Source organism: Streptomyces sp. NPDC029292 (assembly GCF_055569295.1).
Window position 1 is genome coordinate 272646 of the sequence record NZ_JBVHXR010000005.1, and the last position, 57671, is coordinate 330316.

Genomic DNA, 57671 nt, shown 5'->3' on the forward strand with positions numbered 1-57671 from the left:
CGTCTCCCCCCCCCCCCCCCCCCCCCCCCCCCACACCCCCCCCCCCCCCTCCTCCCCCCCCCCCCCCCCCCCCCCCCCCCCCCCCCCCCCCCCCCCCCCCCCACCGCCCTCTTTTCGTGCGCCGCAGGTCGTCGCGCCGGTTCGTGTGCCGCAGGTCGTCCCGCCTGTTCGTGTGCCGCAGTCGTCCCGCCGTGTCGTGCGCCGCCGGCTATCGCGTTGTACGCCGTATGGGAACTGTTCTACGGTGTACAGCATGTCGCCCTCCCAGGTCCCTCAGGCCCCCGAGACTCCCCAAGGACACCCCCAGCGCTGGCTGATCCTCGCTGTCATCTGCCTCGCGCAGCTCACCGTGCTGCTCGACAACACCGTCCTGAACGTCGCGATCCCCTCCCTCACCCGGGAGCTGGGCGCGGCGACCTCGGACATCCAGTGGATGATCAACGCTTACTCGCTGGTGCAGTCCGGGCTGCTGCTCACGGCGGGCAGCGCCGCCGACCGCTACGGCCGCAAGAAGATGCTGATCGCGGGACTGGCGCTGTTCGGCATCGGCTCGCTGGTGGCCGGACTCGCCGACTCCACCGGCCAGTTGATCGCCGCGCGGGCGGGCATGGGCGTCGGCGGCGCTCTGCTCCTCACCACCACCCTCGCCGTAGCCATGCAGATCTTCACGCCCGAGGAGCACCCGAAGGCGATCGGTATCTGGAGCGCGGTCAACGCGCTCGGGTTCGCGGCCGGACCGCTGCTCGGCGGCTTCATGCTGAACCACTTCTGGTGGGGCGCGATCTTCCTGGTGAATCTGCCGGTGGCGGCGCTGGGACTCGCGGCGGTCGTGGCCCTCGTGCCGGAGTCGAAGAATCCGCGCGGCGACCGCCCGGACCTCCTCGGCGCGCTGCTCTCCACCATCGGCATGACCGCGCTCGTGTACGCGATCATCTCGGGCCCGGAACACGGCTGGACGTCGGGCCGGGTGCTGTGCACGGCGGCGGTCGCGGTGCTGGTTCTGGCCGGGTTCGCGTACTGGGAGAGCCGGATCCCGTACCCGATGCTCGACCTGCACTTCTTCCGGGATCGGCGCTTCACGGGAGCCGTCGCGGGCGCGGTGCTCATCACCTTCGGGATGGGCGGGGCGCTCTTCCTCCTCACCCAGCATCTCCAATTCGTCCTGGGATACGGGCCGTTGGAGGCGGGTCTGCGCACGGCACCGCTGGCCCTCGCGGTCGTGGCGCTGAACTTCTCCGGCCTGTCGGCGAAGTGGACGGCGAAGCTCGGTACGCCGGTCTCCATCGCGCTCGGCATGGTCCTGATGTCGGGCGGGCTGGTGTCGATCGCGACGCTCGCGGCGCACGGCTACGTCGGCACGCTCCTGGGACTCCTGCTGATCGGCGCGGGCTGCGCGGTCGCCAACCCCGCCATGGCGCACGCCATCATGAGCGCCATTCCGCGGGAGAAGGCGGGCGTCGGCGCCGGCATCAACGGCACGCTCGCCGAGTTCGGCAACGGGCTCGGTGTGGCGGTGCTCGGCGCGGTCCTCAACTCCCGGTTCGCGGCGCTGATCCCGGTCGCGGCGACCTCGCTGCCCGCGGCGCTCGCCTCGGCGGGCTCGGCGGACGAGCGCGGGCGGATCACGGACGCGTTCTCGTCGGGCCTGGAGACCAGCCAACTGGTGGGCGCGGTCGCCGTACTCCTCGGTGGACTACTGGCCGCGGCGTTGCTACGACGTGCGGAGAGGGCAGACTCCGCGATGGCGGTTTCCGCGTAACACCCGCTTAGCATCATCAGGGAGGGCGGACCGGAGAATTCCGGCCCGCCGTGTCGAGGTACGTCCCCGCAGTCCGAGTTCCGAGGAAGGTGCGCCATGGTGAGGGCAGCCGACCGGGCCAAGCGTCCGGCGCGGACCAGTGTCTGGCTGGAGGGCAAGGCGCCCCGGGGCGGTGCGGCCCGTGCCGGCGGCCAGCCGTCGGGACTCGACCGGGACCGGATCACCGAGGTCACGGTGCGGCTGCTCGACGCGGAGGGGCTGGCGAAGTTCTCCATGCGCCATCTCGCCGCCGAGCTGAACGTCACCGCGATGTCCGTGTACTGGTACGTCGACACCAAGGACGACCTGCTGGAACTGGCCCTCGACTCGGTCTTCGGCGAACTGGAGCTGCCGGACCCGGAGTCGGGCGAGGACTGGCGCGACCAGCTGCGCGCCGTCGCCACCGGCTACCGGGCGCTGCTGGTCCGCCACCCCTGGGTGTCACCGCTCGTCGGCACCTTCCTGAACATCGGCCCGCACTCCATGGCCTTCTCGCTCTGCGTCCAGCAGGTGGTCCGCACCACGGGCCTGCCCCCGCACGGCCAGATGGGCGCGCTCTCCGCGGTCTTCCAGTTCGTGTACGGCTTCGGCACGATCGAGGGCCACTTCGTGCAGCGCTGCGCCTCGGCGGGCATGTCCCAGGACGACTACTTCCGTCAGGCCATGAGCACGATCAGCGAACAGCCTCAGTTCGCCGCCATCTTGGAGAGCGCCGCGGACCTCATGGAGGCCCGCGGCGGCGACACGGTCGAGGAGATGCGCGAGCGGGACTTCACCTTCGCGCTGGAGATGCTGATCGCGGGGATCGAGACGATGGTGAAGCGCGGCTGAGCCCCGGGAACGCGGGGTGCTTTGGGCGGGGGCGCCTGCGGGTCGGTGGCGGGTCGCCTGTCGCCGGGTGGTGGGTCGGGGCCGCGCCGGTACATCCGCCCGCATCCGAACGGATCGGCTGTGGGTGACCAGGTGCTGTCTCTTCTTGATCCGTTCGGCTGCGGGCATTTGATGTACCGGCACGGCCCCTTCCGTGCGTCGGCGGGTGCGGGGGCGTGGGGGGCTTGGGTGTCAGCCCCGGCCACGGTCCCTTCCGTGCGTCGGCGGGTGCGGTGCTCCAGTGGCTAGTCCTGTGGGGCCAGTCGCGCCGGGAAACCCCCGGTGGCGACCGGCCCCCACTTCTCCGGCGTCACCCGAATGATCGACTTGCCCTGCTTGAGCATCGCCTTCCGGTACTCGTCCCAGTCCGGGTGCTCGCCCGCGATGTTGCGGTAGTACTCGACGAGCGGCTCGACCGAGTCCGGCGAGTCGATGACCTCGGCCGTCCCGTCGATCTGCACCCACGGCCCGTTCCACTCGTCGCTGAGCACGATCAGGCTGACGCGCTCGTCCCGCTTGGCGTTGCGGGTCTTGGCGCGCTCGGGGTACGTCGAGACGACGATGCGGCCCGAGTCGTCGACCCCGCAGGTCAGGGGCGAGCCCTGGGGGCTGCCGTCGGCACGGCGGGTGAGCAGGATGGCGCGGTGGCGGGGGCGTACGAAGTCCAGCAACTCGGCGAGGGATACGGCGGTGTTCGTCGCGATGTTCGGTGCCATGTGCGGCAGCCTACGGGCTGAGCCGCGCCCCGGCCTGTCACTGCTGTGACTACGCCTGCGGCAGCGAGTCCCCCTGCACCGCCTGGATGTCCAGCTCCACCTTCAGTGTCGTGCCGATGGCGGAGATGCCCGCCTGGACGACCTGGTTGTAGTTCATCGCGAAGTCCTCGCGGTGGAGTTCGGTGGTGGCGCGGAAGGCGGCGCGCGTCCCGCCCCATGGATCCGATCCGGTGCCGAGGTAGGCGAGGTCCAGGTCGACGGGGCGTACGACGCCGTGCATGGTCAGTTCGCCGTGCACGGTCCAGCGGTCGGAACCGGCGGGGGTGAGGCCCGTCGAGCGGTACGTGATCTCCGGGTACGTCTCCACGTCCAGGAAGTCGGGGGACTTCAGGTGTCCGTCGCGCATCCCGTTGCCCGTGTCGATGGAGCCCGCGGCGATCACGGCCTCGACGCGGGACTTGGCGACCTCGTCGGGGGCGATCTCGATCCGGCCGGTGAACTGGGTGAACCGGCCACGCACGCTGGAGATCCCCAGGTGCTGGGCGACCGCGCCCACCGACGAGTGCGCCGGGTCGATGGTCCAGAGGCCGGGCGGCGGCAGCTCGGTGCCGCCCTGCCGGGCGAGGACCACGTTCCCGATCTCGGCGCGCCCGCTCGCCGTGACGATCGCGCTGGACGCGGCGGGCGCGTACCCGACCGCGGTGACGATCACGGTGTACGCGCCGGGTGCGAGGGCGGTGGCGTCCCGTACGACACCCTCCGCGTCGGGCTCGGCCCGCAGTACCTGCGTCCCGGTCATGTCGGTCACCGTGACGACCGCGTGCGACACGGCCCATCCGTCCCGCGTACGAATCCGTGCGGTCAGTCCCATCCCGTTTTCTCCCTGCAAAGCATTAAAAATTGGTCGTAAAGAAACCGGCCCGTGGCAGGCGCACCTCCGCTCAGAGCGCGCCCGCCACGGGCCGGGGCCGGACTACTCGCCGGGGTGGGCGAGTCCGATGTCGTGGCTGTCGATGCCGCGGCCGTTCACGGTCAGCGCCGTGGCAACCGGCGGGTAGCCCGTCGCGATGACGGTGTACTCACCGCTGTTCAGGTCGGTGAAGGCGTACGCGCCGTCCGTGCCGGTCCTGGCCGTGCCGATCACGTTGCCGGCCGCGTCGACCAGCGTGACCCGGGCGTCGGCCAGGGGGCCGCCGGGCGCCCGTACGGTGCCCTGGACCTGCGCGCCCGCGCTGAGCTCGACCTCGACCCGGGTGACCCCGGTGCCGCCGACCTCGACGGGGAGCGCCTGCGGGCGGTGGCCCGCCGCGTTCACCGCGATGGTGACGGGGCCCGGGACCAGCTCGGCGAAGGTGAACTCGCCCTGCTCACCGGTGGTCCCGGTGGCCAGTACGTCACCGCGCACGTCGGTCACGATGACCATGGCGTCCTTGACCGGGGTCCCGGTCTCGGCGGCCCGTACGACACCGCTCAGCCCGCTCGTGCCGCTCAGCAGGATGTCGTACGCGACCGGCTCGTCGTTCACGACGATCGTCGAGGCCTGCGGCTGGAAGCCGTCGGCGGAGGCGATCAGGACGTACGAGCCCACGCTCGGCGCGTCCACGCCGTACGAGCCGTCGGCCTGCGCGACCGACCGGCCCAGCTGCCGTCCCGCGAGCGAGATCAGCGTGACGGCGGCCTGCGGCACGGGCGCGCTCTCGGTGCCGCGGACGTAGCCGCGGACCGGAATTCCACCAGACAACGGGGCGGTCTCCCTCTCCACAGTGGCGACGGCAGCGAGCCTCTGCGTGCCGTCAGGACCGGATACGGCGCCCGTCTCCGAGATCTCCGAGACGGCCCAGCTCGGGACCCTCTCCTCGGCGACGGGAGCGGTGGCGGCCGGAGCGGTGACCCCGGTCTTCTCCTCCGCGGCCTGCGCCAGGCCGCCCGAGGTCTTCAGCGGGACCTCCTTGATGAAGAGGGTCACGAAGAAGGCGAGCAGGGCCGCCCCCGCGGCGATCAGGAAGACGTCCGCGATGCCGTGGCCGTACGCGCCCTCCATCACGGTGCGCAGCGGACCGGGCAGGCTGTCCATGTCCGGGATGCTGCTGCTGGAGCTCGAATTGGCAGCGGCGGCCGCGTACTTGGGGGCGAGGGTGGCGATCCCGTCCGTGGCGTAGTGGGTGATCCGGTTGGCCATGACGGCGCCAAGGGCGGAGACGCCGACCGCACCGCCGAGGGACCGGAAGAACGTCACCGTGGAGCTGGCCGCACCGAGGTCGGACGGGGCCACCTGGTTCTGCGTGGACAGCACCAGGTTCTGCATCATCATGCCGATGCCGAGACCCATGACCGCCATGAAGATCGCGACCTGCCAGTAGTCCGTGTCGTACCGGATGGTGCCCAGCAGACCCAGACCCGCGGTGACCAGGACACCACCGGTGACGAGCCAGTACTTCCACTTGCCTGTCTTGGTGATGACCTGGCCGGAGACCGTGGAGGAGATGAACAGACCGGCGATCATCGGGATGGTCATGACGCCGGACATCGTCGGCGACTTGTCGCGGGCCAGCTGGAAGTACTGGCTGAAGAAGATCGTGCCGGCGAACATCGCGACGCCCACGAAGAGCGAGGCGATCGACGACAGGGTGATGGTGCGGTTGCGGAACAGCCGCAGCGGGATGATCGGCTCGCGGGCCTTGGACTCGACGAGAATGAAGAGCAGCCCGAGGACGACGGACCCGCCGACCATCGCGTACGTCTGCCAGGACACCCAGTCGTACTTGTCACCGGCGAAGGTGACCCAGAGCAGCAGCAGCGAGACCGCGGCGGAGATGAAGAACGCGCCGCCCCAGTCGACCTTCACGTCCCGCTTCACGACGGGCAGGTGCAGGGTCTTCTGCAGCACGATCAGCGCGATGATCGCGAACGGCACACCGACGTAGAAGCACCAGCGCCAGCCGAGCCACGAGGTGTCGGTGATGACACCGCCGAGCAGCGGACCGCCGACGGTCGCAACCGCGAAGGTCGCGCCGAGGTAGCCGGAGTACCGCCCGCGCTCGCGCGGGGAGATCATCGCGGCCATGACGATCTGGGCGAGGGCGGACAGACCGCCGACGCCGACGCCCTGGACGACACGGCAGGCGATCAGCATGCCGGCGTTCTGGGACAGACCCGCGACCACAGAGCCCAGCACATAAATGATCAGGGCTATCTGAACGAGAGCCTTCTTGCTGTACAGGTCGGCGAGCTTGCCCCACAGGGGCGTGGTCGCGGTCATGGCCAGCAGCGAGGCCGTGACGACCCAGGTGTAGGCGGACTGGCCGCCGCCCAGGTCGCCGATGATCTCGGGGAGTGCGTTGGAGACGATCGTCGACGACAGGATCGCGACGAACATGCCGAGCAACAGCCCGGAGAGCGCCTCCATGATCTGCCGGTGTGTCATCGGAGCGCCGTCGGAGGACCCACCTCCGTGCTTGGCGTGAGCCCGCACACCGGCTGGTGTGGTCGTTGCCATGGGCTTCCTTTTCTTACGTACTTACGCGGGTGTACGGGTGGTCAGTTCTGTTGCGTGTGTCGCATACGGGTGCCGCTGGGTGGAGCGGCTGTCGCCGAAGCTCTCGCGCAGCCGGCCCATCAGATGGATGAGCAGCCCGACCTCGTTGTCGGACCAGTCGCTCAGCCGGTCGGCGAGGAGCTGCGAGGTGCGCCGGGAGAGCTCGTTGAGCTGCTCCTGGCCCGCGGCGGTGAGGTGCAGGATGCGCGAGCGCTTGTCCGCGGGGTCGGGGGACCGTTCGATCCAGCCCCGGTCCGCGACGTGCGCGACATGGCGGCTGGTCACCGACATGTCCACGGAGAGCAGCTCGGCGAGCCTGCTCATCCGCATCTCGCCGTACCGGCCGAGCAGCGTCAGCACGGCGGCGGAGCCCCCGGGGCACTCGGACGGCAGGATCCGCCCCATGTCCCTCTTCACGGCACCGATGGCACTGAGCTGACGAGCCAATTCCTCGTACTGCGCCTGCTCGGCCATCGCGCCTCCCGGTCCACCACATTCGTTGCTTGGGGCAACCATAAAACCGATTGGTTGCTGCAGGCAAACGAAAATGACCCCCTGGGCGTAAAACCTTGGCAAAGGCAAGTATTGGCAAACGTAAACCTGCAGGTGGGGCTAGGGGTAACAGCCCGTCCGGCGATTGAGGACGAGCCCGTGGGGTGAACGGGGGTCTGGGGACAGCGCCCCCAGCAAGGCCCAGGTGCCTCCGGGCGACCCCAGACCGGCGCCAAGGGGAACCCGGCACTTGGGAAGCCCCCACGTATTCGCTAGGGTCCAGGGCCATGGCAAACACCCAGGGCCCCGAGGGCAACTACGACCCCGCGGGCAGCACCCAGATGTTCCGTGCCTTCGTCGACGAGGCCCCCCAGGGCCGGCAGCAGCAGCAGGCGGCCGCCGCCCCCGCGGGACCCCGCGTGGGCCTGATCGTCGGCGTCGTCGTCGCCGTGGCGATCGTCGCCGCCGTGGCCTGGCTCGCCCTCTCGTAGAGGCACCCCGCCAGGAACGTCACTTCCACTGGACGGACACGTCCCGCGTCTCGATGTGCATGCCCAGCGGCACGCGCCACGCGTCGACGCACACCGTCCAGGTCTTGTCCTTCGTCGCGCCGGCGGCAATCGGCGCGGGAAGGTCCGCGGTCGACTCGATCGTCGCCCAGTCGATCCCGAGCGCCCCGATGATGTGGGTCCCGAAGGTCACCGTGCCCGAACGCACCGCCGTACCACCGGTGTTGCGGAAGGAGACGGTGACCTTCTCGCACCACCGCTGATCGGTGGCCGCGCGCTCGGGATCGCCCACACTGAGCACGGCGGGCCCGGCGCTCGCCGTGGACCCGGGTGCGGCCGGAGTGGGCGACGCGGACGTACGACCGGAACCCCCGCCCGTACTCCCGGAGCTGCCGCTCCCGGCCGACGACGTCGACGTACCGCCACTGCTGGTCTCTCCGTCCGGACCCGGACCACCGGATCCGGAGTCCGAAGCCGAGGCCGTCCCTCCCGAGGCCGAACTCCCGGAAGCCGCAGCGCCCTTGGAGCCGTCGGTCGAATCACTGCGGCCCGCGCCGGACTCCAGCGGCATCAGCGACACATCTCCGGTGGGGGCCACCACGGCCCCCGAGGCCCGGGGTGAACCCCCGGCGGCCCCGACGGCTACGTACCCGTCTCCGCCTCCGCCACTTCCGCACGCGGCCAGCACGCCACCCAGGCACACCACAGCCGCCGAGGCACCCACCAGGGCACCTCGGCGACCACGTATCAACTGTCGACGCATCGCGCCAGTGTGGCTGACGATCCGTCAAATATGAACCCTCGGGCCCCGGCCGGGACGGGGGTCAGTCGGAGATGAGCCCTTCCCGCAGCTGGGAGAGCGTCCGGGTCAGGAGACGGGAGACGTGCATCTGCGAGATGCCGACCTCCTCGCCGATCTGCGACTGGGTCATGTTCGCGAAGAAGCGGAGCATGATGATCCGGCGCTCTCGGGGCGGGAGCTTGGCGAGCAGGGGCTTGAGGGACTCGCGGTACTCGACACCCTCCAGAGCGGTGTCCTCGTAGCCGAGGCGGTCCGCGAGGGAGCCCTCGCCGCCGTCGTCCTCGGGGGCGGGGGAGTCGAGGGACGACGCCGTGTACGCGTTGCCGACGGCGAGGCCGTCGACCACGTCCTCCTCGGACACGCCGAGGACGGTGGCGAGTTCGGCGACGGTCGGGGAGCGGTCGAGCTTCTGTGAGAGCTCGTCGCTGGCCTTGGTGAGGGCCAGCCGCAGCTCCTGGAGGCGGCGCGGCACACGCACCGACCACGAGGTGTCGCGGAAGAAGCGCTTGATCTCGCCCACGACTGTCGGCATCGCGAACGTCGGGAACTCGACCCCGCGTTCGCAGTCGAAGCGGTCGATCGCCTTGATCAGGCCGATCGTGCCGACCTGGACGATGTCCTCCATCGGTTCGTTGCGGGAGCGGAAGCGGGCGGCCGCGTACCGGACGAGCGGGAGGTTCAGCTCGATGAGGGTGTCTCGGACGTAGCCGCGCTCCGGGCTGTTCTCGCCCAGTGCGGCGAGCCGCAGGAACAGGGAGCGGGACAGGGTGCGGGTATCGATGGCGCCCGAGGCTTCGGGTACCTGGACGGCTTCGGGGGCCGGGACGGCCGGAGCGGCGTCGGGGGCCGGAAGGGCCGGGACATCGTGAAGCGCGTCGGGCGCGGACTCGCTCTTCGTGAGCGTGAGCACCTTCGAGCTGCCCTGGTCTGCGGACATGCCACCCCCTTTGGGTCGCGGACGGTCGCGGCAGTCGCTCCCGTCGGAGGAACGCAGCCTCCACCTGAATACCGGAGGCGAGGCCGCGGCAAACGCGCTTCCCGCAGAATGTCACATGTCGGCAACACGCTGTAGTGACATGTCGACATGGAGAGGGTGAATAGGCCCTGGAAAGAGGGGGTCTGACGGTTTTTCAGCGCGGAACTGTCGGAAAAGGAGCCGCTGAGCGATTCGCTCGTACCGGTTACGCCTCGATCCTGTTTGCGGATCGAAGGCGCGCGAAACTGCGGGCGAGCAGCCTTGACACATGCATCTGGGAGACTCCCAGTTCGGCGCTGATCTGTGACTGCGTCAGATTGCTGTAATAGCGCAGGAGAAGGATTCGCTGCTCGCGCTCGGGCAGTTGTACGAGAAGGTGGCGTACGAGGTCGCGGTGTTCGACCCCGTCGAGGGCCGGATCCTCGTAGCCGAGGCGGTCGAGCAGTCCCGGCAGTCCGTCGCCTTCCTGGGCCGCTTCGAGGGAGGTCGCGTGGTACGAGCGCCCCGCCTCGATGCAGGACAGCACCTCGTCCTCGGTGATGCGCAGCCGCTCGGCGATCTCGGCGGTGGTGGGCGAGCGCCCGAAGGCGGTCGTCAGGTCCTCCGTCGCACTGTTCACCTGCACCCACAGCTCGTGCAGCCGACGCGGTACGTGGACGGTGCGGACGTTGTCGCGGAAGTACCGCTTGATCTCGCCGACGACGGTCGGCATCGCGAAGGTCGGGAACTGCACGCCGCGGTCCGGGTCGAACCGGTCGATCGCGTTGATCAGCCCGATGGTCCCGACCTGGACGACGTCCTCCATCGGCTCGTTGCGGGAGCGGAAGCGGGCGGCCGCGTACCGGACGAGCGGGAGGTTGGCCTCGATGAGCGCGCCGCGTACCCGGCCGTGCTCCGGGCTGCCCGGCACCAGCGTCTTGAGCTGGCCGAAGAGCACCTGCGTGAGGGCCCGGGTGTCGGCACCGCGGCGTCGTTCCGGAGCGACTTCCTGGGGCGGCGGCTGTACGACCGCTTGGGGCGGCGTGGTGACGACTTCTTGGGGCGGCGTGGTTACGAGTTCTTGTGGCGGTGCTTGAGGCGCAGTACTGGCCGGCACGGTCAACTCCACCTCTGTGATCCGTCAACGCATCCGTGATCAACTCATCCGTCAAAAGCGGTCATAGCATCACAAGACATGTGCACTGTGTGCAAGCACCGCATAAAGCCGTGTTGAGGGAGAGTTGGGGCGTAAGGCGCAAAAAGCCCCTGGCCGGTTGCGGCCAGAGGCTTCGAATCGGTGCGGCCCGGAAGGGGTCAGAAGGGGTAGTCGGCGATCACCCAGGTCGCGAACTCCCGCCACAGCGCGACGCCCGCCTGGTGCGCCGGGTGCTCCAAGTACCGCTTCAGCGCGTCGGTGTCGTCTACGGCGGAGTTGATCGCGAAGTCGTACGCGATGGGCCGGTCGGTGATGTTCCAGTCGCATTCCCAGAACCGCAGCTCGGGGATCCGGTCGCCGAGCGCGCGGAAGGCGGCGACGCCCTCGACGACGCGCGGGTCGTCGCGGTCGACGCCCTCATTGAGCTTGAAGAGGACCAGATGGCGGATCACGGGCACTCCCTGGTGGTGCGGCGGACGCCGCTCAGTTCTTGGCTCCGTCGGCGATCCACGTCATGAAGTCCCCGATGGCTTGAGCGGCACTCGATATGCCCTCGAACCCTATCTGGACGTAGTCGGCGGCCTTGGCCGGATCCGTGATGATCACGTAGAGCGCGAAGACCACAAGCACGTAGACGGCGATCTTCTTGGAATTCACCGCCATCGCGGCCTCCCCTGTGACTGTTGCGCCCGGTGGGCCCCCTGTTGCCGGCGGCGAGTGTAACCTTCACGCCGCTTTTAAGGACCAACGGCCCGCTGGTCGAGGTCTTCAGCCGGGCCGATCCGGGGGTGCGGGGGCCCAGAGTGGATGGTGAGCCCGGCGGTTCTGGCAGGAGTCCGCGGGGCCGGGACGGATCCCACTGCGGGGTCCACGCCGCAGGCTTCCCCCGAGACAGCGGCGCGGACTTGAGGGTCCCTCTTCACCGGGGGAAGCGGCTTGTCCCCCCCCGATGCCGCTTCCCCCGTCCTCCTCTTTCTCTCTTACTTTCTTTTGTCTGTGCACGCACAAAGGGCCCCGTCTCTCGACGGGGCCCTTCTCAAGCGGTAGCGGAGGGATTTGAACCCTCGGTGACTTGCGCCACACTCGCTTTCGAGGCGAGCTCCTTCGGCCGCTCGGACACGCTACCGAGGGAGACCTTACCCCAAGGTGGGCCGTGGTCTGAAATCCGTTTCCCGCGCCCACAGGGCCCAGCGGTGGCGACCAGAGGTGGCCACCAGCGGGCGCGATCGGCGGGCGCGATCGGCAGTGGCGATCAGCGGTGGTGATCAGCGGTCGCGGAAGAAGTCGGTGAGCAGGCGCGCGCAGTCGTCCGCGAGGACGCCCTCGATCACCTCGGGCCGGTGGTTGAGCCGGCGGTCGCGTACGACGTCCCAGACGGAGCCCGCCGCGCCCGCCTTGTCGTCGCGGGCGCCGTAGACGACCCGGTCCACCCGGGACTGCACGAGCGCGCCCGCGCACATCGTGCACGGCTCGAGGGTGACGACGAGAGTGCAGCCGGACAGCCGCCACTCGCCCGCCCGTCTCCCACCACCCTTGCCGGAGGCGCTTCGCGCCGCTGAATCTCTCAAAGCGGCAGCGGCCCGGCGGAGCGCGAGGACCTCGGCGTGCGCCGTCGGATCGCCGGTCGCCTCGCGTTCGTTGTGCCCGGCCCCGAGCACCGTCGTACCGTCCGGGGACAGCACGACGGCGCCGACGGGAACATCCCCGCCCCGGACGGCCTGCTGGGCCTCGTCCAGGGCGAGCCGCATCGCGGCCCGCCAGCGGTCGCGTACCGGATCGAGTGGAAAGGTCTCTTTTGTGCTGCTCACCCGGGGAAACCTAGCGGACGGTCTCCAGGACCTCCGCGGCTCCCAGGGCGTCGGCGATCGTGCTGAGCGCGTCGCCTTCGTCCAGGGCGAGCAGTTGCTTCTCGCTCACACCGAGGTCGGCGAGGATGTCGCGGTCCCCGACGGGGCTGTGCGACACGGCCTCACCGGACGCGCTGTCTTCCTCGTCATCGTCCGAGTCCGCAGGCTCACCGTCCTCCGTGCCGTCCAGGTCGAGGGAGTCCAGGTCGGCGTCGTCGTCGCCCGGCTCCCGTCCTAGTAGTTCGTCCGTGAGCAGGATCTCGCCGTACGAGCTGCGGGCAGCGGCTGCGGCGTCCGAGACGTAGATGCGAGGGTCCTCCTCGCCGTCCACGCGGACGACGCCGAACCACGCGTCCTCCTGCTCGATGAGTACGAGGACCGTGTCCGCCTCCGAGGCTTCACGGGCCAGGTCGGTCAGATCCGACAGGCTCTCCACATCGTCGAGCTCTGTGTCGCTCGCTTCCCACCCGTCTTCGGTGCGCGCGAGCAGTGCGGCGAAGTACACCGTGACTCTCCCACTGGTCATAGGCGTGCCGGTTGGGGGTCCCCCCGGCGGAGGTTGATGGGCGGGGAGTGCTGCTCCGTGCCCCACCCACTCGGAATCGTGGCAGAAACAGAGCGCTCAGGGGACGTCTTCGGCCTGCTGTGTCTGCCTCTTTTGATCGCTAACAGCGGATCGTACGCGGCTGTTGGCGCCACGTACGCACCTCTCCGCCAAGACACGGGCCCGCGCGCGGCGCGGGCGGGGCACCGGCCTACGGGGCGGGCTACCAGCGGAAAGTGCGCATGCGCATGGCGTGGCGCAGGCGCGCCGTCTTGGCGCGGCGCGGCTGGACCCGGTCGCGCAGCTCGCGCGCCTCGGTCAGCTCGCGCAGGAACTGGGCGCGCCGCCGCCTGCGCTCGGCTTCGGTCTCCAGCTGTTCCGGGGAGTCCTCTTCCCGGTTCCGCATAGGCACACCACCCCAGGTCCGTCCCTCCCACTTTCCCTCTGATGGGTGGTTTGATGCCAGCGCACGAGTGAACCTGAGGACTGGGCCTTGCCCGGCGGGGCAGTGGCGGGCGCCCCGAGCCCGGCTACTGTGGTGGACATGCGTCTCCACGTCGTCGACCACCCCCTGGTCGCCCATAAGCTCACCACCCTGCGCGACCAGCGCACCGACTCCGCGACCTTCCGGCGGCTCGCCGACGAGCTGGTCACCCTGCTCGCCTACGAGGCCACCCGGGACGTGCGCACGGAGCAGGTCGACATCGTGACCCCGGTCGCCTCCACCACGGGCGTCAAGCTGTCCTACCCGCGCCCCTTGGTCGTGCCGATCCTGCGCGCGGGCCTCGGCATGCTCGACGGCATGGTGCGCCTGCTGCCGACCGCCGAGGTGGGCTTCCTGGGCATGGTGCGCGACGAGGAGACGCTCCAGGCGTCCACGTACGCCACCCGTATGCCGGACGACCTCTCCGGGCGCCAGGTGTACGTCCTCGACCCGATGCTGGCCACCGGCGGCACGCTCGTCGCGGCGATCCAGGAGCTGATCAAGCGCGGCGCCGACGACGTCACCGCCGTGGTCCTCCTCGCCGCCCCGGAGGGCGTCGAGGTCATGGAGCGCGAGCTGGCGGGCACGCCGGTCACCGTCGTCACGGCATCGGTCGACGAGCGGCTCAACGAACAGGGCTACATCGTGCCGGGGCTCGGGGACGCCGGGGACCGGATGTACGGGGCCGCTGAGTAGGGGCCTGGTTTCGGTTCGTACGGGGCCGCCGAGGCAGGTCCCGGTTTCGTTTCGTACGGGGCTTCAGCCGTTTCGTACGGGGTCGTCGGCGGTTTCGTAAGGATCTTCAGCGGTACGAAGCTCAGCAGGTCTTCTTTGTCGTGGTGGACGTCGGCTGGGGCTTGGCCAGAGCGGCCAGGGCCTTGTCGGCGTCCGCCTTTTTCGTCAGGTTCTTGAAGCCGGTGCCGATGATCAGGTCGACCTCGGTGGCCTTCTCGCGGCCGTCGGTCTTCAGCTCGGCGCCCGAGAGCTGCGTGTTGAGGACGGGGAGCGCCGCCTCGAAGGCCGCCTTCGCGCCGAGCAGTATCCCGGCGCTCTCGACCTTCTTGTCGTACGTGTCCGTCGCGTTGCCCACGTCGCCGATCTTGAAGCCGCGCTTCTCCAGCTCGTCCGCGGTCTCCTTGGCGAGCCCGCTGCGGGGCGTGGCGTTGAGGACGTTCACGGTGATCTGGCCGGGCTCGGGGAGGGCCGTGGCAGCGGACGCGGTGGATGCGCCGGCTGACGGGCCGGCCTTCGACGCGCAGTCCGCCTTGGGGCCCGCCGCCGTGGCCTTGTCGCCGCCGCCCGTGAAGACGTCGATGAGCTGCAGGGTCCCCCACCCGATCAGCCCCAGCGCGGTGACGGAGGCGACGATCAGGAACACGAGCCTGCGGCGCCCCTTGGGTCGGCGCATCCGCGGGTACTTGTCCCCCGTGATCCGGTACTGGCCGCCCATGCCAGGGGGAGTCAGCATGCTCATGGGCGCAGCGTAGTGTGCCGCGGCGTTGATAACTACTAAATGATCATTGACTGGCGCGCAGTCCAACCCAAAAGGGTCAACGCGAGCCGTCAGTCGAGCTCAAGCACGCGCGCGTGGAGCACCTGGCGCTGCTGGAGCGCCGCGCGGACGGCGCGGTGCAGGCCGTCCTCCAGGTACAGGTCGCCCTGCCACTTCACGACGTGCGCGAAGAGGTCGCCGTAGAACGTGGAGTCCTCGGCGAGCAGCGTTTCCAGGTCGAGCTGGCCCTTGGTCGTCACGAGCTGATCGAGGCGGACCGGGCGCGGCGCGACATCCGCCCACTGCCGGGTACTTTCCCGGCCGTGGTCGGGGTACGGCCGGCCGTTTCCGATGCGCTTGAAGATCACACGGAAAGCCTACCGGTCAAGACGTTCCGGGCGCAGCCTCCCGGCTCGGGCCGTGCGAGTCAAGTACGTACAGATCGTGGCCAATATCGGTCAAAGGGGGTGGGTGTGAATTCGTTGCTGACACATTCCCCCTATGGATGATCGAAAGACGGCCGTGGGATATGCGCGGCAGAGCCTCGGCCGACCGGACAAGTCGGTTGGATCCCTTCGAGCGCAACTCGCCGCGTGCCGTGCGGAAGCGATCGAGCGTGGCTACCGGTACGAGAGCGAGTACGTGGATCGGGCCGTCTCGGCCTACCGCTCCGGTTCCGTCCGCCCGGAGTTCGAGCGCATGCTGGTCGATGTACGGCATGGGCATGTCGATGTAGTCGTCGTGAACTACCTCAGTCGTCTGTCCCGGCAGCACGTGGGCGCGGTCCAGTCCCTCGCGGCCGAACTCCACGGGTTCGGTGTGACGGTGGTCTCGGTGACGGAAGGCGTGTACGGCCCCGCAGACACAGAGGAGCTGGCCCGGCGCCTGGAGGCCGCACATCAGGAGAGTGCGAACCGGTCACGTCACGTGAGTGACACGAAGAGGGTCCTGAGGGAAGCAGGTTCCTGGGTGGGCGGTCTGCCGCCGTTCGGATACGGGGTGGCCGAGGCGCGCAGGGACGGACTCACGATTCGGCAGCTGGTCGTGGTGTCTGAGGAAGCCGAGGTCATTCGAGATGTCGTAGGCAGGATCCTCACCCATAAGGAGGTAGAGGCTCCGGGCGGTCGTCGTCACCCCGGATCGCTCTCAGGCATCTGCGCGGCGCTGAACGCAGAGGGAGTGCCGACGAAGACCGCACGGCTCGCCGACAAGTGGCGGGCTGCGGGACCCGCCGGGGCGGAGGGACGACGTGAACCGTCCCTGTGGGAGGTGTCGACGCTCAAGAGGATTCTGAAAGACCCGAGGTTGATCGGCCACGCGGTCGAACCGGTCTACGGCCCGGATGCGGCGGGCGGGCCCGGGGCCCGGCGATCCGTCATCGGATACCGGAGCCTGGTGGATCCCCTGACGCTGATGCCGGTCATGAGCCACGAGCCTGTCCTCGGCATTGCCGAGTGGGAGGAGCTTCAGGCATGGCTGGACACCCGTGGGCCGGGGAAGGGCGGACCAGGGGCCAGTTCACTCCTGGGCGGCCTGGGCGTACTGCGCTGCGTGTGTGGGGCGACCATGGTCAGCAATGGCACGGCCGCCGCCACTGCCTCGTACCGATGCTCCCGGCCCAAAGGAGCGACCGGCGGCCATGACGGGGGAAACAGCATCAAGCGAGAGCACGTCGAGGAGTACGTGGTCCAGCGGATCTTCACCGAGGTCTCTCAGGCCGACGAGGGACAGCCGGGCTCGGTGCAGTTGCTCGCCGAGGCCAGTGCCCGTCTCGGCCCGGCAGTCGACCTCGCGAGCAGGGCGAAGGCCTACGAGGCCGGTGGATGGCAGTTGGCGCCGCTGGCGGACAAGCGCGACTTTCTGCGCTGCTTCATCGATGGCATCGAAGTGGCAAAGGCGCTGTCACGCGGCAACAAGTGGGAGGCCTATGACGCCGGTCAGCGAACCACTGTCACCTGGGTTGCGCCTCGCCCCGGCCGGTGACGGGGCCGTTCGATGAGGCGGTGAGGCCGGGCCGCCCCGCGACGCCCGGCCTCCCGATCAGCCGCGTTCCTGTTCCTCCACGGATTCCTGCGGCGGCTTCGATTCCTTCACTTGCACTTCCGGTTTCGGTGCGTTGCGTACGGCCTCCGCGCGCAGCAGGGCGCGCAGGACCGCGTACGGGTCTGTGGGCATGGTGTGTTCCTCGCGTCGTACTGACTGATCTTGCTCGGGGCGGGGTCGGTCAGCAGCGCAGGACCACGGAGCGGAGGGTGTGGAGGGAGTACGGCGGTGAAGGCGGCGTGGGGAGAGGGCTGCCCTCGGGGACAGCGGGCGTCGGGGCCGGGGCGGGCACGGGGCGCAGGGCTGTGGCGGGACGGTGGACGCTGAGGCAGGGGGGCCGTAGGGCCGCGTCGAGGACGTCGTACTCGAAGGTCTCGACGGACGACACGACGGGCGCCGCATGCGCCCCGGCGTGCGCCCCCGGCACCAGCAGGGCGAGCAGCAGCACGAGCGCCCGCAGCCAGGCACGGCTGCGGGGAAGGCTTCGTGCGGTGCTCACGGGGGTCATCTTTCCGTCGGTCGTACGACGTTCATCGTGTCGGCAGCGAGATACGCCCGCACGGCGTACGGACGGGCGTCACAGGGCGGCCTTCACAGGGCGGTCGGCACTTGCTTGGCCCGGCCCCGGATCACGATCGCGGTGATGATCTCGACGATGCCGACGGCGACCAGCCAGATGCCGCCGACGAGGGTGAGCACGGCGACCGACCTGAAGGGCGAGTCGATCAGCACGATGCCGGCGATGAACGTGACGATGCCGAGGAAGATCTGCCAGCCGCGTGCGGGCATGTTCTTGTCGGAGGCGGCGGCCAGGGTCTGGGTGATCCCGCGGATCAGCCAGCCGATGCCGATCCACAGGGCGAGCAGCAGGATCGACTGCATCGGGCCGCGGAAGCAGAACAGACCGAGCAGGATCGACAGGGCGCCGCTGATGAAGGCGAGCACGCGCAGCGAGGTCGCCTTGTGCGTGCCGAAGGCGGAGACCAGCTGGAACACACCGCTGATCAGGAGGTAGATGCCGAAGAGGATCCCGGCGGCGAAGAGGGACGCGCCCGGCCAGACCAGGACCAGGACGCCCAGGATCAGGGACGCGATGCCAGTGAGCAGGACGACCTGCCAGGCGGCCTGGGACAGGGCGTGCAGGGGGCCTTCGAGCTCCTGCTCGTCGTGCGGGGGCCGCGGGGCGCGTGGGGCGTGGGCGCGGCGGTCGTCGAACTCCGGGCCCCAGGGGGAGCCGCTCGGTGCCTCGGTCATGGTCCATGCTTTGACCGGGGTCTGGCGCCCCGCCACCCGGGCGGGCCACCTGGCTGACAGGGTTACTTGGTGACGGTTACTTGCCTGCGGCCTTGGCCGTCTTGGCCGCCGCCTTCATCTCCTGTTTGTGGGCGCGGACCTTGGTCAGGGAGTCGGGGCCGGTGATGTCGGCTACGGAGCGGAAGGACTTCGGTTCGCCGTAGGGGCCTGCGGCCTCGCGCCAGCCCTTGGGGCGTACGCCGAGTTGTTTGCCCAGGAGGGCGAGGAAGATCTGGGCCTTCTGGGGGCCGAAGCCGGGGAGGTCCTTGAGGCGCTGGAGGAGTTCGTCGCCGGTCTTGGCGTCCTTCCAGACGGCGGTGGCGTCTCCGTCGTAATGCGCCACGAGGTACTGGCACAGCTGCTGGATCCGCTTGGCCATCGACCCCGGGTAGCGGTGCACGGCCGGTTTGGCGGACAGCAGGGCGGCGAACTTCTCCGGGTCGTACGCGGCGATCTCGTGCGCGTCGAGATCGTCCGTCCCCATCCGCTGGGCAATCGTGTACGGCCCCGCGAAGGCCCACTCCATCGGCACTTGCTGGTCCAGCAGCATCCCCACGAGCGCGGCGAGCGGACTGCGTCCGAGCAGTTCGTCGGCCTCGGGCTGCTGGGCGAGGTGAAGAGTGACGTCCATGTTCCGAATGATCGCGCGGGGGTGGACCGGGCGCCTCCCCGGGCCCATGGGGTCTTCACCCTTCACGTACGATTTCGCCCCAATGGGAGTTAGGTTAGCCTAACCTGAGAAGAGTGGGGATGGATCGTGACCGTCGAGATCTACCGCGACGCCTGGGGGATCCCGCACCTGCGCGCGGACAGCGCACGCGAACTCGCCCACGCCCAGGGCCGTACGACCGCCGTGGACCGCGCCTGGCAGCTGGAGGTCGAACGGCACCGCTCACAGGGCACCTCGGCCGCGTTTCTCGGTGCCGAGGCCGTCGCCTGGGACCGGTTCGCGCGGCAGGCCCGGCTCGACGACACGGCCAGACGCTGTTTCGCGGCCCTGGAGAGACGGGATCCCGAGACCGCCGCGTGGGTTGTCGCGTATGTCGACGGTGTCAATGAGGGCTTGGGGGAGGGTGCCCGTCGCGCGCCGGAGTTCGCGGCGACCGGGCTGGTTCCCGGGGACTGGGAGCCCTGGACGCCGCTGGGGGTCTGGCTCGGCACGCATATTTTGTTCGCCGGGTTTCCGGCCAAGCTGTGGCGCGAGGAGGTCGTACGGCGGCTGGGGGACGGCGCGGTCGGGCTCTTCGCCACGGACGGGCCGGGCACCTCCGGCAGCAACGGCTGGCTGGTGAGCGGTGAACGCACCGGCACCGGGCAGGCGGTCATCGCCGGGGATCCCCACCGGTTCATCGAGGACCCCGGCGTCTACCAGCAGATCCACCTCTCCTGCCCCGAGTTCGACGTGGTCGGCCTCGCCGTCCCGGGCGTTCCCGGCATCGCCCACTTCGCCCACACGGGCACGGTCGCCTGGGCGATCACGAATGCGATGGCCGACTATCAGGATCTGTATCGGGAGCGGCTGCGGTGGTCGTCCGGGTCGTCCGGGTCAGGTGGTTCGTCTGTTGAGGCACTTGAATCCGATGGGGCGTGGCGGGCCGTGGCTCGGCATGTGGAGACCGTGGAGGTGGCGGGGGGCGAGCCGGTTGAGGTGGAGGTGATCGAGACGGGGCGGGGGCCCGTGGTGATCGGGGGAGTGGTGGGTGGTGGGGACTCCATCAGTCTTCGTTATCCGCCTCGCGTCACCGAAGACCTTGGGTTCAGTGCGCTTCTGCCACTGCTGAGATCCCGTCAAGTTGCCGATGTGGACCGGGCGTTCGATCTCTGGGCCGAGCCCGTGAACGTCGTGCAGGCCGCCGATGTCGAGGGGGGCGTGCTGCACCGGGTCGCGGGGAAGGTGCCGGTCCGGAGCCGGGACAATCGGACGCGGATTGTCGACGCCTGGGAGCCGGGGAGGGAATGGCTGGGGTGGCATGCGATGCCGCGTGGTGGTGTCGAGGACGGGGTCGCCGTGATGGCCAACCAGCGCGGGCCGGCCACTCCGCTCGGCGTCGAGTTCGCCCCGCCGCACCGCGCCACGCGTATCCGGCAGCTCCTCGACGCTTCGGAGAAGTGGTCCGCTCAGGACATGCCCGCCGTGCACATGGACACCCATCTCGCCTCGGCCGCACCCCTATTGGACCTTCTGGCCGCCCTTGAGGACGGGCTCGGTCCGGAGGCGTCCGCGCTCAGGGACCAACTTCTGTGCTGGGACCGGCGGATGGTGGCCGACAGCGCCGCGGCGGCGGCGTACGCGGCGGTGCGCGGTGCGGTCGTACGGCGGCTCGCGGCTCACCCCGCGCTGGCCGTCCTCGCGGAGCCGCCCGCCTACCCGGAGATCTTCCTGCCCTGGCTCGCCCTCACCCCACGGGTCGGCTTCGCCCTCGAAAACCTGCTGAGGGCCGAGGAGTTGTACGGCATCGACCGCGTCGCCGTGGTGCGCGAAGCCGTCGAGGAAGTGGCCGCGCTACCGCTCGGCGTCTGGGGCGACACCCACCGCCTCGCCCCCTGGCGCGCGCTCACCGACACCTCGTACGACGAACCGGGTCTCTCCGGCGACCACGACTGCGTGCTGTGCACGTCTGCGGTCCCCGGCCTCACCGACCTGAGCGCGCGCGGCCCGGCCGCCCGATATGTATGGGATCTCGCCGACCGGGAGAACAGCCTTTGGGTGGTTCCGTTCGGCGCCGACGGAGTGCCGGGATCCGTCCATCACCGCGACCAACTCCCCTTGTGGCTCAAGGGAGATCTTGTCCCCGTGACCACCGACTGGAACACGCTGACCAAGGAGAACCATGACGACTGAGCCGTACGCGCGCACCCGCGAGGCCGTCCACGAGCAGCTGGTCGACGGCTTCGGCACCGTGCGCGTGCTGCCCCTCGACCCGCATGCCGACCTGGACGTCGTGCACGGCTGGGTGACCCAGGAGCGGGCCGCCTTCTGGGGCATGAACGGGCTCACGAAGGAACAGGTCCTGGAGACCTACGTCCATCTGGACTCGCTCGACACCCACCACGCCTTCCTCGCGGTCAAGGACGGCGAACCGGCCGCGCTCTTCCAGACGTACGAGCCGGAGGCCGACCGCGTCAGCGAGTGCTACGACGTCCAGCCCGGGGACATCGGCATTCATGTGCTGATCGGTCCGGCGGGACCGGGGGGCGGTCAGGTGGGGTGGTCGGGTGTGCTGCTGACCGCCTTTACGACGTACGTGCTGATCGGGCTGGACCGGCAGCGGGTCGTGGTCGATCCCGACCAGCGCAACGCGAAGGCCATCGCCCGCTTCGAGCGGCAGGGCTTCGAGCCGGGGCCGGCGGTCGTCCTGCCCGAAATCGACCTTCCGGATGTCTACCTGCCCGAGAAGCGCGCCCAACTCTCCTTCCTGACCAGGGAGAAGGCGTTCAGCGAGGTCTCCTTGGCAGGGGAGTGAGCACACCGCCGGATTCGTCCGTACGTATCCGAGACTCTGGAAATGCGGATACGGCGGGTACGGCGGATACGGAGACGGCGTGTGAGCGGAGTGCGAGACCGGCGGGGCATCGTCCGGGGGCTGGCGCTGCTGGGCACCGTGCTGGTGCTTGTTCTTTTCGGCGGCGCGGGTGGCGCCTCCGCGCACGCCGCGCTGACCGGCACCGATCCGCAGGACGGCAGTGTGCTGAAGTCGGCGCCCCGGCAGGTGACGCTGACGTTCAGCGAGTCCGTCGGTCTCCTCGACGACTCCTTCCGCGTGCTCACCCCGGACAACCGGCGCGTTCACACGGGCGAGCCCGGTCACGCGGGCGGTCGTTCCAGCACCGCCCGCGTGACCCTGCCGCGCGGTCTGGGCACCGGCACGTTCACCGTGGCCTGGCGGGTCGTCTCGGCGGACAGCCACCCCGTCTCCGGCGCCTTCACCTTCTCCATCGGCCAACCCTCCGACACCAGCGCCGCCCTGCCCTCCGTGACGGGCGGGAACACCGTCTCCGGCTCGCTCTACGACATCGCCCGCTACGTCGCCTACGGCGGTCTGGCCCTGCTCATCGGGGCGGCCGGGTTCGTCCTGGTCTGCGGGTTCCCGGGCAGTGTGCGGCGCCTGCTGCTGACCGGCTGGTGGGCGCTGTTGCTGTCCACGCTCGCGCTGCTGCTCCTGCGCGGCCCTTACGAACGCGGTACCGGCCCGGCCGAGGCCTTCGACCCGGCCGTCCTGCGCGAGACGCTGACCAGCAGGCCGGGGGTGGCGCTGGTGGCACGGCTGGTGCTGCTCGGGGCGGCGGCCTTCTGTCCCGTACGAGTACGGCAGCGCGGGCGGGGCCTTCTCGCACTCGGCGGGCTGCTCGCCCTCGGTCTCGCGGTCACCTGGGCCGCCGCCGAACACGCGTCCGCCGGGATCCAGGTCCCCGTGGCGATGGTCTCCGCCGTACTGCACCTGCTCGCCATGGCACTCTGGCTCGGCGGGCTGACCGCCCTGCTCACCGCCCTCTACCGCCCGGCCGAGCCCCTCCCCACGGCCGTCGTCACCCGCTTCTCCCGGCTCGCCCTCACCTCGGTCGCCGTCCTCGCCGGTACCGGCCTCTACCAGTCCTGGCGCGGCCTCGGCTCCTGGGACGCCCTGACCTCGACGTCGTACGGCAGGATCCTCGTCGCCAAGCTGTGCGCGGTGCTGGTGGTGCTGGTGGGGGCGGGGTATTCGCGGCGCTGGACCGGGCGGTTGGCGGTCGCGACGGCCTCGGGGCGGGTGGCCGTGACGGTGCCGGTGGGGCGCCGAGTGCCGGAGACGGTCGGAGGGCCCGCCGCCGTGGACACGGGCGCCGCCCCCGAGGACGTACGAGCCGAGGCGGGCGCCGATGCCGATCCGGCGGTGTATCGGCGTGGCCTGCGCCGCTCGGTCCTCGCCGAGGTCACCGTCGGCATCGTTGTTCTCGTGATCACCACGCTGCTGACCGGTACCCAGCCGGGGCGGTCGGCCACCGAGAGCGCGGCGGCCTCGGCGGCCTCGGCCGCCGACCCCGGGCGGCCCACGGTCTCGACGACGCTGATCCCCTTCGACGTCGGTACGCCGGGCGGTCACGGCAAGGTGCAGATCGAGCTGACGCCGGGGCGGGTGGGCGAGAACTCGGTGCAGGCCGTGATCCTCGGCCCCGACGGCGGTATCGCGACCGTCCCCGAACTGCGCCTCACCTTCACCCTGGCCGCGCAGCAGATCGGCCCGATCGACGCGCAGCTCACGGACAAGGGCGGCTACTGGGGTGCGGACGGCCTCACGCTCCCGATAGCCGGCACCTGGACGATGAAGGCCACGGTGCGCACGACGGACATCGATCAGGTCACCGTCTCGAAGTCCGTGACGATCGGCTGATTCGCCGCCGGCACGGCAAGCGCAAGCCTCATCCGCCCCGGCGGCCGCTCGGCCGACCGAGTTCCCGCTCCCCGACGGTTTCCTGCGCTCAGACGCCGGAGACGGCGTTCGACGCCGTCGCGGTGTCCATCTGACGTCCGTTGGAGGCGGACAGCTGTCTGAACCGTCAAACCGCTCAGCGCGCAATCTAAGGTTTCCTGGCCGAAAGCTGTGAGTTGCAGCTGTGCTTCTTGCCGCCCCCTGAGGTCGGCCACAGCATGGGCGACTCATCGACTCATTCGCAGGCGGGTCCGCGCACAGCGCTGTGCACGCGAATGGTCCATCCCATCCTTTCGACCGGGAGAGAGACCCTGTGAGCTTGCGAGACGTCCTTCCCTCCGATCCTTCCTCCGCCGCACTCGGTCGCCGTGGCCTGATCGGCCGCGCCGCCGGTGCCGTGGTCGGCGCGGCGCTGCTCGGCGGCATGGAGGCCGCCCCCGCGTCGGCGGCTTCCCCCTCCTCCACGAGTGCCTCCGACAGCGCCTCCCACAGTGCCTCCGACAGCCCGGTGAGAACGGAGTCCGGCCTGGTCACCGGCGCTCCGGCAGCCCTCCCCGGCATCACCGTCTACAAGGGCATCCCCTACGCCGCCTCCACCGCCGGGAAGAACCGCTGGCGTGCGCCGCAGCCGGCACCGTCCTGGAAGGGCGTCCGCAAGGCGGACACCTGGGGCGCCGCGTGTCCCCAGCCCGTCACGGGCATAGCCGCCGACAAGGTGCCCCCGCTGAGCGAGGACTGCCTCAACCTCAACATCTGGACGGGCGCGGCCTCTTCGCGCGAGCGCCGTCCGGTCTTCGTCTGGATCTACGGCGGACGCAACAGCGCCATGTGGGCCTCGCAGCCGGTGTACGACGGCGCCAACCTGGCGGCCAAGGGCGCGGTCGTCGTCACCTACAACCACCGCGTCGGCGCCTTCGGCAACCTCGCCCACCCCGAGCTGAGCGCGGAGGGCGGGCACGGCGGGTCCGGTAACTGGGGTGTGCTGGACACGGTGGCGGCGCTGAAGTGGATCAAGCGGAACATCGCCGGGTTCGGCGGCGACCCGGACCGGGTGACGCTGGCCGGCTGGTCGCACGGTTCGTCGTTCGTCAACATCTCGATGATCTCCCCGCTCGCCCGGGGCCTCTTCCACCGGGCGCTCCTGTCGGCCGGCGTGCAGTACACCAAGGACCCGGCGCTCGGCCATGTGGCGGGCGGCTACTCGCAGTTGTCCGCCGCCGAGGCGAACGGCACCGCGTTCGCCTCGTACATGGGCGCCTCCTCGCTGGCCGAGCTGCGCGCGCTGACCGCGGACGAGATCGTGACCAAGGTGTACGCGCAGGGTGCCCCGGCCGCCGGCACCAGTTTCGGCAACGTCCTCGACGGCTACGTACTGCCGACGACGTACACCGGCGCCATGGAGTCCCGCACCGACTACGACGTGCCGGTCCTCACCGGCAACAACAAGGACGAGAACGGCGCCTCGCCGACCCTGAAGATGACGGTCGCCCAGTTCCAGGCGTACGCCCAGACCACGTTCGGCGACCAGGCGGACGCATTCCTCGCGCTCTACCCGGCCGGCACCGACGCGGAGGCGGCGGCGCAGTACAACAACTACGCGCGCGACGAGGAGCGCGTCTCCACCTTCCTGTGGGGCACACAGTTCAGGCAGACCGCCCAGAACCGCAGCCCGGTCTACAACTACTGGTGGACGCACGTTCCCCCGGGCTCGGACACCACCAACCCGATCGAACCCGCCGACGGCGCGGGCGCGTACCACGGCGCGGAGAAGTACTACCTCTTCGGCAACCTCTACGGCACCGACCGCCCCTGGACCGAGGAGGACTACGCGATCGCCGACACCACCTCCTCGTACGTGGCGAACTTCGCGGCAACCGGCAACCCCAACGGCGGTCATGGCCGCCCGACCCTGCCCGCCTGGCCCGCCCTGCGCACGGCGAAGCCGGTGTCGATGGAACTCGGCGACAACTTCGCACCCCTCCCGGCGGCGGACAGCGACGCCAAGTACGCCTTCCTGAAGGACTATCTGCAGGCGCAGACGACCGAGTACTGACAAGTGCTGACGAGTACTGGCTCGTCCACTTCTTGTCCGTGCTCCAGGTCGTACCGCGTGAAGTGGTGTCTTCCTCGTCCTGCGGGGTGCGCTTTCGGCGGCGGTATGCGGCGGCGCGGTCTCCGCCGCCGCATACCGTGTCGGAGCACCAGCGACGTCTGCCCGGCGGCTGGTGTCGACGGACAGCAGACCGCACTCGGCGGCGCGGAACCGGTCGCCCGACCAGGTGGGGGAGCCGGGCCTGTCCGACCCGGTACGGGCCCTGCGCGCGTCGAGCCGGTCGGCACTGCGGGCAGCAACCGCCGCAGGAACCTCCCGTCGGGTATGCGCTTTTGGAGTTCGAGGAGCAGGCCCACCGTCCTCAGCCGTCCACGAGGCGCATCGGCCCGCCCGCCAGGGCACAGGTCGGCGTTTCCGGGACCGCACCCTCGCGCAGGTCCACCCGGGTGCAGCGGCCCGTGGGGCAGACCCAGCCGACCGACTGCGGCGTGGGCGCGGACGGCCAGTCGCCCACGCCCATCGTGGCGCGCAGGCCGAGCCCGCCGGGGATTCCGGCCGCCTCGGCCGCGTGGTGCAGTGCGCGTACGGCGTCCCGCCACTCACCGGAGAGTGGGGTGCCGTCCCGGACGACCGCGAAGGGCGCGTCCCAGAGTCCGGGGCCGATCAGATCGCGTACCGCGTCGACATTGCGGCACAGGTACTCGACGGCATCCTCGTAAACCCTGCTCGCTTTAGCCCCGTCCCCCACCGCAGACTCCCTGAAAGTCCGGAGAACCACTGCCCTCTGACGTGAGATCAGATTAGTGTAATGAAGGATGACTGAGCTTCAGGACCGGGTTGTCGCACGCCTCGTAGCCGCTCAGAACGCTCGGGATCCCGCGCCGTTGCGCGGACAGGACGCGGTGAGTGACGCGTTGGCCCTGCTCCGCGAGGCCGCGCCGTCGCCCGAGGGAGCGATCGATCTCGAAGCGGTCGCCGCCGTCTGCTGGACCTTCTGGCTGCGCCATCAGGGTCCCGAGGACCCGGACGCGCAGCAGAACGTGATGATCACGCTGAACACCTTCGGATTCCTGTGCCCGCGCGTGCCCGAGGACGCGCAGCTTCCCGAGCCCCTGCGGGACGACTTCGACCCCGCCGATCCGCTGCACGAGATGCGGTTCGCGTATCTCGTGAGCTCGGCATACGGCGATGCCGTCGTCAACGTGCCGGATCTCGGGGAGCCCGACCGGCTGGCCGCGCTGGACCGCGCGCTCGCCTGGTCCGACACGGCACATGAATTCCTGCCGGAGGGCCACGAGGCGTTGGTCGATTTGGCGTTCCACGGCCTCGGGCTCCAGGTGACGCGTTTCCAGCTCGCGGCGGACCCCGACGCGCTCGCCGCCGCGGCCCACCACGGGCGAGTGGCGTGCGACGGGCTGCGTTCCGTCGGCCCGGAGGGCGCCGAGGCGGCCGCGGTCGCCCTCGGGACCGTACTGGACGCCGCGCGGCTGCTCGGCGAACCTCCGCTCGCCGAGATCGAGCGGCTGGTGGCGGCCGCCCCGGAAGGGGCCCTCACCCCGGAGGCCGCCGAGGGGCTGCGCTTCCTGCGCGAGCTGGACGCCCAACCCGCCTCCTGGCCGGGGGAGATGGACCTGCGGGTCGGCTCGGTCATCGCCGACGCGGGCGTACAGGAGCACGACGCCGGCCGGATCGCCTGCGGTGTGCGGCGGCTGCGCGCGGCGGTCGCCCATACCCCCGCCGATCATCCGGGCCATCCCGTCGCGGTCGCCGCCCTGGGCCGGACGCTCGCGGCCCTCGCCCAGGAGCGGGGCGACGACGAGGTGGCAGGTGAGGCGGCACGGGAGGCGGCCGAACTGCTCGCCACCGTCGATGTGACGGGCACGTTGAGCGAGGCCGACGCGGAATTCCTCGCCGGTTACCGGGAATTGCGGAAGCTGGCGGAGAGCGACGATCCGAACGGCCTCCAGAATGCCGGGCCGTTGCTCGGCCACTTCGTCGAGCAGCTCAGGGAGCGCGCCGCACGCGACGGTGAGCCCTCACCCGCCCTGGACATCGACCTCGAAATCCTCGACGTGGTCGCCGCCATCACCGGAGCCCGTTGCGAGGTCTCCTCCGAGGAGCGGATCGCCCGGTACCGCACCGCCCTTGCCGGACTTCCCGCCGACAAGCCGCGTCGTTACGCCTACGTCGCCGTACTGGCCGCGCTCACGGGATCGCGCGCGCAGGCTCTGCGGGAGACCGAACCCGCCGGGGCGGACCGGCTCGCCGCGGAGTCCCGGACGCTGACCGACGAGGTGGCGGCCGACGCCCCGGCCGACTTCCTGCCGCTCGGTCTGCTGCGCCGTGGCCTCTTCGACGCCGCACTGCCTGTCGCCGCAGCGGTGATCAACAGCGACGAGCCGGGCGACGCGGAGGACCTGCGGGACCTGGCCAACCTGGTCTCCATGATGTCCCGCCTCGACGACGTCGGGCTCGACGACCCCGAACACCTCGGCTCCGACATCGCGGTCATGCGGGAGACGCTCGCGGACATCGGGGAGGCCGACCCCTCCCTACGGGCTGCGTTGGCCGCGGCGCTCGGCAGCGCGCTCTCCGCCCACGGTGTCCGTACCGGCGATCCCACCACCTTCGACGAGGCCGTTCCGCTGCTGCGCTACGCGCGCTCGCACGCGCCCGACGACGCCTCCGGAGAATTCGATCAGGTCCTCGCCTTCGCGCTCACGTCCTGGTCGTTCGGGCGCTTCGACGCGGAGGCGCTGCGAGAGGCGTCCGCGCTGCTCGCCACCGCGGCGCCCGAAGGGGCACCCGCCGACATCAACTTGGCGGTGATGTCGGCCCGTACCGAATTCATCAACGCCGTGGGGAACTACGTGATCGGCCACGAACCGGGTCAGCTCGACCGTGCCCGGGACATCGCGCTGCGGCTCAAGGAACTCAGCGGTCGAGCGGCTGCCCGGGCCGGGGACGGTCCGGAGGGTCCGGAGAGTCCGGGCGGTTCTCCGGGGCTCGACATGACGGGCGATGCCTTGCTCAACCTCGTCGAAACCATCGGGCCCGGCGGTGGTCCGCGGCCCGACATCACCGACGTCCATGTCGGCCAATGCCGGAGCACGTTCGCGGCGTGTCCGGCCGGCGACCCGATGCGGCTCTTCACCGCGTCCACGCTCATGCGGGCGCTCACCCAGCGTGCCGTCGTGGTGCGCGGCGCCGATCCGGAGCGTGCGGCACGCCTCGTGGCAGAGGCCGACGAGGTGGTCAGCGCCGTCGAGGGGGAGGCACCTGAGGGCTGGGCCGACACAATGCACGTCTTCATCGGTGTCATCGGGCAAGGAAGCCTGCCGCCGATCTCCCCGTCGGACCAGCCGCCCGCGCCCCCGCCGCAGGCCCCCGCGAACGCGGTGGAGGCCATGTTGGCGGCTCTTCACACCCGCCTGTCCGGCACCGCCGACCCCACCGTGCTGCGCGACCCCATGGTTCCGGTGTGGTTCCGGGCGCACGGTGAACTCGGGGCCGCCGCCGGTGCGTTGGGGAGGGAGCGTGTCGACCTGGCCCTGCCTCACCTCGAAGCGGCCGTCGAGGCCATGGCCGACGTCACCGACCGGGGCAGTGACCAGCAGTCCGCCGAGCACGGTCTGACGTCGTTCGAAGGGGACATACGGCAGATCATCGAGCTGCTCCTCCTGGTCCTCCTCGGCCGTCAAGCTGCCGCCGGTGCACGGGACTTCGTCGGCGAGGTCAAGGACGCATTGGCGGCCTTGCGAGAACAGCGCCCGCCGGACGCCGCCCTGCCCGAGACCTCCCTGCCCGACCCCGCCGTCCTCTCCCGAAAGCTCCACGTCGTCGCGGGGCCCGACGTCGACCGCGCCGCCGAGCTGCTCGAACGCGGGCGCGGACTGCTGCTGGCCCGGCGGATCGAGGCCCGCGCCGACATCGGTGAACTGCGGTCGGCACACCCCGCACTGGCCGGCGAGTTCGAGCGGCTGACCGACCGGCTCGCCGCCGAGCCGGCTGCGGCCGACCCAGCCCCCACCGGGCACGCCGAGTGGTCCCGACTCGCCAAGCTCCGCGCGTCGCGAGAACTGGACGAGCTGGTCGAGCGCATCCGCACCCAGCCGGGGTTCGACGGCTTCCTGCGTCCGCTCTCCGCCGAACAACTGCGTTCACTCGCGGCCGTCGGCCCGATCGTCGTGCTCAACCACGCACGGCACCACGCTTACGCCCTTGTCGTGACGGCCGGGTCGATCACCGCCCTTCGTCTCGACGCCGAGGCGGACGAGATCACCGACGTGGCCCGGAGGCTGGGCGACGCCGTCGACGCCATCAACGCGCACGGCGCGTCGAGGCCGTCCCCCGCGCAGCTCATCGCCGCCGGGGCAACGGTGCGCGGAACCCTTTCGTGGACTTGGCACAAGATCGTGCGCCCGATCCTCGCACTGGTCGGTTCATGCGATCCCGTTCCCGTTCCCGTTCCCGATGCCGCTCCCGGTTCCGTTCCCGACGAAGGCACCTGGCCACGGGTCTGGTGGGTGCCCACGGGACCCTTCAACGCCCTGCCGCTGCACGCGGCGCAGTGCACACTGCCCGACTGCGAACTCGACGGCTGCGGCGCCGCGCTCGACTCCGTGGTGTCGTCGTACGTACCCGGGTTCCAGACCCTGGCGTACGCGCGCACCCGGGCCGAGCACCGCGACACCGCCGACAACCTCAGCGCCCTGCTGGTCGCGTCGCCCGAGGACGAACTGCCCGGCGTCGCGGCGGCGGCCTACTACGCGGCCGGACTGCTCGGCGCGCGTGAACCGCTGGTCGGCGCCGCCGCGACCCGCGAGGCCGTACTCGCCGCGCTCGGCACCACCCCCTGGGCCCACTTCGGCTGCCACGCGGCCACCGACCCGACGGAACCCTCCGGCGCCCTCCTCCACCTGCCGAGCGGCGAACCGCTGTCCGTCCTGGAGATCTGCCGCGCCCGGCCCCAATCGGCACGCCTCGCCTTCCTCGCCGCCTGCGGCACCGCACGCACCTCCGAGCGCCTCACGGACGAGGCCATCCACATCACCAGCGCCTTCCTCCTCGCCGGTTTCCCCACCGCGGTAGGAACCCTCTGGGAAATCGACAGCACCCACGCGGACCAGGTCACCCGGGGCTTCTACACCCGCATGACGGACAACGGCACCGACTCCTCCGCCCACGCCCTGCACCACACCGTCCGAGATCTACGGCGCCGGATCCCCGACCGGCCCCATGTCTGGGCGGCTTACGTCCATGCGGGGACTTGAGCACGCCCGGCCGAGCCGGCCGAGCCGCAGAATGTCGAAGAGGACCGGGACTCGCCCTGAGCCGAGCAGAGGCCACCGAGAAGGGATCGCGTTGCACGGTTACTGGGACCCCCTGCCCACGGCCCGGCGGCTCGTCAGCGGCGAGGATCCGGCGTGGAAAGTCTTCTCAGGCGTCTGGGCGGAACGGAACTGGCGCAACGTCCCGGGCCCGTTCTACGGTGCGGCCACCGACTCCATGGCGACCGGATATCTGCGCGCCTACGCCTTCTGGCTGGACCAGCGCCGCACACCCCGCCCCGGGGAAGCCCTGCCGGTCCTCTAGAGAGTGGCAGGGGCCCATGCTCCGGAATCGCGAGGTCTTCGGCGGCCTGGAGGCAGCCTCCGGCTTCGGCCCTGTCACCGCCGGGGAGGGCGGGCCGCTCGTCCTGACGACGGTCCTGCCGCGCCCCGTGCGTCCACCACGTCCACGTCGCTCGCCCGGACGTAGGCGAGCCGGTAGCCGAACTGGATCTCGTAGTACTCCTCCTGGCCCTTCACCACCAGGCTCGGTGTGTCGGTGTAGGACGACCTGTCGATGTAGGAACCCACCTCGCGGGACTGTGTCACGTACCGCTGGCCGGCGAGGAGGCTGTACGGGAGCGGCGACTCGGGCTCCTTCGTCATCCCCTCCGGGTAGGCGTCGTCCTCCGGGAGGGCGCGTCCATACACAGGGATCTCGCTCAAGCCGTCCTTCGGAGTCACCATCCGGCCGGTCGCACCGACGGCCGTCGGGTGTTTCTTCGGGTTCTTGAACCACGCTTTCCGGCCCAGGTACCAGATCGCCGTCCAGTCGCCGCTGCGCCCGGCGACCGCGTAGGTCTGGCCGGTGGAGACCCGCGACCCCAGGTCGCTGACGTCCTCCGTGGAGTCGTCGCCGTCCGGGCGCCGGCCCGGGTCCTGGATCAGCGGGGCGTCCTCGTGCGGCTCCGTGTGGAGGCGGACGGCGCTGGAGCCGTGCGGCGCACACGGCACACCGTGCCCGGTACACCCCGTGAACCGCGGCTTGTAGGTGGCGAAGTCCGGCAGCACGGTCACCATGTCGCTGTCCGGTCCGGCCGTGGCACGCAGTGGCGCGCCGAGGAGGTCGAAGTAGTGCCGCCAGTCCCAGAAGGGGCCGGGGTCCTCGTGCATGGAGGGAATGGCCGAGCCGGTCGGCGCCGGCACGTTGTCGTGGCCGATGATGTGCTGACGGTCGAGCGGGACGCCGTACTTCTTCGCCAGGTAACGCACCAGGCGGGCCGAGGACCGGTACATCTGCTCCGTGTACCAGGCGTCGGGCCGGGTGAGGAATCCCTCGTGCTCGATGCCGATCGAGCGGGCGTTCACGAACTGGCTGCCGGAGTGCCAGGCCGTGTCCTTGGTCTTGATGTGCTGGGTTACGTGGCCGTCGCTGGAGCGGATCGAGTAGTGCCACGACGCCTCGGTCGGATCCTGCACGGTCTGGAACATGAGCGGCAGCTTCGCCTCGGTGTCGTGGATGACGATGTAATCGATCTTCTGGTCCCTGGGCCGGTCGGCCAGGTCGTGATTGCCGTAGTCGCCGTCGTCGTCGATCTGGACGTACGGCGCGCTGAGCCAGTCGCAGGTCAACTCCGCGGGGCACTCGACCTCCTTCGACCACTGTGCGCCCTCCGGGCTGGGGGTCTGGGGACGCACGCCCGGGCTGGCGGGGAGGGTGACGCGCTGCCCCACGTCGGTGGTGCGGTGCGCGCCCCGGCGGATCACCGCGAAGACGTCGTTCGCGTATGTCGCCCCTGACGCGGCGTCACCCGTGCCCGGGAAGCGCGCCACCGCCTCCCACCAGTCCACCGGGTCGGCGCTGAGCGGCTTGCCGAGCTGTCGTTGCGCCGCCGCCAGGAGTGCCGCGCCCCCGCGCACGTTGGCGGCGGCGTCCGTCCGCAGCCGCCCCGCCGGGGCCCCGGTCAGACGGGCGGCCCGCTGCAGGTCCGCCGGCTGCTCGGAGCGGCTGCCCGAGGTGTTCGACTCGGGTGAGGCCGACGGCCCCGCCGTCCCCTCGAGCGGCCGGGTACTCCCGTGGTGCGGCGCCGGGGCCTGGCGGACGTCCACCAGGTGCATCGGCCCATAGCCGCCGACGACGCTCGGGGCGCCCGGCCGGGAGTCCCATCTCGACTGCAGGTAGGACACGCCCATGAGCACACTCTGCGGCACGTGATACTCGTCCGCGGCGGCTGTGAAGGCGTCCTGCAGGTGCTCGTCGGCCGCCACGTCGACGAAGGCCGGCGGGCCGAACAGCAGCGGCGTCAGGAGTGCCGCCGCCGCGGTCACACGGACTGCCGTCACGCGGACTGCCCGGCGGTGCCCCTGTTCGGCCCTGGGGACACGGGGGGCGACACGGGGGGAGAAACGTTTTCTCATCGCAGGGGTCTCCAACCATGCTCGTCGTAGCCAGGACAAGGAGTTGCCCTTTGCACCACCCCCCGTACGTTTCCGTGCCCGACACGGCACGTCGCGCCAACCGTCACTGACGTGGACCAGCCACCCCGCTGCGGCCACCCGGTCGGCGGCAGCACGTCCCCTCCGGCGGGGAGTCGGCCCAAGCCCCCGTACCGCGCGGTGCGGTCCGGCACCGGCGGCGTGACGGATCAGTCCTGGACCGGGTCCACCTGCCAGTCGGGGTGCCCCGGCATGGGCGGGGTGTGCGCCCCGTACAGCCACCGGGTCAGGAACGGGTTCAGGTCCTCGCCGGCGACCTCGGACGCGAGCGCGACGAAGTCCCGGGTGCCGGCGGCCCGGCCCCGGTACTTCGTCACCCAGGACCGCTCGATCCTTTCGAAGGTATCCTCGCCGACCTGCTCCCGGAGGGCGTAGAGCACCAGCGCCGAGCCGTCGTACCGCATCTGCTTGAACAGGGTCGCCTCGGTGCCGGGTTCGGCGGGCGCCCCGTCGTCATGACGCCACTGGTCGTGCTGCTCGTACGCCGCCCGCATCGCGGCCTCGATGCTGTCGCCGCCGTGCGTGTCGGAGTAGAGACGCTCGTAGAAACGGGCGTGCCCCTCGCTCAGCCACAGGTCGGACCACCGCCGGATGGCGACGCTGTCGCCGGTCCAGTGGTGGGTCAGCTCGTGCACGAGGTTGCGTTCGGCGTCGACCCGGTCACCCAGCAGGTCGTCTCTCGGCACGAGGGACAGCGACTGCGTCTCCAGCGCCACCGGCAGGTCGGTGTCCCCCACCAGCACGCCGTAGCGGCGAAAGGGGTACGGGCCGAGCCGCCGTTCCAGCCAGGCCAGGTGCTCGGGGGTGAGCGAGCGGTACGCCTCCGTGTCGGCGACCAGGCCCCCGGGGACCACGTCTCGGACGGGCAGCCCGTGCGGGCCGGTGCTTTCGACGAACACGAACTTCCCGATCGCCACCTGGACCAGCTGCGCCGCGACCGGCTGCTCGGAGTCGTACGTCCACCGGACCCGTCCGTCGGGCCGCCGGACACGCTCGACGAGCCGGCCGTTGGCCACCGCGCTGAGGCCCGGCGGGGTGGTGATGCGGAAGGTGACCGGCGCCCGCAGGCTCGGGTGGTCGTTCGCCGGGAAGATCATCTTGGCGCCGTTGGGCTGCGGATAGAGCACGGTGCCGTCGGCCGTGGGCACCCACCCGTAGTCCCCGATCGCGTCGCTGCGGTGCCGTCGCTGCGTCGGGTCGGCGGTGTAGGCGACCCGCACGGTGAAAGTGCTGCCGTGGGGGATCGGCTTCGCGGGAGTGACGACCAGCTCGTCGCCGTCGCGTACGGCGGTCGCCGGTGCGCCGTCGACGGTGACCGTGTGCAGCGTGTTGCCCGCGAAGTCGAGGTCGAAGCGGGACAGGGCCTGCGTGGCGGTGGCGCTGATGGTGGTGCCGGCCTCGACGGGCGCCCTCGGCGTCCGCCAGTCGAAGGCGAGCGTGTAGTGGCGGACCGTGTAGCCGCCGTTGCCGTCGAGCGGCAGGAGCGGGTCGCCGATGCCCCGTGCGCCGGGGGACGGCTCCGCGCCGGACGAGGCGGCGGAGGGACCTGGGGCGTGGGTGCCGGGATGAGCGGGGGAGCGGTGACCCCCGTAGGAGAGGACGCCGACGAGGATGGCGGCACCGGTGATCCCGACGGCACCCGCGAGGGCGAGGGCCGCGCGGCGGGTACGGAGGCCACGGCGCGGGCGCTCCCGCCGGGCCGGTTCCTCCGGGGACCGCCTGACCGACGCCTTCACCGGACGAACCGGCGGGCGTCGCGGGATACCCGGATCGGCCGACGCACGCGGCTTCCGGCTGTACGACGCACGCGGCTTCCGGTCGTGCGACTGACTCGGCTGCCGGCGGCCGTGATCTCCATGGCCGCACTATGTCAGTAAGGGATGCCCATAGTTGCTTATGTCCTGATATCGGGCGACCGGCAAGTCGCCCCAGGAACGTAAGGCCAACTGAGACGGACCCTGCCATGGAGGGGGCATGGCGTGGGCTACGCGGGCATGACGCCGTGGATGCGGGAGAGGGTGAAGACGCGTTCGTCGTTGCGCAGTCGGCACCAGGCGTACAGGTAGGGCGGGTCGAGATCGAGTTCGCTGAGGGTGCGTACGGTGCGGTTGCCAGAGGCGGCGACGTATTCGATGGTGACCGGCCGGCCTTCGTTGATGGCATGGGCCAGCTGACGGACATCGGCGAGGGAGAGCAGGCGCGCGTACCCGGCGACGATTTCCTCGGTATCGCTGTCGAAGGGGATTCCGTTGTCCGGATCGGGTTCAGATGGGGGTCCCCCCGCTCGAGCGAAGCCGAGAGTGGGGGAGGTCGGCGGGGCGGCCTGCAGCTTGGCGGCCAGGGCGCTCAGGGATCCGGTCGCCGGGATCCGTGGAGTACGAGCGCCCGTGTTCCGCCTGCCCGACGTGCCGCCTGGCAGGCGTGGGGGCGGGACCGGGGCGGCGGCGCGGCGGCGTCGGCTCTGTTCCACGCGTACGGTCCCATCGGCGGCCTCGGCGATGGGGGCATAGCCCGCGGCCCGGAGTGCGGCGAGGGTTTTGTCGAGCGGGGTCCGGCTGACGAGCACCGTTGGTGCCAGTTGTCGTAGGCCGAGGGCGGTGAGCTTTCGGTGGGCGGCGAGTTCGGCGAGAAGGGCGGGTTCTTCGCCGTGGATCACGCAGGCCGCGGGGGCGATGCGCATACGGCCGTGGCTGCGCGCGACGTCGTGGATCAGGTACGACAGCGGCTGCGGGAGGGCGCCGACGGCGACAGCGGCCAGGTCGGCCGCGATCGCGACGGGTGTGCGGCCGGCGTCCAGGGCGCGGCGGATGGTGCCTGGGCGGAACCGCCACACCGATGCCGTGCCGCTGGCTTCCCTGTCCGCGACGGCATCCAGCAGCGCGGCGAGGTGAGCGGACGGCGTGCCGGTGACGACGGCGGTGAGGTCGGTGCCGAAGCGGGCTGTTCCGGTGGCCGTCGGCAGCAGCCTCTGACAGGCCGCGGCGAGTGCTGCGGCGTCGTCGGTATGCAGGGCGGCACCAATGGGGGACAGGGCACCGCGGGCGATGACGCCCAGCAGTTGTGCTTCGCGGGCCACGGTGGCGAACGGCGTGGTGTCCTGGGGGAGCTGATCGGCGAGCGGACGGTACCAGGCGATCAGCGGCCCCAGTTCCGCGGTGCTCTGCACCCCCCGGTCCGCCGGGAGTCGTGCTGCGGCGGCAAGGAGCCCGTCGCGGGCTTGCACACAGCCGCCGCAGGGCGGTGTTCCGGCGAGTGCGGGCAGCGCCCTGCCGTCTTCGTCGCGGGACTGGGTCGGGGCTAGCGGCAGCGTCCGCCATGCCTGGAGAAGCACGGTGAGCCGCTCCGCAGGTTCTCGTTCCGCCCAGGCGTCGTAGCCGTCCGTCGCAGCGACCTGGTTGCCGTCTCGGGCGAGCAGCCCAGCGGCATACGCCGTCTCCAGAGCGAGGCGTAGGACGATGCCGTCGCACTGTGCTGCCTTGCCGATCCGGGACAGTTCACGTGCTCCGACCCCGCCGGACTTCAGCAGGGCCGGCGGAGACGCGGAGCACGTCGCCAGGACCGAGGCGGCATGGGCGACGAACGCCGTGGCCGAGGCTGCCGCCTCCCGGTCCACTTCCGCCGAGGCGACGGACACCGCCTGTACGGCGGGCGGGACGGGCTCGAACGGGGCGTGCCAGTCGGCCCCGCGCAGCGCGAGCGCCACCTCTGCCGGCATACAGGCGGCTCTGTACCGGTGACGGTCCTCGACCAGCAGCCCCCGCTCCAGCGCCCAGCGCGCACCTGGTTCGGAGTCGGCCTGTGAGGCCCCGAGGATGACGAACTCCGTCTGGGACCTCGGTTGTTCGGCCTTGTGACTCGCTCGCCGCACAAGCAGTTTCCGGGTGGCCGCAGGCGCCCCTGCCGCCACCGCGGCGACCCGCTCCGGATCACTGTGGTGATCCACCAGGGCTGTCAGCCGCTGCTGTTTGGTATTACCGGGTAGCTGGACACCCAGGGCCACCAGCATGCGGCGTAGTTCCTCGGAGGTCGTGTCCGCCAGCAGCCGGGCGAGCGGTGCGTCCAGCCCCAGTGGCGAGCTCCACGCTTGGCGCAACGGTGCCGCCATGCGCAGCAGCCCTTCGCCGTCCGGCCAGACCAGCGCGTGATCGGCCAACGTCTCCAGGGCCGCGTCCAGCCCGCGAGCGCTCTCCGCTCCGGTCGCGCCCAGAAGGTTCGCCAGAGCAGTACGTGGAGTCGGCCCCAGCGCCGCCAGTGCCTCGGCCACCTGCAGGTGTGGCAGTGCGAGCCCGGGCAGCACCAGCGCCACCGACCCAGGGCGCTGAAGGCGGTCCGCCAGTTCGCCGACCGATCGTGGCTCGGGCGGCGACACGGCGTCCGAGCGAGCTGCGAGGACCCGCTCCAGCCGCGGGATTTCGAGACCGCTCAACCACGCGGCCAGTGTTGATCCGCTGGGCTTACCGATGGGGACACCTCACGTGTACGAGCACCGTTGGCTTCCGGACCGGAACCGGTCCCGCGCAGGACACCAGAATGGCGCATCGCGTGGGACGCCCGCGTCCCACGGCAACAGAATCCCGCTTCTGTGTGAAGGCGAAGTGCTGTGGCTTTACCTCGTCGGCGGCAAGCAGTTCGTCAGCTGCCGAGATCCTGGGACTGGCCGAAGAGCTACTCGAAGCAGTCGGAGCAACACATCCGGGTGCCTGGCGGCGGACCCTCAGCGTCCTACTGAGACACGGGCTCGGATCGCACCAAGGTGCCTCGATGTCCGCCGGACGACCACACACCGATTTTCAAGCTCACCGGGTGGGGCCGTCAGGCCCCCGGATTACTGAGACGGAGAACGTCGAAGGGCCCCACCGCGAACGGTGGGGCCCTTCGACATCGTGCCCGGTGAGGCACTGGCGGAGGATACGAGATTCGAACTCGTGAGGGGTTGCCCCCAACACGCTTTCCAAGCGTGCGCCCTAGGCCTCTAGGCGAATCCTCCGCCGCAAACAATACAAGACGTTGAGGAGTGCTCGCGAACTCGTTCCCCCCGCTCAGATCCTGTACCCTGTGCGGAGCCCCTCACGTGGCGCTATCTGACTGAACTCCCCCAGGGCCGGAAGGCAGCAAGGGTAGGTTGGCTCTGGCGGGTGCGTGGGGGGCGCTTGCGTTTGCGGGGGTGCGTCGGTGAGCGGTCCCCTGCCGTCGTCAGCGAGCGGTCCTCGTTGTCGGTGGGCGCCTATAACCTCGTATGTGTGTCGTCTCTCGCGCTGTACCGCCGCTATCGCCCGGAGTCGTTCGCCGAGGTCATCGGGCAGGAGCATGTCACCGACCCGTTGCAGCAGGCGCTGCGGAACAACCGGGTCAATCACGCGTACCTGTTCAGCGGTCCGCGCGGGTGCGGGAAGACGACCAGCGCGCGGATTCTCGCCCGGTGTCTCAATTGCGAGCAGGGGCCTACGCCCACCCCGTGCGGTGAGTGCCAGTCGTGCCGGGATCTCGCGCGGAACGGGCCGGGGTCCATCGACGTCATCGAGATCGACGCCGCCTCCCATGGTGGTGTGGACGACGCCCGTGACCTGCGCGAAAAGGCCTTCTTCGGGCCCGCCAGCAGTCGGTACAAGATCTACATCATCGACGAGGCCCACATGGTCACCCCGGCGGGCTTCAACGCCCTGCTGAAGGTGGTCGAGGAGCCGCCCGAGCATCTCAAGTTCATCTTCGCCACGACCGAGCCCGAGAAGGTCATCGGGACGATCCGGTCGCGGACCCACCATTACCCGTTCCGGCTCGTGCCGCCGGGAACCCTGCGGGGGTACCTGGGCGAGGTCTGCGGGCACGAGGGCATTCCCGTCGAGGACGGTGTGCTGCCGCTGGTCGTGCGGGCCGGGGCCGGGTCCGTGCGTGACTCCATGTCCGTCATGGACCAGCTGCTCGCGGGCGCGGGCGACGCCGGTGTGACGTATGCCATGGCGACCTCGCTGCTCGGGTACACGGACGCGTCGATGCTGGACTCGGTGGTCGAGGCGTTCGCCGCGGGGGACGGCGCCGCGGCGTTCGAGATCGTGGACCGGGTGATCGAGGGGGGTAATGATCCGCGGAGGTTCGTCGCCGATCTGCTGGAGCGGTTGCGGGATCTGGTGATTCTGGCGGCCGTGCCCGATGCCGCCGAGAAGGGGCTCATCGACGCGCCGTCCGATGTCGTGGAGCGCATGCAGGCCCAGGCCGGAGTCTTCGGTGCCGCCGAGCTGAGCCGCGCCGCCGATCTCGTCAACGAAGGGCTGACAGAGATGCGCGGCGCCACCTCGCCGCGGCTGCAGCTCGAACTGATCTGCGCGCGCGTACTGCTGCCCGCCGCGTACGGGGACGAGCGGTCCGTCATGGCCCGGCTGGACCGCGTCGAGCGCGGTGTGAACTTCTCCGGGGGCGGCGGGGGCGCGCCTGCCATGGGGTACGTGCCTGGGCCTGAGGTACATGGTGCGGTGCCCGTTGCGCCGGCAGGGCCCGTTGCACCGCCGGTTGCGTCGGTTCCGCCGGGGGGCGGGGCCGCGGCGGCTCGGGCCGCGGTGCGGTCTGCGGGGCCCGGGGGGCAGGGACAGGGCCAGGGCCCTGAGGGGTACGGGGCGGCTGGTGCCGGTGCTGGTGCTGGTGCCGGTGCTGCGGTGCCAGGGTCCGAGTCGGCTTCTGTCCCGGCTGCGCCCGCCGCCCTGCCCACGGTTCCTCCGGCGGTTCCTCCGGTCGCTCCTCCGGCCGTCGAGCAGCCGCAGGCTCCTGCCGCGTCCGCCGCCCCCTCCGGGGCCGCACCCGGTGCCTGGCCCACCGCGACGGCCGCCGGCAGCGGTCGGCGTCCGGGCGGCTGGCCCACGGCGGCACCCGCCGGTGGGGGGCAGGCTCAGGCCGCGCCCAGTGCGCCTCCGGCTCCGGCGGCGCACGTTCCGGCGTCGGCTCCTGCCGCCGCCGCACCCACCCCCGCTCCGGCTCCCCCGAGCGGCGGCCCCGACCCCCGCATGCTGTGGCCGAACATTCTGGAGGCGGTGAAGAACCGTCGCCGGTTCACCTGGATCCTGCTCAGCCAGAACGCGCAGGTGACCGGGTTCGACGGCAGCACCTTGCAGATCGGCTTCGTCAACGCGGGCGCGCGGGACAACTTCGCGAGCAGCGGCAGCGAGGAGGTGCTGCGGCAGGCGCTGGCCGAGCAGTTCAACGTCCAGTGGAAGATCGACGCGATCGTCGACGCCTCGGGCGGCTCGGCACCGCCGGCTCCGGCCGGACCCGGGTTCGGCGGCGGTTACGGCGGGGCTCCGGCCGCCTCGCGCCCCGCGCCCCAGCAGCCACCGGCCCCGGCTCCGCGCCCCGCCGCACCGCAGGGCCCGTCCGCGAGCCACGCCCCGGCCGCGCCCGCCCCGGCGCCCACATCACCTCCGGCCCCCGAACCGCCCCCGGTCGCCCCCGAGGACGACATCCCCGAGGACGACGACCCCGACCTCGACGAGTCCGCCCTCTCGGGCCACGACCTGATCGTCAGAGAGCTGGGAGCGACGGTGGTGGAGGAGTTCACCAACGAGTAGCTCCAGGGGGCGCCAGCAGCCTCGTAAGCCTCCGTGGGCGTCCGTAAGCCTCCGCAGGCGTGCGTCCCGTACGCCTGGCGGGTCGCACCCCGTACGCCTGCGGGCCACACCCCGCGCGCCTGGCGGGCCGTACCGCGTACGCCGACGAGCCGCACGCCGCGCGCCTGGCGGGCCGTACCGCGTACGCCGACGAGCCGCACGCCGCGCGCCCGACGGGCGCCGCACTCCGCGCGCCTGGCGGGGCCGCCCCAGTACACCGGCGGGCCGCACACCCCGTGCCCCGACAGCCCACCTTGGACGATCCCACCAACCCCTCACACCCCCCGCCTCGGAAGCCCCCACAAAGGCACCCGCCCGCGGCGGTTAGGCTGACCCCCGTGAAGGTCCTCGTCATCGGTAGCGGCGCCCGCGAACACGCCCTGTGCCGTTCCCTGTCCCTCGACCCCGACGTCACCGCCCTGCACTGCGCCCCCGGGAACGCAGGCATCGCGGAGGTGGCCCAGCTGCACGCGGTCGACGCCCTCGACGGCGCCGCCGTTGCCGCGCTGGCCGCCGAGCTCGGCGCCGAGCTGGTGATCGTGGGCCCGGAGGCCCCGCTCGTCGCGGGGGTCGCCGACGCCGTGCGCGCGGCGGGAATCCCCGTCTTCGGCCCCTCGAAGGAGGCGGCGCAGCTGGAGGGCTCCAAGGCCTTCGCCAAGGAGGTGATGGCGGGGGCAGGTGTCCCGACGGCACGTTCGTACGTCTGCACGACGCCCGAGGAGGTCGAGGAGGCGCTCGACGCCTTCGGCGCCCCGTACGTCGTGAAGGACGACGGGCTGGCGGCGGGCAAGGGGGTCGTCGTGACGGACGACCTCGAGAAGGCCCGTGACCACGCCAACGCCTGCGACCGCGTCGTCATCGAGGAGTTCCTCGACGGCCCCGAGGTCTCCCTCTTCGCGATCACGGACGGCGAGACCGTCGTCCCGCTGCAGCCCGCCCAGGACTTCAAGCGCGCGCTGGACAACGACGAGGGCCCGAACACCGGCGGCATGGGCGCGTACTCGCCGCTGCCCTGGGCGGACCCGAAGCTCGTCGAGGAGGTCATGGAGACCGTCCTCCAGCCGACCGTCGACGAACTGCGTCGCCGGGGCACACCGTTTTCCGGCCTTCTTTACGCGGGTCTGGCGATCACCAGCCGTGGCGTACGGGTCATCGAGTTCAACGCCCGCTTCGGCGACCCGGAGACCCAGGTGGTCCTCGCCCGCCTGAAGACCCCGCTCGCGGGGGTGCTCCTGGGCTCGGCGAACGGCACCCTCGCCGACCTGGAAACCCTGCGCTGGAGCGACGACGCGGCCGTCACGGTGGTCGTGGCCTCGCACAACTACCCGGAGACCCCGCGCACCGGCGACCCGATCACCGGGCTCGACGAGGTGGCGGCCCAGGACGCCCCGTACGCGTACGTCCTGCACGCCGGGACCAAGCGCGACGGCGACGCGGTGGTGAGCGCGGGCGGCCGCGTGCTCTCCGTGACGGCGACCGGCACCGACCTCACCCAGGCCCGCGAGCGCGCGTACGCGGCGGTCTCCCGCATCGGTCTCGACGGTTCGCAGCACCGCACGGACATCGCGGCGAAGGCGGCGGCGGAGGCCTAGGCCTGGTCGCTCAATGTGCCGTTGGGCCCCGGATTCCGTACGGAATCCGGGGCCTTTTCCGTGCGGACTTCTGTACGGAATCAGGGGCCTGATCATTGCCCACCGTCATCCACCTTTCCCCAAAGCCATTCCATCGAGTGACCGATGCTCTATCCAGCTGACGGGGACCGAGGCCCCAACTAGGGTGCGGCGAAAGCGTTCCGGCACTTGGCCCACCGGCATTGCGATGTCAGTGGTGGGTGCCACAGTGGGGGAGTGAGCAACGCCAGGGCATTCGTCAGGGCATTCGCCGGCACGGGCTGTGAGACAGCCCGGGCCGGGCGGACAGTAGGGGGTGACGTCCGGTCGTGACCGGTATGGGTGTGGAGGTGGGCGCGCAGGCCGCGCGCTTCCGGGCGCTCGCCGTGCTGCGCATCCGCAGCAGGGCGCTGGCTGTCGCCCTGCTGCCCGCGGCCGTCGCCGTCGTGCTGCTCGTCGGCGACTCCACCGGGCACATCACCGGTGGAAGCTGGGGGATCACCCGCTCGATCGTGATGGTCCTCGCCGCCCTGGTCCTCCTGGCCGCCGCGGGCATCGCGCTCGTCGTCGCCCGCGCCCGGCCCGCCTTGAGCCCCACGGTCCCGATCGCCGAGGAATCGGCGCCCGACCTCTACCGCATGGTCCGCGACCTGGCCGACCGACTCGACGTCCCCGCTCCTTCGGCGATAGCGCTCACCCCTGACTGCGACAGCTGGCTGGAGGACCGCACCCACCCGGCGCACGGACCGCCGCCGCCCGAGGGCAGGGACGAAATAGAAGGCGTCCGAGGTGCACGAGGGATGCGGGGCGTTCGTGGACTGTCGCCGAGCCGGGCCCTCGCTCCCGTCCTCGTCATCGGCTCCCCCTTCCTGTGGTGGATGCGGGTCGGGGAGCTGCGCGCGGTCCTCGCCCCGGTCGTCGCCGGTACGGGTCCGTCGGCGCACCCCGACATAGCCGCGGCCCGTCGTTTCGTACGGGGGCTGGACGCGGCCGTGGCCGTGACCGCGGCCCCGACCCGCGGAGCGCTGTCCCGCACGGTGCTGGGCGGCATCGGCTGGGTGACCCGCCTGCTGCTGCGCAGCTGCCGGGGCCATGCGGCCGAAATGGAACGGGGAGTGGCGGCCGCCGCGGCCGAGCGTGCACAGGCTGTGGATTACGGCCTGCGGATCGTCGCCCAGGAACAGGTGGGCCTGGCCTACGCGGGCTGGGACCGGCTGCTGACCCGGGTCGCGCTGCCCGCCTGGCGGATGGGCCGCTGGCCCTCCCGGCTCGACGCGGGCGTCGTCGCGGCCCTCACCGAGCTGTCCCGTCGTGACCGGCTGGCCGAGGGCTTCGCCTCCCGGCTCGGCGAGCGTCCCGCCTGCGACCTGCTCGAAGAGCCGGGCACGGTGGACGAGGCGGTCTCGCTCCTCGCCGCCCGGCTCTTCCACGGCGGTCCCGCCGAGGTGGGGCCCGACTGGGCGCCGGTCGACTGGCAGGAGTATCCGGACGAGGTCGTCGACCGCACGTGGCGTACCGACGCGGCCCGCCTCCACCGGATCCTGGACGCGCTGGGCGTCCGGCACTCCACGGACCCGGCGACGTCCGAGTCGCACGGTCCGACGCTCGCGCGGGTGATGGACCACCTGTCCGCGCCCCCGGACGACGGGGACGCGCCGGGCCCGGACTCGGGTGCCGCTGCCGCCCTCGTCACCAATCGCCGCGGCGCGTACGAGGAGATGGGCATAGGCTTGGACGAGGACGACGCGGAGCTCGGCCTCGGGAACGAGCGGACGGCCGCGCTCGCGGCGGGGCTCACCGCGGAGCTGGCTCGCGAGGAGGCATCGGCGCCGGCCGCGCCGCCGGCTCCGGCCACGGGCACGGAGCAGGGCCCCGACCGGGCCCTCTGGGACGACGGGATGCTTCCCCTCTTCCCGCTCCAGCCACCCCGGACCGGTCGTGAGCTGCTGGCCGACCATGTCACCGCGATGGTGTGCTGCGCCGCGATGGACACGGCGGGCGCTGCACCCGGCCTCGACTGGCTCGACGGCCCTTCCCTCCTCGTCAAAGGCGAGCGGGCCGCCGACCTGGGACCCCGCGTCCTCACCCTCGTCGAAACCGGCGACCCCGGCCCCCTCCGAGACTGGCTGCGCCATCTCGGCGTCCGCCCGGAGAAGCCGGTCCGGTTGGTCTGAGCGTCGGCGCGGAGATCTTTCCGCCCGTCCGGCGTTTTTTGAGGACGAGGCCGTTCAGGCCGACAGCGGAGGTCTGGGGGCGGCAGCCCCCAGGAACAGCCCCGAGATACGGACGAGTATGGGCGGAGGAGACGAAAACACCGCACCCTGGGCGGAGCCCCCCGTTCCGCTCACGTCAATTCGCGACGAACGGTGACGGACTGCGTGCGTAATGTGATGTGCTGGGGCCGATCGCGCGCACGGCAAGGGCTTACAAGGACGACGGGGGCAAGAGGGAGGGGAGCAGGCATGGGATCGGAGCAGATTCGCCGCTGGGAGTCGGGCGCACTTGCGCACGCCGTGACGGACCCCTTCGGGCAGGGCCCCGTCCCCTGGCTCCGCGGCGACGAGCACTATTTCGACGACACCGGCCACGTCGTCCCGTGGTACATCGACCACGCCCCGGGTGCCACCCTCCTCCGCGACCCCAAGACCCCGGTCAGGGGAACCATCCCGCACCCCCGAGCCGGAGGCCCCCGCTCGGCCGACGACGTCCACCGCCAGATCAAGGGCTTCACCTCCACCGGCGCGGCCGCCCCCGGCGAGGCCATCGACTTCCACATCACCGTCGACCCGCCTCAGGAATTCAGCGTCGACATCTACCGGATCGGGCACTACGGCGGTGACGGGGCAAGCAAGATCACCACCAGCCCGCGCCTCTCCGGCATCGTCCAGCCCCCGCCCCTCACTGCCGACAGAACCGTCTCCTGCCACCACTGGTGGCTCTCCTGGCGGCTCCAGATCCCCAGCTACTGGAGCATCGGCGCGTATGTCGCCGTCCTCACCACCGGCGACGGCTACCGCTCGCACGTCCCGTTCACCATCCGCGACAACCACCCCGCCGACCTGCTGCTCCTGCTTCCGGACATCACCTGGCAGGCGTACAACCTGTATCCGGAGGACGGCCACACCGGCGCCAGCCTGTACCACGCGTGGGACGAGAACGGCCGGCTGCTCGGCGAGTCCGACGCCGCGACGACGGTCTCCTTCGACCGCCCGTACGCGGGCGCGGGCCTCCCCCTCCACGTCGGCCACGCCTACGACTTCATCCGCTGGGCCGAGCGCTACGGCTACGACCTCGCCTACGCCGACGCCCGCGATCTGCACGCCGGCCGCGTCGACCCCACCCGCTACCGCGGCCTCGTCTTCCCGGGCCACGACGAGTACTGGTCGACGCAGATGCGCCGCACCACGGAGCTCGCCCGCGAACACGGCACGTCGCTCGTCTTCCTCTCCGCCAACACCATGTACTGGCAGGTGGAGTTGGGCCCGTCCCCATCCGGCGTCGCCGACCGACTGCTGACCTGCCGCAAGCGCAGAGGGCCCGGGAAGCCGGCTCTGTGGCGTGAAATCGACCGCCCGGAACAGCAGCTCATCGGGATCCAGTACGCGGGAAGAGTCCCCGAACCCCACCCCCTGATCGTCCGCAACGCCGACCACTGGCTGTGGGAGGCGACCGGCGCGCACGAGGGCGACGAGCTGGACGGCATGGTCGCGGGCGAGGCCGACCGCTACTTCCCGCGCACCCCGCTGCCGGAGCATCAGGACCGCATCCTCCTCGCCCACTCCCCGTACCGGGACAGCGACGGCATCGGCCGCCACCAGGAGACCTCCCTCTACCGGGCCCCCTCCGGCGCCCTCGTCTTCGCGTCCGGAACGTTCGCCTGGTCCCCGTCCCTCGACCGCCCGGGCCACGTCGACCCGCGCATTCAGCGGGCCACGGCCAACCTCCTGGACCGCATCTGCAAGCGCGACTGACCTATGTGCAAGATCTTCGCGAGTTCTTCAGGTGATCTTGCCGAAGATCTTACGTTCCCTGTACGTTCCTCGCAGTTCAAGTCCTGCTCCATCAGGGGGACTTGCTCAGGGGGGGCTGGGGCAGGGGGGTCCTGTCGCGCTCGCCGTTGCCCTCTCCTGTTGTCCGCCAGTCACGGAACTTCCGTGACATCACGAGAGGCAACAGGAATGCGTATCAGAAACTCGGTCAGCCGTGTCGCGGCTCTGGGGGCGGTCGCTGCAACCCTGGTCCTGGGCAGTGCGGCCATCGCCCAGGCCGACGGGGACGGCGACTGCAGCGACGCCGGAAACATCTGCGTCTACGACTACCAGCAGCCCACGAGTTACGCCTACGGCTACTACGACTTGAACGACCCGCACTCCGACTTCCATGGGATGTACTACTTCATCGACCCGTCCTACCTGGGCGACTCGATCGGCGCGGCGTCGAACGATGCGGATTCACTCACCTCCTGCGCGGGTTTCACCTTCTGGTGGAACGTCGGCTACGACGGCACCAGCTACTTCGCGTCGCGTAACTTCCAGTACCTCACGTTCTACGACAACAACAACGAATTCTCCTCTTTCAAGAAGACCGGATGCTGACGCATCCTCCGGTCGTGGCTCGGCGTGTCGTCGTCGCCCTCGTGGCGGCGACGGCGCTGAGCGCATGCGGGACAACGGGGTCCGCGTCCGGGGAGCCTGAGCTGGGCTCCGTTCCGACCCCCAGCAGCCTGGACCCGGCGAAGATCTCCACACCGCTGGACGCGTACCTCCCGACGCCGGAGGAGAACTACACGCTGAAGAAGGCGCGCGTCCTGCTGGTCAACCAGTGCATGCGACGGCTCGGATACCCGGACAACCCGCAGCCGCTGGGCACGTACACGGGCAAGGCGTACCTGGAGCACACGGAGTTTCTGGTGTCGCCGCTGTCTCAGGTGGAGCAGTACGGCTACAACAGTCCGCAGGACGAGGGTTCCACGGGACAGTCGGCCGAGGCGACGTACAGCAAGAAGGTCACGAAACTCCAGGGACAGCTGCTGGCCGGGCGTATCGCGACCTTCAACGGCAAGACCGTTCCCAAGGGCGGCTGCGAGGGCGAGGCGCTGCGCACCATCACGAAAGGCGCCGGTACTGCGCGGGAAGTGACGATGCCCGACGGTTCCAAGGCCGGCGCGGGTGAGGGCGGCTTCGGTGAGGGCTACGCGGAGATGATGGTCTCCTCGGCGCGCGGCAAGGCCATGTCCAAGGTGCGCGGCGACAGCCGCTTCGAGAAGGCCGCTGCCGAGTGGTCGGACTGCATGGAGAAGCAGGGTTACGACTACGGCGACCCCAGCGACGCCCGGGAGGACAAGCGCTGGTCGGACACGAACCAGGCCGGCAAGACGGAGATCTCGACCGCCGTCGCGGACATGCGCTGCAAGCAGAAGGTCAACTACCTCGGCATCGGCGTCGCCGTGGTGTCCGCTTATGAGGAACAGATGATCGAAGAGAACGCCGAGATGCTCCAGGATGCCAAGGACAAGACCGCAAAGTGGATTGAGAATGCGAACAAGGCGCTCCAAGCAAGCTGACGCGGGCGGCCCCGCCGCCGACCGAGCCGGGAACACAGGCGGTTCCTCGCTCGCCCGCCGCCGGACTCTGCTGATGGCGGTGGTGGTCGGCGCCGTTGGCCTGTCCGGGGCGGGCATCGCGGCGTCGACGCTGATCAAGTCGCCTGCCCAGGCGGCCGCCGAGGCCGGTGCGCCGGACCGTGACGTGCTGACCGCTCCGGTCGAGTACCGGGTCCTGAAGGAGTCGGTGATCGTCAGAGGACTGATCGCCGCCGACCGCACAGTGACCGTCTCGCCCTCCGCGAGCAGCGCGGAGGGCGCCACGTCCATTGTCACCAAGCTGCCGGTCAAGGCCGGGGACAAGGTGAAGGCCGGGAAGGTTCTCGTCGAGATATCGGGGCGCCCGGTCTTCGTCCTGCGCGGCTCCCTTCCCCCTTACCGTGACTTGAAGCCCGGCGCGAAGGGTGACGACGTCAAGCAGATTCAGCGCGCGCTGTCCGACCTCGGGTTCGGCTCCGGTGCTGATGCGGTCGGAGAGTTCGGCTCGGGTACGCAGAACGCGGTGGCCGCCTTCTACGAGTCGATCGGCTACGAACCCCGGCCCGTGTCGGAGGACGGGGCCTCGCAGGTGGAGTCCGCCACGAAGGCGGTCACGGAAGCCGAGAGGGTGCTCCAGGACGCGCGGGCCGACACCGAGGCCGACGCGACGGATGTCACGCGTGCCGAGGAGGACCTCGCGACGGCCCGGGAAACGCTGGCCGATGCGCGGCTCCAGGCGGGTGCGATGCTGCCCGCCGCCGAGACCGTCGTCCTCGCCAGCTTTCCCGCCCGGGTCGAGTCCGTCCCGGTGCGGGTGGGAGACCAGGCCGTGAGCAAGGTCATGACCGTCTCTTCGGGAGCGCTCGCTGTCCAGGGGACTTTGACGCCGAGCCAGAAGACCGCCGTCCGGACCGGGCAGACCGTACGCATCCTCTCGGAGGCGACGGGCGACGAGTTCGACGGCATGGTGACGTCGATTGCCGATCCCGCGACGGCCGACGCGAACGAGGAAGGCGACGACGGAGTGGAGGGCAGCGCGGACGAAGGTGCGACCGGAGTCTTCTACACCATGACGGTCAAACCGGACGAGGCGATTCCAACGGAACTCGCGGGCCAGGACGTCCGGTTGACGGTCGAGGCAGCGACGTCCAAGAGCAAGGTGCTCGTCGTCCCGTACTCCGCCGTTTCCGCGAGTGCGGATGGCAGTACGGTCGTGACCGTACTCGAAGAGAACGGGGACCGGCGACGGGTCAAGGTGCGCACGGGGCTGTCCGGCGACGGATACGTCGAGGTCACCCCGGTCCCCGGGGGCTCTCTTGCCAAGGGCGACAAGGCGATCGTCGGCAGCGGGAACTCCGCGGTCTCCGCAGAGGCCGGTGCCTCGTGACGCGGGTACCGGTCGGCGAGTCCCGCACTCGGACCCCGGTCATCGAGTTCCGTGCCGCCGGGCTCACCTACCCGGGACCGCCTCCCGTCTACGCGCTTCGGCCCACGGACCTGGTGATCAGCCAGGGCGAGTACGTCACTGTCGTAGGCCCCTCGGGCTCCGGAAAGTCGACCTTCCTCAACATCGCGGGTCTCATCGACGCGCCCACGGCCGGTCGGTATCTGCTCGACGGCATCGACACGGCGCACCTCAGGGACGCGGAGCGCACCAGTCTGCGCGGACGCCGGATCGGCTTCGTGTTCCAGGCCTTCCACCTGCTGCCGCACCGCAGCGCGCTGGAGAACGTACTGCTCGCGATGGTGTACAACTCCGCGCCTCGCTCCGAACGCCGTACACGAGCCCGTGACGCCCTGGTGAAGGTGGGGCTCGGCCACCGTGTGGACGCGCTGCCGACCCGCTTGTCGGGAGGGGAGCGGCAGCGGGTCGCCATCGCGCGGGCGATCGTCGCCCGCCCCTCGCTGCTGCTGTGCGACGAGCCCACGGGCAACCTCGACACAGCCACGGCGGATTCGATTCTGGGCCTCCTCGACGAACTGCACGACGACGGCATGACCATCGTCGTGATCACGCATGATCCGTCGGTGGCGGTCAGAGGGGCACGGACCCTCTCCCTCAGGGACGGTGTGCTCGACGAGGCGTCTTCGGCCGGAGCCGTGCAAGCTGCGCAGGTGACGTCGTGAGAGCGAAGGGACATCGCCGCCGCGCGCGCCGCGCCGCACACATCGAGCCGTCCCGCTTCGCCTTCCGCGATCTTGTCTCCGAGGCCGTGGCCGGCATGCTCCAGCGCCCGGCACGATCGACCCTCACCGCACTGGGAACCGTCCTGGGGGTCGGCACGTTCGTCGCCATTCTCGGTCTCACGGCGACCACCTCGTCCCAGATCGACTCGCGCTTCGACGCGCTCACCGCGACCGAGGTCACGGTCGAGGACGTCGGCGACCCGGAGAGCTCCTTCGCCGGAATGTCCTTCCCGAAGGACGCCGACGCACGGATCGAGGGCCTGAACGGCGTTGAGGACGCGGGGCTCTACTGGCCGGTGACGCTCTCGGAGGGCGAGACGGTCCGCTCGGCTCCCGTCGGCGCCTCGATGGCCGAGGACGAGACCCAGGTGGTGGCGGCTTCTTCGGGGGTTCTGCGGGCCGCCGACCCCACGCTCCAGGAAGGGCGGCTCTTCGACCGCTACCACGTCGATCACGCCGTTCCGGTGGCCGTCATCGGCTCCGGCATGGCCACCAGGCTCGGCATCACCACACTGAATACGCAGCCGACCATCTTCATCGGTGACAGGCCGTTCACGGTGATCGGCATCATCAGCGATGTGCGGCGCAAGGCCGACCTGCTGCTGTCGGTCGTGATCCCCGCGACCGTCGCCCAGGACGCCTGGGGCGAGCCAGGCGCCGACGCGCCCGCCAAAATGCTGATCTCCACCGACCTGGGTGCGGCCAGGCAGATAGCCGACGAGGCTCCGCTGGCTCTCGACCCCGCTCACCCCCAGCGTTTCAAATCCGCGCCTCCCCCGGATCCCAAGGCTCTGCGCTCATCCGTCAGCGCCGACATGAACCAACTGTTCCTGTTGCTCGCGGCCATCTGTCTCGTCATCGGCGCGGTGGGAATCGCCAACACCACCTTGGTGGCCGTGCTGGAGCGCACCGGCGAGATCGGGCTCCGCCGCGCGCTCGGTGCTCGCGGCCGGCACATCACCGGACAGTTCCTTGCCGAGTCCGGTGCGCTGGGGGCCCTCGGCGGCCTGATAGGGACGTCGCTCGGGACCATCACCGTGGTGTCCGTGGCGCTGGCACGGGAATGGACCCCCGTCGTGCACCCGGTCACCGCGCTGACGGCCCCGGCGATCGGTCTGGTGACCGGCCTCCTGGCCGGGCTGTATCCGTCCTGGCGCGCCAGCCGGATCGAGCCCGCCGAGGCGCTCCGGCGCTGACCTGAAGCCGTCCCCAGGTCATAGGAGACTGACCTGGGGCAGCTTCAGGTCTCGGGTGGGGGAGAATCGAGCCAATTGGCCCACCCGTCGCCCACCACCACCCTATTCGGGCCTACGGGCGCACCTTTTCTTCAACCACGGGGAGGAACCGTGTCCGGATTCGTCGAAAAGCCCGAGCCTCTCGAGGTTCCGGGTCTGGTGCATCTGCACACCGGCAAGGTGCGCGACCTGTACCAGAACGAGGCGGGCGACCTCGTGATGGTCGCCAGTGACCGCATCTCCGCATTCGACTGGGTGCTGCCCACCGAGATCCCCGACAAGGGCCGCACCCTCACCCAGCTCTCCCTGTGGTGGTTCGACCAGCTCGCCGACCTGGTCCCCAACCACGTCCTGAGCACCGAACTCCCGCCGGGCGCCCCCGCCGACTGGGCCGGCCGCACCCTGGTCTGCAAGTCCCTGCGGATGGCCCCGGTCGAGTGCGTCGCCCGTGGCTACCTCGCCGGCTCCGGCCTCGTCGAGTACAACGAGTCCCGCACCGTCTGCGGCCTCGCCCTCCCCGAGGGCCTCGTCGACGGCTCGGAACTCCCCGCGCCGATCTTCACCCCGGCCACCAAGGCCGCGGTCGGCGATCACGACGAGAACGTCTCGTACGAGGAGGTCGCCCGCCAGGTCGGCACCGACACCGCCGCCCAGCTGCGCCAGGCGACCCTCGCCGTGTACAGCCGCGGCCGCGACATCGCCCGCGACCGGGGCATCATCCTCGCGGACACCAAGTTCGAGTTCGGCTACGAGGGCGAGACGCTCGTCCTCGCCGACGAGGTGCTGACCCCGGACTCCTCTCGCTTCTGGCCCGCCGACGAGTGGGAGCCGGGCCACTCCCAGCCGTCCTTCGACAAGCAGTACGTCCGTGACTGGCTGACCTCTCCCGAGTCCGGCTGGGACCGCAAGAGCGAGCAGCCGCCGCCCGCGCTGCCGCCGCACGTCGTCGAGGCGACCCGTGCCAAGTACATCGAGGCGTACGAGCGCCTGACGGGTACGAGCTGGTCCTGAGCACACGACAAAGGCCCCGGTCGATGACCGGGGCCTTTGTTCTGGAGCGGACGACGAGGCTCGAACTCGCGACCTCAACCTTGGCAAGGTTGCGCTCTACCAACTGAGCTACGTCCGCATTGCGCCGTGGCGCGAGGCCAACTATACCCAACCTCGCTCCCGCGCGAGCCGCACCGCCGCGTGACGGTTCTCCGCCCCGAGCTTCGACACGGCCGACGACAGATAGTTACGTACGGTCCCCTGGGACAGCGCGGCCCGCTCGGCGATCTCCGCGACGGGCGCCCCGTCGGCGGCGAATTCGAGCACCTCGGCCTCGCGCGCGGTCAGCGGCGAGTCTCCGGCGGAGAGCGCGTCGGCGGCCAACTCCGGGTCCACATAACGGTTTCCCGCGTGCACGGTACGAATGATCTCCGCGAGCCGCTGAGCGCTCACCGTCTTCGGGACGAACCCGCGCACACCCGCCGCAAGCGCCTGCTTCAGATGTCCGGGGCGCCCGTGACTCGTCACGATCAGCACCTGGCACGCGGGTAGTTCGGCCCGCAGCGATGTGGCCACCCTCACACCGCCCGCCCCCGGCATCTGAAGATCGAGAACCGCGACATCGGGCTCGTGCGCCCGCGCCATCGCCCAGCAGCGCGAAGAGCTCACCGCGGGCGACGGAGAAGGTGACTCCGCGGACCGCTTCGAAAACTCCCCCGGCTCCCCGATCTCCCCCGTATACGCGCCGCAGATCCGTGACCTCAATCACGTCGTCGTGCTCGTTCGTGTTCATGAAATCGGCGTCCCCGCGGACGGAACGCGACAGCAGTGCGCGGTGTCATCACTCCGCATGACAAATGTCAGGCGACGCTCGCGGGGGGACAGCAAAAAGCCCCGGTCACTGACCGGGGCCTTCGTACTGGAGCGGACGACGAGGCTCGAACTCGCGACCTCAACCTTGGCAAGGTTGCGCTCTACCAACTGAGCTACGTCCGCATTGCTTCCGATCAGCTCTCACCGATCGGCGCGAGCACCACCCTACCTGATCCACAACAGTGGTCGGTAAGGGATGCAGAGCGGGTGACAGGAATTGCACACTGCGCCTTCCCCCTGGAAGGGGGATGTTCTACTACTGAACTACACCCGCGTGACTCCGTGAGGTCCGGCTTTTCGGCCTTGCCCCTCGGCGTGTTCCAGACTCTAGCTGATCAGCGGGGGGTCAGCGCAAGTCGGTTGTTCCCAGGGCCCGGTGACGGGCCCGTGCGGGCGCCCCCGGGAGGGGGCGCCGGCTCAGTGTGCCTCGGCGAACGCCTCGTAGACCTTCTTGGGGATGCGGCCGCGCGGGGGCACGTCCATCTTGTTGGAGCGCGCCCAGGCGCGGACGGCGGCCGGGTCGGGGGTCAGCGCGGTGTGCGTGTACGCCTTCCCGGACTTGGACTGCTTGCGGCCGGCCTCGAGGTAGGGCGCGAGCGCCTTACGCAGTTTCTTGGCATTGGCTGGATTGAGGTCGATCTCGTACGACTTGCCGTCCAGTCCGAAGACGATCGTTTCCGCCGCTTCTGAGCCGTCGATGTCGTCAAAGAGAGTGACCACGACACGCTGCGCCACGAATATCGGTCCCTTCGTGCGACACCTCTGCGATCAAGTCATGACGTGCACAGACGTCACGGAGTTGTCGGGGAGATGTCGACTGTCCGGCTGTTATTGGGCAAAGTATCGGCTATTGCCAATTCATTTGTACAGTGCCCAGCAATGCATTGTGAAGCCCGACTAAATCCTTCCGCGTGTCCGAGGGCAATGGGGTCCCGCCGCTCTTCTGCGGTTTTTCCCAGGATTTTCCGTGCAGGCCCCCGCGTCGATGCGGGATCGTGATCGGGGTCACGTAGGATTCTACGAATCTACGCGAGTAGAAATTTTGTGCGGGTAGTCTGAAGGAACCTGCTCAGCACCACACACCGGGAGTGCCAGTGGCACGCGTCGTAGTCGACGTCATGCTCAAGCCGGAGATCCTCGACCCCCAGGGCCAGGCGGTGCAGCGTGCACTGCCGCGTCTCGGTTTCGAAGGTGTCTCCGACGTACGTCAGGGAAAGCGATTCGAACTGGAAGTGGACGGACCGGTGGACGACGCCGCGCTCGCCCGCATCCATGAACTGGCGGAATCCTTCCTCGCCAACACCGTGATCGAAGACTTCACCGTGAAGGTGGAGGACGAGAAGGTGGAGGCAGGAAAGTGACCGCTCGTATTGGAGTCGTCACCTTTCCCGGCAGCCTCGACGACCGGGACACGCAGCGCGCCATCAAGCTCGCCGGCGCCGAACCCGTCGCTCTCTGGCACAAGGACAAGGACCTCAAGCAGGTCGACGCCGTGGTGCTCCCCGGCGGTTTCTCGTACGGCGACTATCTCCGGGCCGGCGCCATCTCGCGCTTCTCGCCCGTGATGGAGACCGTCATCGAGCAGGCGAAGTCCGGAATGCCGGTCCTCGGCATCTGCAACGGCTTCCAGATCCTCACCGAGGCGCACCTCCTCCCCGGCGCGATGCTCGGCAACAACCACCTCCACTTCATCTGCCGCGACCAGAAGCTGCGGGTGGAGAACGCGGAGACCTCCTGGACCACCGACTACGAAGCCGGCCAGGAGATCCACATCCCGCTGAAGAACATGGACGGGCGGTACGTCGCCGACGAGCACACGCTCGACATGCTGGAGGCGGAGGGCCGGGTCGCCTTCCGTTACGTCGACTTCAACCCCAATGGCAGCCTTCGGGACATCGCCGGGATCACGAACGAGGCCGGGAACGTGGTCGGCCTCATGCCGCACCCCGAGCACGCAGTCGAGCCCCTCATCGGGTCCGGCCGCACCGACGGCCTCCCCTTCTTCACCTCGATCCTCAAGAAGCTGGTCAACGCATGAGCCGCACGCCTCTGGACACGGTCGAGAACGCGGCCGCGACCCCCGACGTCGAGCTGCCCTGGGCCGAACTGGGCCTGAAGAAGGACGAGTACGAGCGGGTCGTGGAGATCCTCGGCCGCCGCCCGACGGGTGCCGAGCTCGCCATGTACTCGGTCATGTGGTCCGAGCACTGCTCGTACAAGTCCTCGAAGGTCCATCTCCGCCAGTTCGGCGAGAAGGCCCCGCAGTCCGACGCCCTCCTCGTCGGCATCGGCGAGAACGCCGGTGTCGTCGACGTCGGCCAGGGCTACGCCGTCACCTTCAAGGTCGAGTCGCACAACCACCCGTCGTACGTCGAGCCCTACCAGGGCGCGGCCACCGGCGTCGGCGGCATCGTGCGCGACATCATCGCGATGGGCGCCAGGCCGGTCGCGGTCGTGGACCCGCTGCGATTCGGGGCCGCTGATCACCCCGACACCAAGCGCGTGCTGCCCGGTGTCGTCGCCGGTATCGGCGGCTACGGCAACTGCCTGGGCCTGCCCAACATCGGCGGCGAGGTCGTCTTCGACGCCTGCTACCAGGGCAACCCGCTCGTCAACGCCGGTGCCATCGGCGTCATGAAGCACGAGGACATCCACCTCGCGAAGGCGTCCGGCGCCGGCAACAAGGTCATCCTGTACGGGGCCCGCACGGGCGGCGACGGCATCGGCGGCGCCTCCATCCTGGCGAGTGAGACCTTCGACGACGCCAAGCCGTCGAAGCGTCCCGCCGTCCAGGTCGGCGACCCCTTCCAGGAGAAGCTCCTCATCGAGTGCACCCTGGAGGCCTTCGCCGAGAAGCTGGTCGTCGGTATCCAGGACCTCGGCGCGGCCGGTCTGTCGTGCGCGACGTCCGAGCTCGCCTCCAACGGCTCCGGCGGCATGCGCGTGACGCTGGACGACGTACCGCTGCGCGACTCCACGCTCTCGCCCGAGGAAATCCTCATGAGCGAGTCGCAGGAACGCATGTGCGCGGTCGTCGAGCCGGAGAAGGTCGACCGCTTCCTCGAGATCTGCGACAAGTGGGACGTCATCGCGACCGTCATCGGTGAGGTCACCGACGGCGACCGCCTGGAGATCTACTGGCACGGCGGCAAGATCGTCGACGTCGACCCGCGTACGGTCGCGCACGACGGCCCGGTCTACGAGCGCCCGTACGCCCGCCCGTCCTGGCAGGACGCGCTCCAGGCGGACGACGCGAACAAGCTCCCGCGCCCGGCGACGAGCGAGGAGCTGAAGGACCAGGTCCTCCAGCTGGTCAGCTCTCCCAACCAGGCCTCCAAGTCCTGGATCACCTCCCAGTACGACCACTTCGTGCAGGGCAACACGGTGCTGGCGCAGCCCGAGGACTCGGGCATGATCCGCATCGACGAGGAGACCGGGCTCGGCGTCGCCATCGCCACGGACGGCAACGGCCGGTACGCGAAGCTCGACCCGTACACGGGTGCGCAGCTCGCGCTGGCCGAGGCGTACCGCAACGTCGCGACCACCGGTGCCAAGCCGCTCGCCGTCTCCGACTGCCTGAACTTCGGCTCGCCCGAGGACCCGGCGGTGATGTGGCAGTTCGCGGAGGCCATCCGCGGACTGGCCGACGGCTGCCTGCAGCTGGGCACCCCGGTGACCGGCGGCAACGTCTCGCTCTACAACCAGACCGGCGAGGCCGCCATCCACCCGACCCCGGTCGTGGCCGTCCTTGGCGTCATCGACGACGTCGCCCGCCGCACGCCGGTCGCCTTCCAGGAAGAGGGCCAGCTCCTCTACCTGCTCGGCGACACCCGCGAGGAG

General features: G+C 70.4%; 47 protein-coding genes, 5 tRNA genes, 1 other RNA gene and 1 pseudogene (1 of these 54 only partly in view). 25 read left to right on the forward strand and 29 right to left on the reverse strand.

The genetic code is table 11. The features are described 5' to 3' along the window. Positions 1-253 precede the first annotated feature (253 nt). Positions 254-1759 carry an MFS transporter gene (locus tag ACZ4WS_RS14670; protein ID WP_467980392.1) on the forward strand — a complete coding sequence of 502 codons (1506 nt, stop codon included), beginning with the start codon at positions 254-256 and terminating at the stop codon, positions 1757-1759. A gap of 96 nt (positions 1760-1855) precedes the next feature. Beyond that, positions 1856-2629, forward strand: a complete 774-nt coding sequence (locus ACZ4WS_RS14675) for a TetR/AcrR family transcriptional regulator (protein WP_467980394.1) — start codon at positions 1856-1858, stop codon at positions 2627-2629. Positions 2630-2913: 284 nt separating this feature from the next. Here the strand turns inward: ACZ4WS_RS14675 and ACZ4WS_RS14680 are convergent, their stop codons facing one another. The 4 genes from ACZ4WS_RS14680 to ACZ4WS_RS14695 all read right to left on the reverse strand — a co-directional run bounded on the left by ACZ4WS_RS14680 (position 2914) and on the right by ACZ4WS_RS14695 (position 7393). Continuing rightward, complete coding sequence (locus ACZ4WS_RS14680; RefSeq protein ID WP_467980396.1) at positions 2914-3384, reverse strand: PPOX class F420-dependent oxidoreductase; 471 nt, start codon at positions 3382-3384, stop codon at positions 2914-2916. 49 nt (positions 3385-3433) lie between these two features. Continuing rightward, positions 3434-4255: a YceI family protein gene (locus ACZ4WS_RS14685; protein WP_467980398.1), complete on the reverse strand. Its 822-nt coding sequence runs from the start codon at positions 4253-4255 to the stop codon at positions 3434-3436. Positions 4256-4357: 102 nt separating this feature from the next. Further along, positions 4358-6808 (reverse strand): MFS transporter, encoded by a 2451-nt coding sequence (locus tag ACZ4WS_RS14690; protein WP_467980542.1) that lies wholly within the window; start codon positions 6806-6808, stop codon positions 4358-4360. A 93-nt stretch (positions 6809-6901) separates the two neighbouring features. Next, positions 6902-7393 carry a MarR family winged helix-turn-helix transcriptional regulator gene (locus ACZ4WS_RS14695; RefSeq protein WP_467980400.1) on the reverse strand — a complete coding sequence of 164 codons (492 nt, stop codon included), beginning with the start codon at positions 7391-7393 and terminating at the stop codon, positions 6902-6904. 305 nt (positions 7394-7698) lie between these two features. On the opposite strand from ACZ4WS_RS14695, the gene ACZ4WS_RS14700 reads away from it, so the two are divergent. Beyond that, positions 7699-7902 (forward strand): hypothetical protein, encoded by a 204-nt coding sequence (locus ACZ4WS_RS14700; protein WP_467980401.1) that lies wholly within the window; start codon positions 7699-7701, stop codon positions 7900-7902. 19 nt (positions 7903-7921) lie between these two features. Here the strand turns inward: ACZ4WS_RS14700 and ACZ4WS_RS14705 are convergent, their stop codons facing one another. The 9 genes from ACZ4WS_RS14705 to ACZ4WS_RS14745 form a co-directional block, all read right to left on the reverse strand. Continuing rightward, a complete protein-coding gene (locus ACZ4WS_RS14705) occupies positions 7922-8518 on the reverse strand; it encodes a hypothetical protein (RefSeq protein ID WP_467980403.1) in 597 nt (198 codons plus the stop codon). 226 nt (positions 8519-8744) lie between these two features. After that, positions 8745-9659, reverse strand: a complete 915-nt coding sequence (locus ACZ4WS_RS14710; RefSeq protein ID WP_467980405.1) for an RNA polymerase sigma factor SigF — start codon at positions 9657-9659, stop codon at positions 8745-8747. Between the two features lie 244 nt (positions 9660-9903). Then, positions 9904-10794 carry an RNA polymerase sigma factor SigF gene (locus ACZ4WS_RS14715; protein WP_467980407.1) on the reverse strand — a complete coding sequence of 297 codons (891 nt, stop codon included), beginning with the start codon at positions 10792-10794 and terminating at the stop codon, positions 9904-9906. Between the two features lie 197 nt (positions 10795-10991). Continuing rightward, on the reverse strand, positions 10992-11285 hold the full coding sequence (locus ACZ4WS_RS14720; RefSeq protein WP_467980408.1) for a Dabb family protein: 294 nt from the start codon (positions 11283-11285) through the stop codon (positions 10992-10994). 31 nt (positions 11286-11316) lie between these two features. Then, positions 11317-11496 carry a hypothetical protein gene (locus tag ACZ4WS_RS14725; protein WP_467980410.1) on the reverse strand — a complete coding sequence of 60 codons (180 nt, stop codon included), beginning with the start codon at positions 11494-11496 and terminating at the stop codon, positions 11317-11319. Between the two features lie 378 nt (positions 11497-11874). Further along, positions 11875-11959, reverse strand: a tRNA-Ser gene (locus ACZ4WS_RS14730). A gap of 139 nt (positions 11960-12098) precedes the next feature. Continuing rightward, positions 12099-12581, reverse strand: coding sequence for a nucleoside deaminase (locus ACZ4WS_RS14735; protein ID WP_467980543.1), 483 nt, complete (start codon positions 12579-12581; stop codon positions 12099-12101). Positions 12582-12651: 70 nt separating this feature from the next. After that, positions 12652-13185: a tRNA adenosine deaminase-associated protein gene (locus ACZ4WS_RS14740; RefSeq protein WP_467980545.1), complete on the reverse strand. Its 534-nt coding sequence runs from the start codon at positions 13183-13185 to the stop codon at positions 12652-12654. A gap of 262 nt (positions 13186-13447) precedes the next feature. Next, positions 13448-13630, reverse strand: coding sequence for a hypothetical protein (locus ACZ4WS_RS14745; protein ID WP_467980411.1), 183 nt, complete (start codon positions 13628-13630; stop codon positions 13448-13450). A gap of 138 nt (positions 13631-13768) precedes the next feature. Between ACZ4WS_RS14745 and upp the strand changes: the two genes are divergently transcribed. After that, complete coding sequence (upp, locus tag ACZ4WS_RS14750) at positions 13769-14404, forward strand: uracil phosphoribosyltransferase (RefSeq protein WP_467980413.1); 636 nt, start codon at positions 13769-13771, stop codon at positions 14402-14404. Between the two features lie 121 nt (positions 14405-14525). Here the strand turns inward: upp and ACZ4WS_RS14755 are convergent, their stop codons facing one another. Together ACZ4WS_RS14755 and ACZ4WS_RS14760 are read right to left on the reverse strand one after the other, a co-directional pair. Next, positions 14526-15158 carry a LytR C-terminal domain-containing protein gene (locus ACZ4WS_RS14755; RefSeq protein ID WP_467980546.1) on the reverse strand — a complete coding sequence of 211 codons (633 nt, stop codon included), beginning with the start codon at positions 15156-15158 and terminating at the stop codon, positions 14526-14528. Between the two features lie 113 nt (positions 15159-15271). After that, complete coding sequence (locus ACZ4WS_RS14760; protein ID WP_003999914.1) at positions 15272-15568, reverse strand: type II toxin-antitoxin system VapB family antitoxin; 297 nt, start codon at positions 15566-15568, stop codon at positions 15272-15274. Between the two features lie 133 nt (positions 15569-15701). On the opposite strand from ACZ4WS_RS14760, the gene ACZ4WS_RS14765 reads away from it, so the two are divergent. Beyond that, positions 15702-17183, forward strand: coding sequence for a recombinase family protein (locus ACZ4WS_RS14765; RefSeq protein ID WP_467980415.1), 1482 nt, complete (start codon positions 15702-15704; stop codon positions 17181-17183). 57 nt (positions 17184-17240) lie between these two features. On the opposite strand, the gene ACZ4WS_RS14770 is transcribed toward ACZ4WS_RS14765, so the two are convergent. From ACZ4WS_RS14770 to ACZ4WS_RS14785, 4 genes are all read right to left on the reverse strand, one after another. Further along, the gene (locus ACZ4WS_RS14770; RefSeq protein WP_467980417.1) at positions 17241-17375 is read right to left on the reverse strand and encodes a hypothetical protein; all 135 of its coding nucleotides are present in this window, start codon (positions 17373-17375) and stop codon (positions 17241-17243) included. 49 nt (positions 17376-17424) lie between these two features. Further along, a complete protein-coding gene (locus tag ACZ4WS_RS14775; protein WP_467980419.1) occupies positions 17425-17742 on the reverse strand; it encodes a hypothetical protein in 318 nt (105 codons plus the stop codon). 92 nt (positions 17743-17834) lie between these two features. Next, complete coding sequence (locus ACZ4WS_RS14780; RefSeq protein WP_467980421.1) at positions 17835-18497, reverse strand: HdeD family acid-resistance protein; 663 nt, start codon at positions 18495-18497, stop codon at positions 17835-17837. A 76-nt stretch (positions 18498-18573) separates the two neighbouring features. Next, positions 18574-19167 carry an HhH-GPD-type base excision DNA repair protein gene (locus tag ACZ4WS_RS14785; RefSeq protein WP_467980422.1) on the reverse strand — a complete coding sequence of 198 codons (594 nt, stop codon included), beginning with the start codon at positions 19165-19167 and terminating at the stop codon, positions 18574-18576. 126 nt (positions 19168-19293) lie between these two features. On the opposite strand from ACZ4WS_RS14785, the gene ACZ4WS_RS14790 reads away from it, so the two are divergent. From ACZ4WS_RS14790 to ACZ4WS_RS14805, 4 genes are all read left to right on the forward strand, one after another. Beyond that, complete coding sequence (locus ACZ4WS_RS14790; RefSeq protein WP_467980424.1) at positions 19294-21378, forward strand: penicillin acylase family protein; 2085 nt, start codon at positions 19294-19296, stop codon at positions 21376-21378. Further along, entirely contained in the window at positions 21368-22000 is a 633-nt protein-coding gene (locus ACZ4WS_RS14795; protein WP_467980425.1) for a GNAT family N-acetyltransferase, read from the forward strand. The genes ACZ4WS_RS14790 and ACZ4WS_RS14795 overlap by 11 nt, the downstream gene beginning before the upstream one ends. Before the next feature lie 42 nt (positions 22001-22042). Beyond that, the gene (locus tag ACZ4WS_RS14800; protein WP_467980427.1) at positions 22043-23905 is read left to right on the forward strand and encodes a copper resistance CopC/CopD family protein; all 1863 of its coding nucleotides are present in this window, start codon (positions 22043-22045) and stop codon (positions 23903-23905) included. Positions 23906-24263: 358 nt separating this feature from the next. Continuing rightward, positions 24264-25997, forward strand: coding sequence for a carboxylesterase/lipase family protein (locus ACZ4WS_RS14805; RefSeq protein WP_467980429.1), 1734 nt, complete (start codon positions 24264-24266; stop codon positions 25995-25997). Positions 25998-26358: 361 nt separating this feature from the next. Here the strand turns inward: ACZ4WS_RS14805 and ACZ4WS_RS14810 are convergent, their stop codons facing one another. Next, the gene (locus tag ACZ4WS_RS14810; protein ID WP_467980430.1) at positions 26359-26745 is read right to left on the reverse strand and encodes a hypothetical protein; all 387 of its coding nucleotides are present in this window, start codon (positions 26743-26745) and stop codon (positions 26359-26361) included. A gap of 67 nt (positions 26746-26812) precedes the next feature. Here ACZ4WS_RS14810 and ACZ4WS_RS14815 point away from each other — a divergent pair, with 67 nt between their 5' ends. Then, positions 26813-31270: a CHAT domain-containing protein gene (locus ACZ4WS_RS14815; protein ID WP_467980432.1), complete on the forward strand. Its 4458-nt coding sequence runs from the start codon at positions 26813-26815 to the stop codon at positions 31268-31270. A gap of 91 nt (positions 31271-31361) precedes the next feature. Further along, positions 31362-31592 carry a hypothetical protein gene (locus ACZ4WS_RS14820; RefSeq protein WP_467980434.1) on the forward strand — a complete coding sequence of 77 codons (231 nt, stop codon included), beginning with the start codon at positions 31362-31364 and terminating at the stop codon, positions 31590-31592. A 74-nt stretch (positions 31593-31666) separates the two neighbouring features. On the opposite strand, the gene ACZ4WS_RS14825 is transcribed toward ACZ4WS_RS14820, so the two are convergent. The 4 genes from ACZ4WS_RS14825 to ACZ4WS_RS14840 all read right to left on the reverse strand — a co-directional run bounded on the left by ACZ4WS_RS14825 (position 31667) and on the right by ACZ4WS_RS14840 (position 38750). Further along, a complete protein-coding gene (locus ACZ4WS_RS14825) occupies positions 31667-33685 on the reverse strand; it encodes an N-acetylmuramoyl-L-alanine amidase (RefSeq protein ID WP_467980435.1) in 2019 nt (672 codons plus the stop codon). A 227-nt stretch (positions 33686-33912) separates the two neighbouring features. Next, on the reverse strand, positions 33913-35499 hold the full coding sequence (locus tag ACZ4WS_RS14830; protein WP_467980436.1) for a M1 family metallopeptidase: 1587 nt from the start codon (positions 35497-35499) through the stop codon (positions 33913-33915). 248 nt (positions 35500-35747) lie between these two features. After that, on the reverse strand, positions 35748-38189 hold the full coding sequence (locus tag ACZ4WS_RS14835; protein WP_467980438.1) for a helicase-associated domain-containing protein: 2442 nt from the start codon (positions 38187-38189) through the stop codon (positions 35748-35750). A gap of 473 nt (positions 38190-38662) precedes the next feature. Further along, a tRNA-Ser gene (locus ACZ4WS_RS14840) sits at positions 38663-38750 on the reverse strand. 71 nt (positions 38751-38821) lie between these two features. Here ACZ4WS_RS14840 and ffs point away from each other — a divergent pair. The 11 genes from ffs to ACZ4WS_RS14895 all read left to right on the forward strand — a co-directional run bounded on the left by ffs (position 38822) and on the right by ACZ4WS_RS14895 (position 52979). Next, an RNA gene (gene ffs, locus ACZ4WS_RS14845) (signal recognition particle sRNA small type) lies at positions 38822-38920 on the forward strand. Between the two features lie 83 nt (positions 38921-39003). Next, a complete protein-coding gene (locus ACZ4WS_RS14850) occupies positions 39004-41316 on the forward strand; it encodes a DNA polymerase III subunit gamma and tau (protein WP_467980440.1) in 2313 nt (770 codons plus the stop codon). Positions 41317-41693: 377 nt separating this feature from the next. Next, positions 41694-42947, forward strand: coding sequence for a phosphoribosylamine--glycine ligase (gene purD, locus ACZ4WS_RS14855; RefSeq protein ID WP_467980441.1), 1254 nt, complete (start codon positions 41694-41696; stop codon positions 42945-42947). A 356-nt stretch (positions 42948-43303) separates the two neighbouring features. Then, a complete protein-coding gene (locus tag ACZ4WS_RS14860) occupies positions 43304-45139 on the forward strand; it encodes a M48 family metalloprotease (RefSeq protein ID WP_467980548.1) in 1836 nt (611 codons plus the stop codon). 288 nt (positions 45140-45427) lie between these two features. Continuing rightward, entirely contained in the window at positions 45428-46936 is a 1509-nt protein-coding gene (locus tag ACZ4WS_RS14865) for a N,N-dimethylformamidase beta subunit family domain-containing protein (protein WP_467980442.1), read from the forward strand. 207 nt (positions 46937-47143) lie between these two features. Then, the gene (locus ACZ4WS_RS14870; protein WP_467980443.1) at positions 47144-47560 is read left to right on the forward strand and encodes a hypothetical protein; all 417 of its coding nucleotides are present in this window, start codon (positions 47144-47146) and stop codon (positions 47558-47560) included. Next, complete coding sequence (locus ACZ4WS_RS14875; RefSeq protein ID WP_467980445.1) at positions 47554-48528, forward strand: hypothetical protein; 975 nt, start codon at positions 47554-47556, stop codon at positions 48526-48528. The genes ACZ4WS_RS14870 and ACZ4WS_RS14875 overlap by 7 nt, the downstream gene beginning before the upstream one ends. Continuing rightward, entirely contained in the window at positions 48500-49933 is a 1434-nt protein-coding gene (locus ACZ4WS_RS14880; protein ID WP_467980447.1) for a peptidoglycan-binding protein, read from the forward strand. The genes ACZ4WS_RS14875 and ACZ4WS_RS14880 overlap by 29 nt, the downstream gene beginning before the upstream one ends. Then, complete coding sequence (locus tag ACZ4WS_RS14885; protein WP_467980448.1) at positions 49930-50673, forward strand: ABC transporter ATP-binding protein; 744 nt, start codon at positions 49930-49932, stop codon at positions 50671-50673. Before ACZ4WS_RS14880 ends, ACZ4WS_RS14885 begins: the two co-directional genes overlap by 4 nt. Continuing rightward, complete coding sequence (locus tag ACZ4WS_RS14890; protein ID WP_467980450.1) at positions 50670-51929, forward strand: ABC transporter permease; 1260 nt, start codon at positions 50670-50672, stop codon at positions 51927-51929. The genes ACZ4WS_RS14885 and ACZ4WS_RS14890 overlap by 4 nt, the downstream gene beginning before the upstream one ends. Before the next feature lie 150 nt (positions 51930-52079). Further along, positions 52080-52979: a phosphoribosylaminoimidazolesuccinocarboxamide synthase gene (locus ACZ4WS_RS14895; RefSeq protein ID WP_467980451.1), complete on the forward strand. Its 900-nt coding sequence runs from the start codon at positions 52080-52082 to the stop codon at positions 52977-52979. Between the two features lie 42 nt (positions 52980-53021). On the opposite strand, the gene ACZ4WS_RS14900 is transcribed toward ACZ4WS_RS14895, so the two are convergent. From ACZ4WS_RS14900 to ACZ4WS_RS14920, 5 genes and pseudogenes are all read right to left on the reverse strand, one after another. Then, positions 53022-53097 (reverse strand) — tRNA-Gly (locus ACZ4WS_RS14900). 23 nt (positions 53098-53120) lie between these two features. Continuing rightward, a pseudogene (locus ACZ4WS_RS14905) lies at positions 53121-53609 on the reverse strand (response regulator); the annotation flags it as partial. Between the two features lie 269 nt (positions 53610-53878). Beyond that, positions 53879-53954: transfer RNA gene (locus ACZ4WS_RS14910), tRNA-Gly, on the reverse strand. A 79-nt stretch (positions 53955-54033) separates the two neighbouring features. Next, a tRNA-Gly gene (locus ACZ4WS_RS14915) sits at positions 54034-54105 on the reverse strand. A 143-nt stretch (positions 54106-54248) separates the two neighbouring features. Then, complete coding sequence (locus tag ACZ4WS_RS14920) at positions 54249-54566, reverse strand: histone-like nucleoid-structuring protein Lsr2 (RefSeq protein ID WP_327429925.1); 318 nt, start codon at positions 54564-54566, stop codon at positions 54249-54251. 359 nt (positions 54567-54925) lie between these two features. Here ACZ4WS_RS14920 and purS point away from each other — a divergent pair, with 359 nt between their 5' ends. The 3 genes in view from purS to purL are tightly spaced (each overlapping or abutting the next) and all read left to right on the forward strand, a layout consistent with a single transcriptional unit that may run on beyond the window. Next, positions 54926-55192, forward strand: a complete 267-nt coding sequence (gene purS / locus ACZ4WS_RS14925; RefSeq protein WP_153289764.1) for a phosphoribosylformylglycinamidine synthase subunit PurS — start codon at positions 54926-54928, stop codon at positions 55190-55192. Next, positions 55189-55869, forward strand: coding sequence for a phosphoribosylformylglycinamidine synthase subunit PurQ (purQ, locus tag ACZ4WS_RS14930; RefSeq protein WP_467980453.1), 681 nt, complete (start codon positions 55189-55191; stop codon positions 55867-55869). The genes purS and purQ overlap by 4 nt, the downstream gene beginning before the upstream one ends. Next, positions 55866-57671, forward strand: partial view of a phosphoribosylformylglycinamidine synthase subunit PurL gene (gene purL / locus ACZ4WS_RS14935; RefSeq protein WP_467980455.1) — the 5' portion only. The gene runs 453 nt beyond the window's last position; only the first 1806 of its 2259 coding nucleotides appear in the window; it begins with the start codon at positions 55866-55868; the stop codon falls past the right edge of the window. The genes purQ and purL overlap by 4 nt, the downstream gene beginning before the upstream one ends.

What these genes read in the sequence shown, in the direction of transcription:
- ACZ4WS_RS14860 (WP_467980548.1), top strand. Translation starts at nt 43,304, where the DNA reads ATGGGTGTGGAGGTGGGCGCGCAGGCCGCGCGCTTCCGGGCGCTCGCC.
- ACZ4WS_RS14700 (WP_467980401.1), top strand. Translation starts at nt 7,699, where the DNA reads ATGGCAAACACCCAGGGCCCCGAGGGCAACTACGACCCCGCGGGCAGC.
- ACZ4WS_RS14690 (WP_467980542.1), bottom strand. Translation starts at nt 6,808, where the DNA reads ATGACACACCGGCAGATCATGGAGGCGCTCTCCGGGCTGTTGCTCGGC.
- ACZ4WS_RS14725 (WP_467980410.1), bottom strand. Translation starts at nt 11,496, where the DNA reads ATGGCGGTGAATTCCAAGAAGATCGCCGTCTACGTGCTTGTGGTCTTC.
- ACZ4WS_RS14800 (WP_467980427.1), top strand. Translation starts at nt 22,043, where the DNA reads ATGCGGATACGGCGGGTACGGCGGATACGGAGACGGCGTGTGAGCGGA.
- ACZ4WS_RS14875 (WP_467980445.1), top strand. Translation starts at nt 47,554, where the DNA reads ATGCTGACGCATCCTCCGGTCGTGGCTCGGCGTGTCGTCGTCGCCCTC.
- ACZ4WS_RS14680 (WP_467980396.1), bottom strand. Translation starts at nt 3,384, where the DNA reads ATGGCACCGAACATCGCGACGAACACCGCCGTATCCCTCGCCGAGTTG.
- ACZ4WS_RS14710 (WP_467980405.1), bottom strand. Translation starts at nt 9,659, where the DNA reads ATGTCCGCAGACCAGGGCAGCTCGAAGGTGCTCACGCTCACGAAGAGC.
- ACZ4WS_RS14795 (WP_467980425.1), top strand. Translation starts at nt 21,368, where the DNA reads ATGACGACTGAGCCGTACGCGCGCACCCGCGAGGCCGTCCACGAGCAG.
- ACZ4WS_RS14685 (WP_467980398.1), bottom strand. Translation starts at nt 4,255, where the DNA reads ATGGGACTGACCGCACGGATTCGTACGCGGGACGGATGGGCCGTGTCG.
- ACZ4WS_RS14765 (WP_467980415.1), top strand. Translation starts at nt 15,702, where the DNA reads ATGGATGATCGAAAGACGGCCGTGGGATATGCGCGGCAGAGCCTCGGC.
- ACZ4WS_RS14755 (WP_467980546.1), bottom strand. Translation starts at nt 15,158, where the DNA reads ATGGGCGGCCAGTACCGGATCACGGGGGACAAGTACCCGCGGATGCGC.
- ACZ4WS_RS14780 (WP_467980421.1), bottom strand. Translation starts at nt 18,497, where the DNA reads ATGACCGAGGCACCGAGCGGCTCCCCCTGGGGCCCGGAGTTCGACGAC.
- ACZ4WS_RS14870 (WP_467980443.1), top strand. Translation starts at nt 47,144, where the DNA reads ATGCGTATCAGAAACTCGGTCAGCCGTGTCGCGGCTCTGGGGGCGGTC.
- ACZ4WS_RS14675 (WP_467980394.1), top strand. Translation starts at nt 1,856, where the DNA reads ATGGTGAGGGCAGCCGACCGGGCCAAGCGTCCGGCGCGGACCAGTGTC.
- ACZ4WS_RS14745 (WP_467980411.1), bottom strand. Translation starts at nt 13,630, where the DNA reads ATGCGGAACCGGGAAGAGGACTCCCCGGAACAGCTGGAGACCGAAGCC.
- ACZ4WS_RS14770 (WP_467980417.1), bottom strand. Translation starts at nt 17,375, where the DNA reads ATGCCCACAGACCCGTACGCGGTCCTGCGCGCCCTGCTGCGCGCGGAG.
- ACZ4WS_RS14785 (WP_467980422.1), bottom strand. Translation starts at nt 19,167, where the DNA reads ATGGACGTCACTCTTCACCTCGCCCAGCAGCCCGAGGCCGACGAACTG.
- ACZ4WS_RS14825 (WP_467980435.1), bottom strand. Translation starts at nt 33,685, where the DNA reads ATGAGAAAACGTTTCTCCCCCCGTGTCGCCCCCCGTGTCCCCAGGGCC.
- upp (WP_467980413.1), top strand. Translation starts at nt 13,769, where the DNA reads ATGCGTCTCCACGTCGTCGACCACCCCCTGGTCGCCCATAAGCTCACC.
- ACZ4WS_RS14670 (WP_467980392.1), top strand. Translation starts at nt 254, where the DNA reads ATGTCGCCCTCCCAGGTCCCTCAGGCCCCCGAGACTCCCCAAGGACAC.
- ACZ4WS_RS14865 (WP_467980442.1), top strand. Translation starts at nt 45,428, where the DNA reads ATGGGATCGGAGCAGATTCGCCGCTGGGAGTCGGGCGCACTTGCGCAC.
- ACZ4WS_RS14735 (WP_467980543.1), bottom strand. Translation starts at nt 12,581, where the DNA reads ATGCGGCTCGCCCTGGACGAGGCCCAGCAGGCCGTCCGGGGCGGGGAT.
- ACZ4WS_RS14695 (WP_467980400.1), bottom strand. Translation starts at nt 7,393, where the DNA reads ATGGCCGAGCAGGCGCAGTACGAGGAATTGGCTCGTCAGCTCAGTGCC.
- ACZ4WS_RS14880 (WP_467980447.1), top strand. Translation starts at nt 48,500, where the DNA reads ATGCGAACAAGGCGCTCCAAGCAAGCTGACGCGGGCGGCCCCGCCGCC.
- ACZ4WS_RS14815 (WP_467980432.1), top strand. Translation starts at nt 26,813, where the DNA reads ATGACTGAGCTTCAGGACCGGGTTGTCGCACGCCTCGTAGCCGCTCAG.